Here is a 57111-nt window from a genome sequence, read left to right on the forward strand (position 1 = left end):
CCCGGCAAGAACGACACCGGCCTGAGCCGCAAGCACGTCATGGAGTCGATCGACGGCTCGCTGCGCCGTCTGCAGACCGACTACGTCGACCTCTACCAGGCCCACCGCTTCGACACGGCGACGCCGCTGGAGGAGACGATGGTCGCCTTCGCCGACATCGTCCACGCGGGCAAGGCCCACTACATCGGCGTCTCCGAGTGGACCGCCGACCAGATCCGCGCCGCGCACGCGCTGGCGAGGGAGCTGCGGATCCCGCTGGTCTCCTCGCAGCCGCAGTACTCCGCGCTGTGGCGGGTCATCGAGGGCGAGGTCGTGCCGACCTGTGAGGAGCTCGGGATCGGCCAGATCGTCTGGTCCCCGATCGCCCAGGGCGTGCTGACGGGCAAGTACCTGCCCGGCGCCGAGCCTCCGGCCGGTTCGCGGGCCACGGACGACAAGGGCGGCGCCAACATGATCTCCCGCTGGCTGCGGGACGACGTGCTGGAGCGCGTGCAGCAGCTCAAGCCGCTCGCGGCGGACGCGGGGCTGACCCTCGCTCAGCTGGCGGTGGCCTGGGTGCTGCAGAACCCGAACGTCTCGGCCGCGATCGTGGGGGCCTCCCGCCCCGAGCAGGTCGCCGAGAACGTCAAGGCCGCGGGCGTGAAGCTCGACTCGGAGCTGCTCAAGCGGATGGACGAGATCCTGGCCCCGGTCGCCGAGTTCGACCCGGCGAAGACGGCCGAGAACTCCCCCAAGGGCCGCGTGCAGTAACCGCACCGCGGACACGGACGAGCCCGCCCCCCGACCTCTCCGGTCGGGGGGCGGGCTCATGTCGGCTCACTGCTCGGTGGGGTGGAGGGACATCGGTCCGTAGATCTTCTGACCGTCCTCCAGGAGGACCACCTGGTCCACACCGTCGGCGAGGAGGTCCTTCCAGATCTCACCGATCCAGGTCTCCGCGTCGCCCTGGGTGGGGAACTCCTCCGTCCCACTGGGCGCGGGCACGGCCGACCCGTCGGCCTTCTCGAACCGCCACGTCCACACCATGCCGGACTCCTCTCCGCAGCTGCGCTCTTCTCGGGTAGGACAGTACCCACAATCCCCGCGCCGCGTACCCGGGCGCGGCCACGGCACAATGGCCGGATGCGGATCTTCAGCGAGCGGACACCCGACGGCTCCAGGCGCTTCGGCCTGGAGCTCACCCCCCGTCGGCCGGCCGCCGCGACGCACCGCACCCTGCTGCTCGGCGGAGCCCGCTCGGGCAAGTCCTCCCTCGCCGAACGGCTGCTCGCCGACGCCGACGACGTCACCTACGTGGCCACCGCGGGCCGACGTGAGGGCGACGCCGAGTGGGCCGAGCGGATCGAGCTGCACCGCGCCCGCAGGCCGGGACGCTGGCGCACGCTGGAGACCTGCGAGCTGGCTCCGCTGCTGGCCGAGCCGGGCGGCCCGGTCCTGGTCGACTGCCTGGCGCTGTGGCTGACCGACGCGATGGACCGCGTCGGCGCGTGGGAGGACGAGGCCTGGTACGGCGGCGGCGAGGCGCGGCTGCGCGAGCGCACCGGCCTGCTGGTCACCGCGCTGCGGCGGACGCCGCGGCGGGTGGTCTCGGTCAGCAACGAGGTCGGCAGCGGGATCGTCCCCGCCACCGCCTCCGGCCGCCGCTTCCGCGACGAACTCGGCCGGCTCAACGCCGCGGTCGCCGGAGTCTGCGAGGACGTGAGGCTGGTCGTCGCCGGTCGCGCGCTGCGATTGGGCGATCAGTGACGGTAACGTTCGGCGCGTGAGCACCTTCGACCTCGACGAGTTCTCCGCGCAGGTGGCGCGGCCCGACGACGAGTACCGCCTCGCCGCGGAGGAGCGCTTCGCCGCGCTCGACCTCCCGCGCGACGCCCTCGGCGAGCTCCAGGACCTGGCCGGATGGCTCGCCGCCGTCCAGGCGCAGGTGCCGACCAGGCCCATCGAGCGGGCGAAGGTGCTGGTCTTCGCCGCCGACCACGGCATCGCCTCGCTCGGCGTCTCCGTCCTCCCGCCGGGCACGACCGCGCGCCGGGTCGCGTCCGTGCTGGACGGCACCGCGCCGGTCAGCGTGCTGGCCCGTCAGTTCGGCGCGCAGGTGCGCGTGGTGGACATGGGTGTGGACGCCGACGAGTCCGCCTTCCCCGCCGAGGTGACGCGCCATCGGATCCGGCGCGGCTCCGGGCGGATCGACGTCGAGAACGCGCTGACCCGCGAGGAGGCGGAGCGCGCCTTCGCCGTCGGCATCGCCCTCGCCGACGAGGAGGCGGACTCCGGCACCGACCTGGTGGTCCTCGGCGATCTCGGCGTCGGTTCGACGACCGTGGCCTCGGTGCTGATCGGCGTGCTGTGCGGCACCGACGCGGCGGCGGTCACCGGCCGCGGCTCCGGCATCGACGACCGCCTCTGGATGGTGAAGTGCGCCGCGGTCAGGGACGCGCTGCGCCGGGCCCGTCCGGTGCTGGCCGACCAGATCGACCTGCTCGCCGCGGTCGGCGGCGCGGACTTCGCGGCCATGTCCGGGTTCCTGCTGCAGTGCGCGCTGCGCCGCATGCCGGTGCTGCTGGACGGCGTCGTCTCGACCGCCTGCGCGCTGGTCGCCCAGCGGATCGCCTTCCGCGCCCCCGAGTGGTGGCGCGCGGGCCAGGTCACCGGCGAACCGGCCCAGGCCAAGGCCTACGAGCGGATGAGCGTCACCCCGCTGCAGAACCAGCGCGTCTCGGCGGGCGGGGGCGCGGGCGCACTGATGTCCCTCCCCCTGCTCCGGGCCGCGGCGGCGCTTCTCGCCGAACTCCCGCTGCCGGCCCCGGCGGAGGAGGAGCCGAAGCCCGACGAGCACATATCCGCCGCCGCGACGGAGCCCTCCTCGGCTGACGGCGCCGAGGGCTGACGGCGTTGCTGGGACTGTTCGAGGCGCTGAGGTTCGCTTTCGGGACCCTGTCGGTGCTGCCGGTGCGGGTGAGCCGCTGGGACCGGCCGACCGCCGGGCGGGCGATGGCGATCGCGCCGGTGGTGGGGGTGGTGCTCGGCGCGCTCGCCGCGGGCGTCGCCGCGGCCCTGGCGTGGGCGGACGGCGGGTCGCTGCTGGCGGCCGTGGCCGGGATCGCCGCCCTGGCCGGGCTGACCCGGGGGCTGCATCTGGACGGACTGGCCGACGTGGCCGACGGGCTGGGCAGCAGCCGCCCGCCCGCCGCCGCACTCAAGATCATGAAGGCCTCGGACATCGGCCCCTTCGGGGTCCTGGTCCTGCTGCTCACGCTGTTCGCGCAGATCGCCGCCGTCGCCCGCTGCTTCGACCTGGGGCTGGAGAAGGGCGCGTTCGCCCTCCTGCTCGCCGGGGCCGTCTCCCGCACCACGCTGCTGCTCGGCTGCCGGGACGGTGTGCCCTCCGCACGTGAGGACGGACTCGGCGCCATGGTCGCCGGGACCGTCCGCGGCCGGCACGTGGCCCTGATCGCGCTGACGACGGTGACGGTGCTCGCGCTCGGCGCCTACGGCCTCGCCGACTCCGGGGGCAACCGGCTTCCGCTCGCACTCGGCACCCTGGTCGCCGCCGTGGTCGCGATCGCCCTGGCGTCACTCCTCCTGACGCACTGCGTGCGTCGTTTCGGCGGAATGACCGGAGATGTCCTGGGTGCGATGGTGGAGTCCTCGGCAACGGCCGCGTTGCTGGTCTGGACGCTTTTCGCTGCTGCCACCCCGTAGCGGGGTGCTGTCTCAAGATTTCGGCGTCCGAGGCGGCACGAGGGCCCATTATGCGGACTACCATGCCAGGAGCCGGTTCCTGTCCCGCCGCGACGCGCCGACGCGCGCCCACGGCAGAAGTGCGCCCCCGCACCCGGACATGCGAACCACTACGAGTCGACAGAACAGGACGCAATCCGTGACTGCAGTGTCTTTGAGCACCTCCACGGCCGCCGCGCTGCGCGCGGACGCCGTCGTCGTGGCCGTGGCCAAGGGCCCGAAGGGCCTGGTACTGGCTCCGGGCTCGGAGGCGGTCGATGAGGCGTTCGACGGCAAGCTCGCCGAGGTCCTCGCCACCCTCGGCGCCACCGGCGCCGAGGGCGAGGCCGTCAAGGTGCCGGCCGCCGCCACGCTGAAGGCCCCGCTGGTGCTGGCCGTCGGCCTGGGCGAGGCGGCCGAGGGCGGCTACGCCGCCGAGGCGCTGCGCAAGGCCGCCGGTGTCGCCGCGCGCACCCTGCACGGCAGCAAGAAGGCCGCCCTCGCGCTGCCCGCCACCGAGGCCGACGCCGTCGAGGCCGTCGCCCTGGGCGCGCTGCTCGGCGCGTACACCTTCACCGCCTGCCGCAGCGACGCCGCCAAGGCCGAGGCCAAGACCCCCCTCACCGAGGTCGTCCTCGTCGGCGGCAAGCGCGGCGACAAGGCGGCCAAGGCCGCCGTCGAGCGCGCCACCGTGCTGGCCGAGGAGATGAACCGGGCCCGCGACCTGGTCAACCAGCCGCCGAACGACCTCTTCCCCAAGTCCTTCGCCGAGATCGCCACCGCGGCGGCCAAGGAGCACGGCCTCAAGATCGAGGTCCTCGACGAGAAGGCGCTGACCAAGGGCGGCTTCGGCGGCATCCTCGGCGTCGGCGGCGGCTCGGCCCGCGCGCCGCGCCTGGTGAAGATCGCCTACACCCACCCGAAGGCCAAGGGCTCGCTCGCCTTCGTCGGCAAGGGCATCACCTACGACTCGGGCGGCATCTCGCTCAAGCCGGCCGGCCACAACGAGACGATGAAGTGCGACATGGCCGGCGCCGGCGCCGTCTTCGCCTCCGTCATCGCCGCCGCGCGCCTGGGCCTCCAGGTCAACGTCACCGGCTGGCTGGCGCTGGCCGAGAACATGCCCTCCGGCTCCGCCACCCGCCCCGGCGACGTGCTGCGGATGTACGGCGGCAAGACCGTCGAGGTGCTCAACACCGACGCCGAGGGCCGCCTGGTGCTGGCCGACGCGATCGTCCGCGCCGGCGAGGAGAAGCCGGACGCCATCGTCGACGTGGCGACCCTGACCGGCGCCATGATGATGGCGCTGGGCAGCCGCACCTTCGGCGTGATGGCCAACGACGACGCCTTCCGCGAGACCGTGCACACCCTGGCCGAGTCCGCCGGCGAGCCGGCCTGGCCGATGCCGCTGCCCGCGCACCTGCGCGGCGGCATGGACTCCACCGTGGCCGACATCGCGAACATGGGCGAGCGGATGGGCGGCGGCCTGGTCGCCGGCCTGTTCCTCAAGGAGTTCGTCGCCGACGGCATCACCTGGGCGCACCTGGACATCGCCGGTCCGGCGTTCAACGAGGCGGCCCCGTTCGGCTACACCCCCAAGGGCGGCACCGCCACGGCCGTGCGCACCCTGGTCGCCCTGGCCGAGCACGCGGCCGACGGCAAACTCTGACGGCTCCACCCGTCGCCGAGGCGGCTCCGACCGCTACGCACGGGTAACCCGTGACCCGACCTCCGGCTTCGTTCGCCATCAGCGAACAGAGTCGGAGGTCCGTCTTTTCCCCGGCCGCGGACCCCGGTGACCTGGGGCCCTTGCTGCCACTGGAATTCGGCTCTCGACCTGCGGAAACAGACATTTCCGAGCGAGCCGCCCGGCTCTCCGCACCCGTTTCGCGCTGTCCACACCCTGGCCCGGTCCATCACCACCAGGCAACAAGTGCGAGGATGTATCTCCGGCACGACGGGTCTCCTCACAAGGGAGCACCACACCCGGCCGGCGATCGACCGGGAGCATCCGCACCCCCCGCACGCTTTGCATGGAGGACGTGACGTGGCGAACGACGCCAGCACCGTTTTCGACGTAGTCATTCTCGGAGGCGGAAGCGGCGGATACGCCGCGGCGCTGCGGGCGGCCCAGCTGGGCCTCCAGGTCGCGCTGATCGAGAAGAACAAGCTCGGTGGCACCTGCCTGCACCAGGGCTGCATCCCGACCAAGGCGCTGCTGCACGCCGGCGAGGTCGCCGACCAGACCCGCGAGGCCGCCGGCTTCGGCGTGAAGGCCACCTTCGAGGGCATCGACATCAACGCGGTCCACGCGTACAAGGACGGCGTCATCTCCGGCCTGTACAAGGGCCTGCAGGGCCTGGTGGCCAGCCGCAAGATCACCTACGTCGAGGGCGAGGGACGCCTGTCCTCCGCGACCTCCGTGGACGTGAACGGGCAGCGCTACACCGGCCGCCACATCCTGCTGGCCACCGGCTCCGTGCCGAAGTCCCTGCCGGGCCTGGCCATCGACGGCAACCGCATCATCTCCTCGGACCACGCGCTCACCCTGGACCGCGTCCCGCAGTCCGCGATCGTGCTCGGCGGCGGCGTCATCGGCGTCGAGTTCGCGTCGGTCTGGAAGTCCTTCGGCGCCCAGGTCACCATCATCGAGGCGCTGCCGCACCTGGCCCCGCTGGAGGACGAGAACTCCTCCAAGCTGCTGGAGCGCGCCTTCCGCAAGCGCGGCATCAAGTTCGAGCTGGGCGCGCGCTTCGCGGGCGTCGAGTACACCGAGAACGGCGTCCGCGCCACCCTGGAGAACGGCAAGACCGTCGAGGCCGAGCTCATGCTCGTCGCCGTCGGCCGCGGCCCGGTCTCGCAGGGTCTCGGCTACGAGGAGGCCGGCGTCGCGATGGACCGCGGCTACGTCCTGGTCGACGAGTACTGCCGCACCAACGTGCCGACCATCTCCGCCGTGGGCGACCTGATCCCGACCCTGCAGCTGGCCCACGTCGGCTTCGCCGAGGGCATCCTGGTCGCCGAGCGCCTGGCCGGTCTGAAGACCGTGCCGATCGACTACGACGGCGTCCCGCGCGTGACCTACTGCAACCCCGAGGTCGCCTCCGTGGGCATCACCGAGGCCAAGGCCAAGGAGATCTACGGGGACGACAAGGTCGTCACCGCCAAGTTCAACCTGGCCGGCAACGGCAAGAGCAAGATCCTCAAGACCGCCGGCGAGATCAAGCTGGTCCAGGTCAAGGACGGAGCGGTCGTCGGCGTGCACATGGTCGGCGAGCGCATGGGCGAGCAGGTCGGCGAGGCCCAGCTGATCTACAACTGGGAGGCCCTGCCCGCCGAGGTGGCCCAGCTGATCCACGCGCACCCGACCCAGAGCGAGGCGCTGGGCGAGGCCCACCTCGCGCTGGCGGGCAAGCCGTTGCACAATCACGACTGACCTCCCCTCGTCGCACGCCAACCATCCGTACGCACCACAAGGAGCAACTGAAACCATGGCGGTCTCAGTAACACTGCCCGCACTCGGCGAGAGCGTGACCGAGGGCACCGTCACCCGTTGGCTCAAGGCCGAGGGCGAGCGCGTCGAGGTCGACGAGCCGCTGCTCGAGGTCTCCACCGACAAGGTCGACACCGAGATCCCGGCCCCCGCGTCCGGCATCCTCGCCTCGATCAAGGTCGGCGAGGACGAGACGGTCGAGGTCGGCGCCGAGCTGGCCATCATCGACGACGGCTCCGGCGCGCCGGTCCCGGCCGCCGCGCCCGCCGCCGCTGCCGCCCCGGCCCCGGTCGAGGCTCCCGCCCCGGTCGCCGCCGCGCCGGCCCCCGTCGCCGACGCCGCCCCGGCCGCAGCCCCCGCCGGCGGTGCCGCCGGCACCCCGGTGACCCTGCCCGCGCTGGGCGAGTCGGTCACCGAGGGCACCGTCACCCGCTGGCTCAAGGCCGTCGGCGAGACCATCGAGGTCGACGAGCCGCTGCTCGAGGTCTCCACCGACAAGGTCGACACCGAGATCCCGGCCCCGGTCGGCGGTGTCCTGCTGGAGATCCTCGTCGGCGAGGACGAGACCGCCGAGGTCGGCGCGAAGCTCGCCGTCATCGGCGCTCCCGGTGCCGCCCCGCCGCCGCTCCGGCCCCGGCCGCCCCGGCTCCGGCCGCCGCCCCGGCTCCCGCTGCCCCGGTCGCGCCCGCTCCGGTCGCCCCGGTGGCCGCTCCGGCCCGGTCGCCGCCCCGGCTCCGGTCGCGCCCGCTCCGGTGGCCCCGGCCGCCCCGGTCGCCGCCGCCCCCGTCGCCGCCGCTCCGGCCGCCGCGGAGGCGTCCGACGCCTACGTGACGCCGCTGGTCCGCAAGCTGGCCTCGGAGAACGGCATCGACCTCGGTTCCGTCAAGGGCACCGGCGTCGGCGGTCGCATCCGCAAGCAGGACGTCCTGGCCGCCGCCGAGGCCGCCCGCGCCGCCGCTGCCGCCCCGGCCGCGTCCGTCGGTGGGGCCGCGACCGGCGCCCCGAAGGCGCCGACGACCATCGCCGCGGCCTCCCCGCTGCGTGGTCAGACGGTCAAGATGACCCGCATGCGCAAGGTCATCGCCGACAACATGGTCAAGGCGCTGCACACCGCGGCCCAGCTGACCACGGTCGTCGAGGTCGACGTCACCAACATCATGCGGCTGCGCGCGCAGGCCAAGAACGGCTTCGCCGCCCGTGAGGGCGTCAAGCTCTCGCCGATGCCCTTCTTCGTGAAGGCCGCGGCCGAGGCGCTCAAGGCCCACCCGGTGATCAACGCGTCGATCAACGACGACGAGGGCACCATCACCTACCACGCCGTCGAGAACATCGGCATCGCGGTGGACACCGAGCGCGGCCTGATGGTCCCGGTCATCCACGAGGCGGGCGACCTGAACATCGCCGGCATCGCCAAGAAGACCGCCGACCTGGCCGCCCGCACCCGTGACAGCAAGGTCACCCCGGACGAGCTGTCCGGCGGCACCTTCACCATCACCAACACGGGCTCGCGCGGCGCGCTGTTCGACACCCCGATCTTCACGCCGCCGACGGTCGCCATCCTCGGCATCGGCGCGACGGTCAAGCGTCCGGTCGTCATCGAGAGCCCGGAACTGGGCACGACCATCGCCGTGCGCGACATGGTCTACCTGGCCCTCTCCTACGACCACCGGATCGTGGACGGCGCGGACGCGGCCCGCTTCCTGGGCACGCTGAAGGCCCGTCTGGAGGAAGGCGCGTTCGAGGGCGACCTCGGGCTGTAGTCCCGCCCGGCCGCGCCGCGGTCGGTGACGCCGTGGGCCCCGCTCCCCTTCGGGAGCGGGGCCCACGGCGTTTCGCGTGCGTCAGGGCCGCCGGACGGCGATGCTGGAGGGCGTGATGGACGAGACGGACTTCTGGCTGCTGATCGACGAGACCCGGGACGAGTCCCAGGGCGACCCGGTCGAACACGCCGATCTGCTCGTCGAACGCCTCGTCGAGCGGACGCCCGACGAGGTGCTCGACTTCTCGCGCCTGTTCGAGGCCCGGATGACCCGGGCCTGGCGGACCGACGTGTGGGGCGCCGCCGACCTGCTCCTCGGCGGGGCCGGCGAGGACGCCTTCGAGTACTTCTGCGCGTGGCTGATCGGCCAGGGCAGGGAGGTCTTCGAGGGCGCTCTGGCCGACCCCGACGACCTCTCGGTGCTCGTCCCCGAGTTCGACGACGAGGAGGACGGCGACGCCGAGGAGCTGGGGTACGCGGGCGACCGCGCCTACGAGCAGCTCACCGGGCTGCACGTGCCCGACCTCGGCCGAAGGACGAACGACCCGCTGGGGACCGAGTTCGACTTCGACGACCCACGCGTGATGGAGCAGCGCTTCCCCCAGCTGTGGGACCGCTACGGCGGCTGAGAGTCCGCCGCGCCGCCACCCGCTCCCCGTTCGCAGCGGTGACAGCTGTTACAGCGCGATGCCCATCAGCACGTCGTCCCGGTACTCGCCGGCGACGAAGAACTCGTCCGGCTGGACCCCGGTGACGGTGAAGCCCGCCTTCTCGTAGAGCGCCCTGGCCACGGTGTTGCCGCCGAGCACCCGCAGGGTCACCCGGTGCGCGCCCTGCTCCCTGGCGCGGTCGAGCGCGGCGTCGACGAGGCGACGCCCGAGGCCGTGACCGCGCAGCTCCGGCGCGACGCCGAGGCCCATGATGGTGCGGATGTGCGCGTTGCTCGGCAGCGGGATCGGCTGGACCAGGCGGACCCACCCGACGATCTCCGGCCCGGCCGGTCCCGTGCGCTCGGCGACGAGCATGTGCTCGGGCTGGTGCCGCTCGTCCGCGAAGGCGGTGCTCTCCGCGGTCGGCGGGTCGGGCTTCTCACTGACGTCGGAGACGGTGGACCAGCAGCGGTGGTCGAGCACGTAGACGGCGTGGCCGTCGCCCGCGACGGCCGGACGAATGAGCGGCTGGGATTCTCCGTGTTCCATGGCGGGAGCCTACGCGTTCCCTACGTGCCCGCCTGATTCAATGGCGTCATGCGCATCGCGGTCACCGGCTCGACCGGGCTCATCGGCTCCGCACTGGTCCGCTCGCTGCTGGACGACGGGCACGAGGTGGTCCGGGTGGTCCGGCGGGAGCCGCAGGAGCGCGCCGACGGGAGTGTGGAGATCCGCTGGAACCCGCCGCTGCGGGCGATCGACCGCAAGGGCCTGGAGGGTGTCGACGCCGCGGTCCACCTGGCCGGCGAGGGCATCGCCTCGCACCGCTGGACGGCCCGCCAGAAGCGTCGCATCCACGACAGCCGGGTCCTCGGCACGGCGACCCTCGCGGACGCCCTGGCCGGGCTCCCCAAGCCCCCGCGGGTCCTGGTCTCGGCCTCGGCCGTCGGCTACTACGGCCAGACCGGCGACGCGGTCGTCGACGAGTCGGCCCCGGCCGGCGGCGACTACCTGGCCCGGGTCTGCGTCGAGTGGGAGGCCGCGACGGCCCCGGCCTCGGACGCGGGCATCCGGGTCGCCCACTCCCGGACCGGCCTGGTGGTCGGCGCCGACGGCGGCGCGTTCGACCGGCTCTTCCCGCTGTTCAAACTGGGCCTCGGCGGGCGTCTGGGCTCCGGCGAGCAGTACTGGAGCTTCATCTCGCTGCGCGACGAGGTCGCCGCGCTGCGGCACCTGATCGACACGGCGGGCCTCTCCGGCGCGTTCAACCTGACCGCGCCGGTCCCCGTGACGAACGCGGAGATCACCGCCGCGATGGGCCGCGTGCTGCGGCGCCCCGCGGTGCTGGCCGTCCCGGAGTTCGCGCTGAAGCTGGCGCTGGGCGAGATGGCCGTCGAGGTCGTCGGCAGCCACCGCTGTGTCCCCACCCGCCTCCTCGACTCCGGCTTCCGCTTCGCCCACACGACGATCGACCAGGCGATCCAGTCGGCGCTGTAGGCAGTGCAGCCAGTTGCAGCGACCTCAGGGGCCCACCCCGTGCGGATGGCCCTGCGCGTTGAGGACCATCCGCACATCAGTGGCTTGTCGCGCACGCAGTTGCTCGCGCAGAGCCCCGCGCCCCCGGGTGGTGCAACTGGCCGTTCTGCCTAGATGCCGCGGAGCTTGCCGGCCGAAGGCCGGAGGTACACCGCCCACGTCACCGCGAAGCAGACCACGTAGGCCGCCAGGAAGGCCACATACGCCGCGTCGCCGTTCTTGCTGGTCAGGAACGACTGCCGGAAGGCCATGTTCACCAGCACCCCGCCGAACGCCCCGATCGCGCCCGCCAGGCCGATCAACGCGGAGGCGAGCCTGCGGGAGTCCTGCTCGGCCGTCGCCGGGTCCGCGCCGGCCGCCACCGCGTCCCGCGCCCTCGCCTGGAAGATCGCGGGGATCATCTTGTACGTCGAGCCGTTGCCGATGCCGCTCAGCACGAACAGCGCCACGAAGCCCGTCAGGAACAACGGCAGCGACTTGGCCTGCGAAGCCGCAAGCACCAGCCCCGCGCCCGCCGCCATCAGCGCGAACGTGGCCAGCGTGACCTTCGCGCCGCCCCAGCGGTCCGCCATCCTGCCGCCGACCGGTCGTACCAGCGACCCCAGCAGCGGGCCGAGGAAGGTCAGGTACGCGGCCTTGACCGGGGTGTCGAACTCCGCGTGGAACTGCACCTGGAGGACCTGGCCGAAGGCGAAGCCGAAGCCGATGAACGAGCCGAAGGTGCCGATGTAGAGCAGGGACATCACCCAGCTGTGCGGCTCGCGCAGCACCTCCCGCAGCGCCCGGCGGTCGTTCTTCAGCGAGGCCAGGTTGTCCATCCGCAGCGCCGCGCCGAGCGCCGCCAGCACGATCAGCGGCAGGTACACCAGCGGGACCAGTCGCGGGTGTGCCGCGCCCGCAGTGGCCAGCACCAGCAGGCCGACCAGCTGGACCACCGGAACCCCGATGTTCCCCCCGCCCGCGTTGATCCCCAGGGCCCAGCCCTTGAGCCGCTGCGGGTAGAAGGCGTTGATGTTCGCCATCGACGAGGCGAAGTTGCCGCCGCCGACGCCGGCCACGCAGGCCACCGCCAGCAACGTGCCGTACGAGACGCCGGGCCGCAGCACCACGCCGGCCAGGACCGTCGGGACGAGCAGCAGCAGGGCGCTGAAGACGGTCCAGTTGCGGCCGCCGAACCGGGCGACCGCGAAGGTGTAGGGCAGCCGCAGCAGCGCGCCGAGCGCGGTCGGCAGGGCGGTCAGGGTGAACTTGCCGGCCGGGTCGATGTGGTACTTCGGGCCGAGGAAGAGCACCAGCACCGACCAGAGGCTCCACACCGAGAAGCCGATGTGCTCGGAGAGGACCGAAAAGACCAGGTTCCTGCGGGCGACTCTGGCGCCCGCCTCGGCCCAGAACGCCTCGTCCTCGGGACGCCAGTCCGTGATGGCGCGGACCCGGCCCGCGGCGACCGCCGCGCCGGGCTCGGCAGTCGTGTCTTCGCTTCCGACGACAGTGCTCATCGGCTCCACCTGTCAGGAGAGTTGGGGTTGGTGCGGACGACGCTAGGAGCGGCGGGTTTCGGCCATCGCCTCCCCGCCGCTCCGCCGTGCTACGGCTCGCGCACGCCCGCGCCGACCAGTTGTGAGGAGGCGTTCACGCCCCTGCCGACCCGTCGGACCTGCCAGACCCGCAGCACCGCGGGCGTGCCGTCGGGCGCGGTCTCCTCGTCCAAACAGCGGCCGTCGCGCAGGTCGAAGACCTGCTTGTACATCGGCGAGGCCACCGTCGGCGCGTCGCCCCGGCTGCCGAGAATGCCGCGGGAGAGGACGTACGCGCCGCTGAACGGGTCGCGGTTGTCCACCGCGTACAGCGTGCCCGCGCGGTCGCGGAAGACCGCGACCTGCTCGCCGCCCGCGCTCAGCGCGGCCACTCCGCGGCCGGGGACCAACTGCTCGAAGTCGCAGACCTGGGTCCACTCCGTGCCGTCGAGGATCTCCACGGTGCCGTGGACCGCACCGTCGTTGTCGTAGCCGCTCATGCCGTACGCACCTCCAGTCGGGGGCCGGCGACCAGCGCCGGGGAGAGGATCCGCCCGTCCTCCTCGGGGCGGGCGGGGCGGATCTGGCCGCGCTCCGGGACGAAGGTCACCGCCGGGTCCGGCGTGCCGGGGGCGTTGACGAAGGAGGCGAAGCGGAGCAGCCGCTCGGGGTCGGCCAGCACGGCGGCCCACTCGTCCTCGTAGGCGGTGATGTGGCGGGCCATCATGGCGTCGAGGTCGGCGCAGATGCCCAGCGAGTCGTCCAGCACCACGGCGCGGACGTGGTCCAGGCCGCCCTCGATCCGGTCGAGCCAGACCGAGGTGCGCTCCAGCCTGTCGGCGGTGCGGATGTAGAACATCAGGAACCGGTCGATGGTCCGGATCAGCGTCTCCCGGTCCAGGTCGGCCGCCAGCAGGTCGGCGTGGCGGGGCGTCATGCCGCCGTTGCCGCCGATGTAGAGGTTCCAGCCGGACGAGGTGGCGATGATGCCGAAGTCCTTGCCCTGCGCCTCGGCGCACTCGCGGGCGCAGCCGGAGACCGCCGACTTGAGCTTGTGCGGGGAGCGCAGCCCCCGGTAGCGCAGCTCCAGTTCGATGGCCAGGCCGACCGAGTCCTGCACCCCGTAGCGGCACCAGGTCTCGCCGACGCAGGACTTCACCGTGCGCAGCGACTTGCCGTAGGCGTGCCCGGACTCGAAGCCCGCGTCGACCAGGCGGCGCCAGATCGGCGGGAGCTGGTCGACGCTGGCGCCGAAGAGGTCGATCCGCTGGCCGCCGGTGATCTTCGTGTAGAGGCCGAAGTCGCGGGCGATCTCGCCGATGGTGATCAGCCCCTCCGGGGTGATCTCGCCGCCGGGGATCCGCGGGACGACGGAGTAGGAGCCGTTGCGCTGGAGGTTCGCCAGGAAGTGGTCGTTGGTGTCCTGCAGCGCGCCCTGCTCGCCGTCCAGGATGTGACCGTTGTCCAGGCTGGCCAGGATCGAGGCGACCACGGGCTTGCAGACGTCGCAGCCCTCGCCGGTGCCGTGGGCGTCCACCAGGTCGCTGAAGTTGGCGATCCCGGTGACCCTGACGATCTCGTAGAGCTCCGCGCGGGTGTGCGCGAAGTGCTCGCACAGGCTCTTGTCGACGGTGACGCCGCTGGCCTCCAGCTCCTCCGCGACGATCGTGCCGAGCATCTTCACGCAGCTGCCGCAGCCGGTCCCGGCCTTGGTGCACTTCTTGACCTCGGGGACGGTGGTGCAGCCCTGCTCGTGCACCGCGTCGCGGATCTCGCCCTTGGTGACGTTGTGGCAGGAGCAGATCACCGCCTCGTCGGGCAGCGCGATCTGCCCGGTGGCGGGGGCGAGGCCGGCCGGCAGCACCAGCTGCTCGGGAGCGGTCTGCAGCGGCTTGCCGCCGATGGCGAGCGGACGCAGCAGACCGTAGGACTCGGTGTCGCCGACCAGCACGCCGCCCAGCAGCTGCCCGTCGCGGCCGATGACCAGCTTCTTGTAGATGCCGGAGCGGCTGTCGCTGTAGAGCACGTCCAGCGAGCCCTCGGTCGCGCCGTGCGCGTCGCCGAAGCTGGCGACGTCGACGCCCAGCAGCTTGAGCTTGGTCGAGGTGTCGGCGCCGGTGAAGCCGTCGGCGTCCGCGTCACGGGGACCGCCCGCCAGCGAGCGGGCGGCCGTCTCGGCCATCGCGTAGCCGGGCGCGACCAGGCCGTAGACCTTGCCGTCGGCGGCCAGCGCGCACTCGCCGATGGCGTAGACGTGCGGGTCGCGGGTACGGCAGCGCTCGTCGACGACGATGCCGCCGCGCTCGCCGACCGGCAGCCCGCACTCCCTGGCCAGCTGGTCCCTGGGCCGCACGCCCGCCGAGAAGACGACCAGGTCGGCGGGGAGCTCCCGGCCGTCGGACAGGCCCATGGCCCGCACCCGGCCGTCGGGACCGGTGAGGATGGCCTGGGTGCCCGCGCCGGTGTGGACGCTGACGCCCAGCTCCTCGATCTTGCGCTTGAGCAGCCGGCCGCCGCCGTCGTCGACCTGGATCGCCATCAGCCGCGGGGCGAACTCGACGACGTGGGTCTCCAGGCCGAGCGCGGTCAGCGCGCCCGCCGCCTCCAGTCCGAGGAGGCCGCCGCCGACCACGACGCCGATCCTGGCGTTGTCCGCCGCGGCCTCGTCCCTGATGGTCTCCAGGTCCTCGATGGTGCGGTAGACGTGGCAGCCCGCCGCGTCGTGGCCGGGGACCGGCGGCACGAACGGGTAGGAGCCGGTGGCCAGCACCAGCGCGTCGTAGTGCAGCACGCTGCCGGAGACAGTGGTCAGCGTCTGGGCGGCGCGGTCCACGACGGCGACGGCGTCGCCGAGGCGCAGGTCGATGCCGTGCTCGGCGAGGAAGCCCGACGGGGTCAGCGACAGCTCCTCGGCACTGGTGCCGGAGAACCACGAGGTCAGGTGGACCCGGTCGTAGGCGGGGCGGGGCTCCTCGGCGAGCACCGTGATCCGCCAGTCCGCCGCGCCGGGCTGCTCGACCACGGCCTCCAGGAAACGCTGGCCGACCATGCCGTGACCGACGAGGACGAGTTCCTTGAGCCGGCCCGCGCGGCCGGCCAGGTGGGAGTTCGGCTGAGAGTCCGTCATCAGGAGGCTCCATAAGAGGTCAGCAGGTGCAGGGGAGGGCTGCTGTCGGGCAGCGGGTCGTCGCGCTCGTAGGCGCGGGTGAGGTCGCCGACGGTGGCCAGGTCGCCGAGGAGGATCGCGCCGACCAGCCGGTCGCCGCGCATGACGAGCTTCTTGTAGCTGCCGCGCGTGGCGTCGGTGAGCCGCAGCACGTGCAGTTCCCCGTCGGGGTCGTCGCCGTGCGCGAGCTCGTCCGCCTCGTCCACCTCGCCGAAGGCCGCGTACTCCAGCGGGCCGGCGCTGAGCCTGGCCAGCGGGCGGGAGCCGGTGTAGCGGGCGTCGGGTTCGGCTCCGGAGAGCCGGGCGGCGAGCACGTCGGCCTGCTCCCAGGCCGGTCCTGACAGTCCGTGGACCGTGCCGCGGTGCTGGGTGCAGTCGCCGAGGGCGTACACCCCGGGGGCGGAGGCGGCGAGGGTGTCGTCGACGACGATCCCCACGTCCACGCTCAGCCCGGCGGCGTGCGCGAGTGCGGTGCGCGGCCTGACGCCGCAGGCCAGGACGGTCAGGTCGGTGTCCAGCCGGTAGCCGTTGGCCAGTTCGACGGCGCCCGCCGAGGTGAGCGCGCGGGCCCGGTTGCCGAGGTAGACCTCCACGCCGAGCGAGCGCAGCCCGCCACGGAGCGCCTCCGACGCCTGCGCGTCCAGCTGGCGCTCGATCAGGTGCGGCCCCTGGTGGACGATCTCGACGCCGAGACCGATCGCGGCCAGCGCGCGGGCGACGCTGACGCCCAGCACGCCGCCGCCGACGACCACGGCGCGCTTCGCCTGCGTGGCGTCCTCCGCCAGGCGGGCGCAGTCGGCGAGGGTCCGCAGCGCGTGCACCCCTTCGCGCAGCCCACCGCCGTCGGCGGTGCGCAGGCCACGGATCGGCGGCAGCACCGGGTTGGCGCCGGTGGCCAGGACCAGCTCGTCCCAGGCCTCGCTGCCGCCGTCGGCCAGGGTCAGGGTGCGGGCGCCGAGGTCGAGGCCGACCACCTCGCTGCCGGGCCGCAGCTCCGCGTCGCCGACCGGCAGCGCGATGGCCTCGGCGTCGTAGCGTCCGGTGAGCACGTCCGCGAGCAGGACCCGGTTGTAGGGGGCGCGGGACTCGGCGCCGTAGAGGGTGACCCGCGCCGTCCCGCCGAGGGCGCGGTAGCGCTCGGCGAAGCGGGCGGCGGCCATGCCCGCGCCGACCACCGCGATATGACGTCTGTTCCTGTTCATGCCTTCCCCCGGCCCGCGGTCCCGCCCGCTGCGCTCGCCCCGACCTGCTGTGGTTGTGTGCCGCGCTCGGCTGTCTCCGTCCGGCCTGCCGCCTCCACCCGTACCGCGCAGACCTTGAACTCCGGCATCTTCGAGGTCGGGTCCAGCGCCGGGTTGGTGAGCGTGTTGGCCCGGCCCGCGCCGCCCCAGTGGAAGGGCATGAAGACGGTGTCCTGGCGGATCGTGTCGGTGAGCCTGGCGGGCGCCACGGCCCGGCCGCGGCGGGAGGTGACCACGAGCGCGTCGCCCTCGGCGACCTTGAGCCGCCGCGCGAGCAGCGGGTGCAGCTCGACGAAGGGGCCCGGGGCCGCCGCGTTGAGGGCGCCCACCCGACGGGTCTGCGCGCCGCTCTGGTACTGCGCGAGAACCCGGCCGGTGGTCAGGTAGAGGGGGTAGTCCGCGTCCGGCTCCTCCGCCGCCGGGCGGTGGGTCACCGGGGCGAAGCGGGCCCGGCCGTCGGGCGTGGCGAAGGCGTCCAGGAAGAGGCGCGGGGTGCCCGGGTGGTCCTCGGCCGGGCAGGGCCAGAAGACCCCGTCCTCGGCACGGATCCGGTCGTAGCTGATACCCGCGTAGTCCGCCTGTCCCCCGGCGGAGGCGCGGCGCAGTTCCTCGAAGACCGTCTCCGGGTCGTCGTCGAAGCGCGGCTTCGCCCCGGTTCCGTGCTTGACCCCGAGCCGTTCGGCCAGCTCGCGCAGCAGCCAGAGGTCACCGCGCACGCCGGTCGGGGCGTCGACGGCCCGCTGACGCAGGATCACCCTGCCCTCCAGGTTGGTCATCGTGCCGGTCTCCTCGGCCCACTGCGCGCTCGGCAGCACCACGTCCGCCAGCTGGGCGGTCTCCGAGAGCACCAGGTCGCTGACGACCAGCAGGTCCAGCGAGGCGAGCCGCGCGGCGATGTGGGCCGCGCGCGGAGCGGACACCACCGGGTTCGAACCCATGAGCAGCAGGGCGCGCACCCCGTCGGGTCCCGGCCGGCCGAGGCTGTCCAGCAGCTCGTAGGCCGAACGCCCCGAGCGGGGCAGCGCGTCCGGGTCCACGCCCCAGACCCCGGCCACGTGGGCCCTGGCCGCCGGGTCCTCGATCGAGCGGTAGCCGGGGAGTTGGTCGGCCTTCTGGCCGTGCTCACGCCCGCCCTGGCCGTTGCCCTGCCCGGTCAGGCAGCCGTAGCCGGAGTACGGGCGGCCGGCCTTGCCCGACGCCAGACAGAGGTTGATCCAGGCCCCGACGGTGTCGGTGCCCTTGCTCTGCTGCTCGGGTCCGCGCGCGGTCAGCACCATGCCGGTCCTGGCCCGGCCGAACAGCTGGGCCGCCTGCCGCAGTTGTGCCGCGGGGACGCCGGTCAGCCGCTCCACCCGCTCCGGCCAGTGGGCCATCGCGGCGGCCCGCGCGTCCTCGAAGCCGGTGGTGCGCTCGGCGACGAAGTCGACGTCGACCATGCCGTCGGCGACGATCAGGTGCAGCAGGCCGAGCGCGAGCGCGAGGTCGCTGCCGGGGAGGGGCTGCAGGTGCAGGTCCGCCTGCTCGGCGGTGCGGGTGCGGCGCGGGTCGACGACGATCAGCGTGCCGCCGTTCTCGCGCAGTTCACGGAAGTAGCGCAGCGCGGGCGGCATGGTCTCGGCCGGGTTGCCGCCGACCAGGATCAGGCAGTCGGTGCGCGGGATGTCCTCCAGCGGGAAGGGCAGCCCGCGGTCGATCCCGAAGGCGATCCTGTTCGCGGCGGCGGCCGAGGACATGCAGAAGCGGCCGTTGTAGTCGATGTTGGCGGTGCCGAGCGCGACCCTGGCGAACTTGCCGAGCTGGTAGGCCTTCTCGTTGGTCAGCCCGCCACCGCCGAAGACGCCGACGGCATCCGCCCCGTGCTCGGCCCGGATCGCGGCCAACCCGTCGGCCACCCGCTCCAGCGCCTCCTCCCAGCTCGCGGCCCGCAGTTCGCCGCGTCGGCCCTCCCGGCGGTCGCGCACCAGCGGCGCGGTGAGCCGGGTGGCCGGGGAGAGCAGCGCGGCGGCGTTCTGCCCCTTGCCGCAGAGCGCGCCGCGGTTCACCGGGAACTCCGGCCGCTCCAGCACCTCGACGGACGGCGCGGCCACCGGAACGGCCGCCGCGCCCGCGGCGGAGCCCGCCGTGGCGCCGGCCAGCCGCATGCCGCACTGCAGCGAGCAGTACGGGCAGTGGGTGTCGGTGGTCGTCGTCATGTCGTCGACCTTGACCGGTGGGCGTTACACAGCCTTGTCCCCCGTGTTGCGCGCGCGGTACGCCTCCCTCACACCGCAGGTCGGACGGGGTGGGTCCGCGGACATGCGCCGTAACACAACACGGCGTTTCGCTAACGCGAGTGTGATGGGCAGGCAACCTCGAGGAAACGCGGTGGCATGAGTCTGCGTCCATGGGCACTGCTGCAACCTCCTCCGCCGACTCCGTCGCACCGCACGCGCCACTGACCGGCTTCACCGTCGGCGTGACCGCCGCGCGACGTCGCGACGAGCTCGTCGCGCTGCTGACCCGGCGCGGAGCCCGCGTCGTCGAGGCGCCCTCGCTGCGGATCCTGCCGCTGGAGGACGACATAGCGCTGCGCCGGGCCACCGAGCTGTGCCTGACCGCGCCGCTGGACTACGTGGTCGCGACGACCGGCGTCGGCTGGCGCGGCTGGATGAGCGCGGCCGACGGCTGGGGGCGCGGCGCGGAGCTGTCCGCCGCCTGCCGGGACGCGGTGGTGCTGACCCGGGGCCCCAAGGCGACCGGCGCGGTGCGGGCCAGCGGCCTGGACGAGACCTGGTCGCCCGACACCGAGGCGACGGACGAACTGCTGGTGTGGATGCTGGCCCAGCCCCTCGCCGGACGCCGTGTCGCGGTGCAGGAGCACGGGCTGCCGCTGACCGCCTTCACCGCCGCCCTGCGCGAGCGCGGCGCGGAGGTGATCCCGGTCCCGGTCTACCGCTGGGCGCCGCCGGAGGACCCCGGGCTGGTGCGCCGGCTGGTCGAGCAGACCGTGCGCCGCGAGGTCCACGCGCTGACGTTCACCAGCGCCCCCGCGATCACCGCCTTCCTGGAGACGGCCGCCGCCGACGGGCTGTACGAGCAGGTGCTCGAGGCCATGCGCTCCGACGTGCTGCCGGTCTGCGTCGGCCCGGTCTGCGCCCGCCCGCTGGTCGAGGCGGGCCTGCCGGTGATCTGGCCGGACCGCGGTCGCCTCGGCGCGCTGGTGCGCACGCTGACCGAGGCGCTCCCCTCCCGCAGCCGCCAGGTACTGCGGGTGGGAGGCCGTGAACTGGTGCTGCAGGGCAGCGCGCTGCTGGTCGACGAGGAGAGCTACTGGCTCTCCCCCAAGGGCGCCACCCTGCTGCGCGCGCTGGCGGAGAGACCCGGCTGGGTGCTCAGCCGCGCCGAACTGCTCCGCCGCGCCTGGGCCGACTCGGACGCCGACGAGCACGCCGTCGAGGCGGCGATCGCCAGGCTGCGCCAGTCCCTCGGCCCGCACAGCGATCTGGTCCGCACCGTCCCCAAGCGCGGCTACCGGCTGGCGGCGGCGTGACCCGAACCGCACCGACCCTGCTGGCGGTCGCCCACGGCACCAGGGACGCCGAAGGCATCGCGACGACGGAGGCGCTGGTCGCCCGGGTGCGCGCGCTGCGCCCCTGGCTGCGCGTCGAACGCTGCTTCCTCGACATCGCCTCCCCCTCGCTGCCCGACGCCCTGGCCACGCTGCGCGGCGAGGTGGTCCTGGTGCCGCTGCTGCTCGGCGCGGGCTACCACGTCCGGGTCGACATCCCCGAGGCCCTGGCCGCCGCGCCCTGGCTGCGCGCCCGCGTCGCCGGCGCGCTGGGCCCGGACCCGCTGCTGGCCGACGCGCTCGCCGAACGGCTCGCCGAGGCCGGCCGGCGCCCCGGCGACGGCCCGGTCGTGCTGGCCGCCGCCGGATCCACCGACCCGGCGGCCAACGCCGACGCCGCGGCGATGGCCGCGCTGCTGCGCTCCCGACTGGGGAGCTCCCGACTGCTGGACTCCCGACCGGAGGGCTCCCCGCCCTCGGGATCGCGCCCGCGCGACGCCGTGGAGGTCGTGCCCGCCTACCTGTGCGCCGCCGGTCCCACCCCCGCCGAGGCCGTCGCCTCGCTGCGCGCGGCCGGACACGCGCGGGTCGCCGTCGCCGAGTACCTGTTGAGCCCCGGCCACTTCGCCCGGCTCGCCGCCCGCACCGGCGCCGAGGCGGGCGCGTGTCTCACCTCCGCCCCGCTCGGCCCACACGACGCGCTCGCCCGTCTCGTCACTCTCCGCTATGACCAGGCGGTCATGGGCGCAGGGCCGGACACGGCTCACGCCACGGCTCACGGGACGGCGGCAGGGCGTACGGGGGCACACTCGGGGCGCATGCTCACGCCGGGGTACTGGGGGGCGCACGGTCGCCCCGTTTCGCCACTCAGCGTGAGCGAAACCTGACGCTCTGCCAAAGATGGCCCAAACCTTGTTGTCTGAGCTGCTGCTTGATGGGGCATCACACTGGGAAGCCCCGGAAGCCTGGCACCCGGAGGGAGCCGTCCGTGCCCGCAGCAGCCATCCCCACGCCCCTGCATCCGCGCCGTCGCAGCACCGATGTCGTGATCGTCGGAGCCGGTCTCGCCGGCCTCGCCGCGGCACGGAGACTCAGCGCATGCGGACTGTCCGTAACGGTCCTGGAGGCCGCCGACCACGTCGGCGGCCGCATGGCCGGGCAGGAGTACGAGGGTTACCGGCTCGACCACGGCACCCACCTGCTCAACAGCTCCTACCCCGAACTCGCCCGCGCGCTCGATCTCGCCGAACTCGAACTGCGGCCGCTCAGCCCGGACGTGATGGTCCGGGTCGGCGGCGGCAGCCGTCCCGGGCGCGCAGGCCGCGGCGGCCACGAGAACGGGCAAGGTCCCGGATCAGGTGCGGGAGCGGAGCGGGCGAGCGGTCCGAACCGCGAACGCCGCTACCGGCTCGGCGCGCCCACGACCGCCCGCGCCGCACTCGGCGCCGCCCGCGCCCCCATCGGTCGCCCGTGGGACAAGGCCCGCCTCGGCGCCAACCTCGCCCGGCTCGCCGGGACGCCCGTCGACCGGCTGATGGCGCGGCCCGAACGCACGGCCGCAGAAGCGCTGACCCAGCGCGGGATCCCGGCCGCCACCGTCGACGGCTTCCTGCGCCCGCTGCTCACCGCGCTGCTCAGCGATCCCGCGCTGCGCACCAGCAGCCGCGTCGCCGACCTGGTCCTGCGCGGCTACGCCCGAGGCCGCCTCTGCCTGCCCGCCCAGGGCGTGGGCGCCGTGCCGCTCGCCCTCGCGCAGCGGCTGCCCGCCGGAACGGTCAGGCTCGGCGTGCGCGCCACCGCCGTCGCCACCGACGGCGTCGACACGGACGGGCACGGCCGCTTCGCCTGCCGCGCCGTCCTGATCGCCACCGACGCCCGCTCCGCGGGCGAACTCCTGCCCGGCCTGCACCAGCCCGAGCACCATCCGGTCACCACGTACTACCACGTCGCGGACGCCTCCCCGCTGGCCGAGCCGCTGCTGCTGCTCGACGCCACGCCCGGCGCGCTGGTCTCGCACTCCCTGGTGCTCAGCGAGGTCGACCGCTCCTACGCGCCGACCGGCGCGTTGATCGCCTCCACCGTCCTGGGCCACCGCGCCTCGGTCCCCGCCGAACCGGCGGTGCGGCGCTCCCTGGCCCGCCTCTACGACGCTGACACCCGGGGCTGGCGGTTCCTGACGGTGCGCCACTTCGTGGACGCGCTGCCCGCGATGCCGCCTCCGCACGTGTTCCGGCGTCCGGTGCGGGTGCTGCACGGGCTCTACGTCTGCGGCGACCACAGGGACACCAGCACCGCCCAGGGCGCGCTCGTCTCCGGCCGCCGGGCCGCGGAGGCACTGCTCCGCGACCTCGGCGTGGTCCGTCGGCAACCAGCGGCAGCCGACGGACTGGCCGCCTGACGGCCGCTGCCGCGGTCCCTGCGTCCCTGCGCCCCTGCGCCCCTGCGCCCCTGCGTCAGATGACACCCGCGGTTCGGGCCGCCTCCTCGAAGGCCCGGACCGACGGGTTGCCCCGATACGGAGCCAGCCTGCGGGCGAAGTCCCGCAGGTACTCCACCGCGCGCAGCGACCGCATCTCGGTCACCCCGCGCAGGGCCTCCGTCGCCGCCGCACACGCCTCGTCGAGCTCGCCCAGCCCCAGCCGGGAGGTGGCGAGCACGACCCGGCAGAAGACCCGGCTGCGCGCGTAGCTCTGCGGGCGCAGCCGCAGCGAGCGCTCGGCGTGCTGTGCGGCGGGACGCCACTGCTGCAGGTCGCGGTAGCAGTGCGCGAACTCGTCGGCGAGCTGCGCCTCGTCGAAGAACCGCGCCCAGTTGGGCAGTTCGTCGCCTCCGTGCGAGGCCTGCAGCGCCCGCTCCGCGCGCACCAGCGCCGAGGTGCAGGACCTGGCGTCGCCGAGCAGCCCGTGCCCGCGCGCCTCCGCCGCGTGCATCAGCGCCTGCACGGCCGTCGGCGCGGTGCTGCCCACCCCCTGCTGTGCCACGCGGGCCAGCTGCACCGCCTCCCTGCCGTGGCCGAGGTAGACCGCCTGCCGACTCATCGTCACCAGCACATAGCCGCCGTAGAGCCGGTCGTTGGCCGCCTGGGCGAGCCTGAGCGACTGCACGAAGTAGCGCTGGGCCAGCCCGTGCGCGCCGATGTCGTACGAGGTCCAGCCGGCCAGCCGGGTCAGGTCCGCGACCGCCCCGAACAGCGCCCGCCCGATCGCCTCGCTGTACCGGCCGCGCAGCATCGGCTCGGCCTCGCTCTCCAGGTACCTGATCAGCGCCTGCCGTGCGTGCCCGCCGCCGTAGGCGTTGTCCAGCGCCCGGAACAGATCTCCCACGGCGCGCACCGCCGCGACGTCCCCCCGGCTGACCCGCTGCACCCCGCGCGGCGATCCGGCCTGCTCCCCGGCGCCGCCCGCGCCCTTGGCCCCCGCCTTGGCGGGGACGGACCTGGCGGCCGGTCCGGCGTTCGGCGCGGCAGGGTGCCCGGCCGCGCCCGGCGCCGCCGGGCCGGTGCGGCGGGCCTGGGGCGGGATGCCGGCCCGGCCGAAGTCCTGCGGGGTCTCCCTGGCGACCCGCTCGTCGGTCCGGCCGATCAGCCAGTCCCGGCTCGGCACCACCAGGCCGGCCGGGGTGAAGGCGATCCGGCGGAGCTCGCTGTGCGCGCCGGTGTCCTTGCGCCACATGCTGGCGACGATGTCGACCGCCTCGGCCGGGCTCTCGGCGAACTCCAGCCCCGCGTAGACCGGGGCACAGGCGTCGAGGCCCAGATCCTGAGCGGTGAGCCGACGGCCGAGCCGCCGGGTGAAGACCTCCGCGATCAGCGCCGGCGTGGCACCGCGCGGCTGCTGACCACGCAGCCAGCGGGTGACGGAGGTCTTGTCGTAGCGCAGGTCGAGCCCGTGCTCGCTGCCGAGTTGGTCGACCCTGCGCGCCAGTCCTGCATGGGAGAAGCCGGCCTCCTCGATCAGCGCCGAGAGCCGCTGGTTGTACTGCAGCCGCTCGGCGCCCGCCGCGCCGGTGCCCCCTCCGCGCCGGCGCCCGCCTCACCGCCGCCCGCCGGACCGCTGTTGGCTGCAGTGTTGTTGGCTGCGCTGCTGTTCGACGGGCTGCTGTTCGCCGGGCTGCTGTGGCTCACGGGTGGCGTTTCCGACACGCGGGTCGGCCCGACCCGCAGAGGGTGGTCCGCGCGGGCGTCGAGCGGCGGTCGATCGGTCACTGGCCGTTGGGGCATGTGGCACACACCTTCCGGGAGCCCGCGCCGGAGAACGCCGTGGGCTCCCTAGGGGAACGGCGTGAATGTAGCGAGCATTCGGCTCCCGTGACCGGTTCCGAGCGGACAATCGTCCGAACGGGTGAAGGCCTCCCCCCTTACCGGGGAAGAAGCGACGCGTGGGGCGACGCCGCCCCACGCCCCTCGCCCCGTGGAGCCCCTGGCACCCGTCCCTGGCGTCGCCCGCCACAGGTCGCCCCCGCTCTGTGGTGACAGCCCACATGGGAGCGCCCGCCCGGGCCGCCTACCGTCTCCGGCCATGGAGAGCACCCACAGCACCTTTCTGGACGGACGGAAGGCCCTGGTCACCGGCGCGGCCAGTGGCATCGGCCGGGCCTGCGCGCACGCTCTGGCCCGGTCCGGCGCCGGGGTGTACGTCGTGGACCGGGCGGCCGACGCGGCCAAGGCCGTGGCCGAGGAGATCGGCGGCACCGCGTTCGTCGTGGACCTGTCCGACCCCGAGGCCGTGGACGCGCTCCCGGACGACGCGGACATCATCGTCAACAACGCCGGCCTGCAGCACGTCGCCCCGATCCACGACTTTCCGCCCGAGCGCTTCACGCTGATCCAGCGGGTGATGGTCGAGGCCCCCTTCCGCATCATCCGCCGCACCCTGCCGCACATGTACGCAGGTGAATGGGGACGCGTCGTCAACATCTCGTCCGTGCACGGGCTGCGGGCCAGCGCCTACAAGTCCGCCTACGTCACCGCGAAGCACGGTCTGGAGGGCCTCAGCAAGGTCGTCGCCCTGGAGGGCGCGGCCCACGGCGTGACCAGCAACTGCGTCAACCCCGGCTATGTGCGCACCCCGCTGGTCGAGGACCAGATCGCCGACCAGGCGCTGGCCCACGGCATCTCCGAGGCCGACGTGATCGACCAGATCATGCTCGACCGCACCGCGATCAAGCGCCTGATCGAACCGGACGAGGTCGCCACCGCCGTCCTGTGGCTCTGCTCGCCGGGGGCCGCCAGCATCACCGGCGCCTCGCTCCCGATGGACGGCGGCTGGACCGCCCGATAGCCCCGCTCCCACCACCCGCTCCCGCTGCGCCTCCCGCGCCCAGCCCCTCCCCCGCTCGACCCCTGCCCCTCCCCCGCGAACCACCCCTCTCACGGAAGGCCCCATCGTCGTGGCAACCGACACCGCGCCCCAGCCCCCCGGCACTCCCTCCGGCCCTCCCGCCGCAACCGGCCGCATCCCCAGAGGCCTCACGAAGGTCGTCGGCGCCAGCCTGATCGGCACCACCATCGAGTGGTACGACTACTTCCTCTACGGGTCCGCCGCGGCCCTGGTCTTCGGCAAGGTCTTCTTCCCGAAGGAGGACCCGCTCACCGGCACCCTGCTCTCCTTCCTGACCTACGCCATCGGCTTCGCCGCACGACCCGTCGGCGCGCTGGTCTTCGGGCACTTCGGCGACCGTCTCGGCCGGAAGAGGCTGCTGGTGATCAGCCTGCTGATGATGGGCGTCGCCACCGCCCTGATCGGCTGCGTCCCCGGCTACAACACCCTCGGGGTCACCGCGCCGATCCTGCTCACCGGGCTCCGCCTGATCCAGGGCTTCGCCCTCGGCGGTGAGTGGGGCGGAGCGGTGCTGCTGGTCTCCGAGCACGGCGACGCCCGGCGCCGCGGCTTCTGGGCCTCCTGGCCGCAGGGCGGCGCGCCGCTCGGCAACCTGCTCGCGGTCGGTGTGCTCTCGCTGATGACGACCGTTCAGACGGACGCGTCCTTCGTCGCCTGGGGCTGGCGGATCCCCTTCCTGCTCTCCGCGGTACTGGTGGGTGTCGGCCTGTGGATCCGGCTCGGCGTGGACGAGTCGCCGCTCTTCAAGGAGGCGCAGCGGCGGGCCGAGGCCCGCACGGCCGAGGGCGGCCACGAGCAGCCGCCGCTGATCGCGGTGCTGCGGCAGCACTGGCGGGACATCCTGGTCGCGATGGGCGCGCGCATGGCGGAGAACATCTCCTACTACGTGATCGTCACCTTCGTGCTGGCCTACTGCGTCGACCACCTCAAGCTGGAGAAGCAGACCGCACTCAACGCCGTGCTGATCGGCTCGGCCGTGCAGTTCTGCCTGATCCCGCTGTTCGGCGCGCTCTCGGACCGGGTCGGCCGCAAGCCGGTCTACCTCGTCGGCGCGGTCGGCACCGGAGCCTGGGCCTGGGCCTTCTTCGCCCTGCTCGACACGAAGTCGTTCCCGGCGCTGGTGCTGGCGGTGACCGTCGGCCTGGTCTTCCACAGTGCGATGTACGCGCCGCAGGCGGCGTTCTTCTCCGAACTCTTCGCGACCCGGATGCGCTTCTCCGGCGCTTCCATCGGGGCCCAGTTCGCCTCGGTGGCCGCGGGTGCCCCCGCGCCGCTGATCGCCGTGGCGCTGCTGAAGGACTACGGGAACTCGACGCCGATCTCCGTCTACGTCACCCTGGCGGCGGTCGTGACGGTCGTGGCGCTGCTCTTCGCCCGCGAGACCCGCGGCAGCTCCCTGGACGCCGTGGAGACCGACGCCGGTCCGAGCACGGACCGGGCCGCCAGCCCGGCCTCGGCCGCCCGCTGACCCACGGGGGCGCCCGCGGCCACGCGACGGGCGCCCCCGTGACCCGACCCCCGTGACACAACCCACTCCTCCTGCCACGATGGCCCGCACCATGCACGCATCGCACGAAGACGACCCCACCCCACCTGCGACCCCGGCCCCGGCCCTGCCCCCGGCCTCGGCAGCCCCCGCCGGGGCGCCCGCCGCGGAACGGCTGCTGCGGCTGCTCGCCGAGGGCGCCTCCGCCGAGGAGCTCGGCGAAGCAGGGGCAGGGGCTCCGGGAGACGCGGCGCTGGCGCTGCGCGTCCACCGGACGCTCGCCCAGCACCGCCGCCGCGAGGCCCAGCTGACCGCGCTCTTCGAGACCGCAACCGACCTGGCCGCCTCCAGGGACCTCGACGCGGTACTCCAGGCGATCGTCCGGCGGGCCAGGCTGCTGCTCGGCACCGAACTCGCCTACCTCACCCTCCCGGACGAGACCGCCGGCGACACCTACATGCGGGTCACCGACGGTTCGGTCTCACCGCTCTTCCAGACCCTGCGGCTGGAGCTCGGAGAGGGCCTGGGCGGACTGGTCGCGCAGACCGCCCGCCCCTACGCCACCCCCGACTACCGCACCGACAGCCGGTTCCACCACACCCGCAACATCGACGCGGGCGTGCTGGACGAGGGCCTGGTCGGCATCCTCGGTGTGCCGCTGCTGCTGGAGAAGCAGGTGATCGGCGTGCTCTTCGCCGCCGACCGCAGCCCGCGGCCCTTCTCCCCGGACGAGGTCGCCCTGCTCTGCACGCTGGCCGCCCATGCGGCCATCGCCATCGACACCGCCCGCGCCCTGGACGACACCCGGGCGGCCCTCGCCGACCTGGCCGAGGCCAACGCGGTGATCCGCGAGCACGCCGCCGCGATCCAGCGGGCGGAGGAGGCCCACGACCGCCTCACCGACCTGGTCCTGCGGGGTGGCGAGATCACCGCCGTGGCGGAGGCGGTCTCGACACTGCTCGACGGCGAGATCACCGTCCTCGATCCGGACGGCCAGCCGCTGGCCGGCTCGGCCCCGGCCGCCGCGCCCGGCCTGGACGCCCTGGTCGCCGAATCCCGGGCCAGCGGCCGGGCCGTGGAGGCGGACGGGCGCTGGGTCTGCGCGGTCCTGGCCGGCCAGGAGCTGCTGGGGAGCCTGGTCCTGAGCGGCCGTCCGCTGCTGGAGGACGCCGACCGGCGGCTCTTCGAGCGGGCCGGGGTGGTGACGGCGCTGCTCCTGCTGTTGCGCCGTTCCGTGGCCGAGGCGGAGAACCGGGTCCGCGGGGAGCTGCTGACGGACCTGCTCGACAGCCCCGACCGCGATCCGGCCGGGCTGGTCCAGCGCGGCCTGCGGCTCGGCGTCGACCTGCGCCGCCCGCACGTGCTCCTCGTCGCCCAGGCCTCCACGCCCTCCGACGCCGCCGCCTCGCGCGGCAAGCTCGCCGGGGCCGCCACCCGCCTGCTCTTCGGCCGCGGCGGGATCGGCGCCGAGCACGGCGACACCGTCGTCCTGCTGCTCCCCGCGGGCCCCGAGCCCGTCTCGTCGGCGGCCGCGGCCGCGGCGGCGCAGCTGTCCCAGCTGACGGCCCAGCCGGTGACCGTCGGCGCCGCCGGTCCGGCCGGGGGCGTGGCCCCGCTGGGAGCCGCCCACGCCGAGGCCCTGCGGACGCTCCGCGCCCTGCGTGCCCTGGGCCGGGAGGGAGAGGGAGCCTGCGCCGCCGACCTGGGCTTCCTTGGCGTGCTGCTCGGCGAGGGCCACGACGTGCGCGGCTTCGTCGGCGAGACACTCGGCCCGCTGCTGGAGTACGACGCCAGGCGCGGCACCGAGCTGGTGCACACCCTGGACGCCTACTTCGCCTGCGGCGGCAGCCTCACCCGCGCCAAGGACGAGCTGCACGTCCACGTGAACACCGTGGTCCAGCGACTGGACCGGGTGGAGGCCCTGCTCGGCCGGGACTGGAGCTCACCCGAGCGGGCCCTGGAGCTCCAGCTGGCCCTGCGCCTGCACCTGCTGACCGGCTGAGCGGCGCGCTACCCCTGGCCGGCCTGCCCCCGGCCAACGGCCAGACCGTTCAGCACGAAGGCGACCACCGCCTCGAACTCCCCGTCCACGCCGGGCCGGGACCACTCCCCCGCGTATCCGGGATCGTGGTAGTGCGCCGTGGCCTGGAAGACCACATGGCCCAGCACCTCGGGGTCGCCCGTGGAGAAGTCACCCTGTTGCTGGCCCTCCTGGATGATCCCGGCGATCTGGGACTCCAGGTCGGTCAGATGCTCCGCGATCAGCTCGCTGTTCTCCCCGACCAGCACCTGGTAGGTCTCGAACAGCTCGGGATCGGCGAGCGCCTTCTCCTGCTTGGCCCGGAACAGCGCCGCCAGCCAGAGCCTGAGCCGCTCAGGCGGCTCCTCGGGGCCGGCGGCGATCCCTGGCAGCGCCGCGTGGGCGCGGTCGAGCCAGCGGCGGGTCACCGCGCCGCGCAGGGCGGCCTTGCTCGGGAAGTGGCGGTAGACCGTGCCGTGGCTGACCCCGAGCGCACGGGCGACATCCACCACCGTGGCCTTGGCCGGGCCGAACCGGCGCAGGACGTCCTCCGCCGTCTGCAGGATGTCCTCGGGGGTGAGTGCTGCCTCGGCCATTTACCTCTCGCTGTCCAGATGAGCCATCTGCGCAGCAACATACCGGTCGCCCACGGCGGCCCCGCGCGGCACCGCGGCCTCGATGGCCTCGAGGTCCGCCGCGTCCAGCACCAGCTCGGCGGCGCCCAACGCCTCGCTCAGCCGCTCCCGCCGACGTGCGCCGACGAGCGGGACGATGTCCTCGCCCTGGGCCAGCACCCAGGCGATCGCCGCCTGTGCCACCGTCGCACCCTTGGCCTCGGCCACCGCGCGCAGGGCCTCGACGAGCTTGAGGTTGGCGTCCAGGTTGCCGCCCTGGAAGCGCGGGCTCATGCCGCGGAAGTCGCCCGCCGCGAGCTGCCGGTCGGCCTGCCAGTGGCCGCTGATCAGACCACGGGAGAGCACGCCGTAGGCCGTGACGCCGACGCCCAGCTCGCGGGCGGTCGGCAGGATCTCGGCCTCGATACCGCGCGAGATCAGGGAGTACTCGATCTGCAGATCGGAGATCGGGTGCACGGCCCGGGCCCGCCGCAGGGTCTCGGGCCCCACCTCGGAGAGGCCGATGTGCCGGACATGACCTGCCTGGACCATCTCGGCGATCGCGCCGACCGTCTCCTCGATCGGGACGTTCGGGTCGAGCCTGGCCGGGCGGTAGACGTCCACGTAATCCGTGCCGAGGCGGCGCAGGGTGTAGGCGAGCGCCGTCTTGACCGCGGAGGGACGGGCGTCGTAGCCGATCCAGTTGCCGTCGTAGTCGCGCTGGGCGCCGAACTTCACGCTGATCGCGACCTCGCCGCGAGCGCGGCCACTGCTGCGCAGGGCGTCGCGGATCAGGAGCTCGTTGTGGCCCATGCCGTAGAAGTCGCCGGTGTCGATGAGCGTGAGGCCGGCGTCGAGGGCGGCGTGGATCGTCGCCGTGGACTCGGCCTCGTCGGCCGGGCCGTAGAGATCGGACATCCCCATCGCGCCCAGACCGAGCTGGGAGACGACCGGACCGTTGCTGCCGAGAGTGCGTTCCTTGAGTGCCATGCTCCGAGTATGCGACATGGACTGACAGATTTCAATATCTGTCACTCGTTCGAGGAGAGAGCCGGGAACAGAACCACCGGGCCGTACAGTTGCCTGGAGCAGAGACCAGGAGGCGAGGACCCGGTGAGCAGCGACACCCCAGGCAGCGACACCGAAAGCGGCGGCGGCGAGCTCCGCTTCGTCCGGCTCGGCATCGGGGAGCGGTCGGTCCCCTACCAGGAGGCCCTCGACGAGCAGCTGCGCCTGCACGCCCTGCGCGTCGCGGACGAGATCCCCGACACCGTGCTGCTGCTCGAACACCCGCCGGTCTACACCGCGGGCCGTCGCACCCGCCCCGAGGACCGCCCGCTCGACGGCACCCCCGTCGTGGAGGTCACCCGCGGCGGCGAGATCACCTGGCACGGCCCCGGCCAGCTCATCGGCTACCCGATCGTCAAGCTGCCCGAGCCCATGGACGTCGTCGCCTACGTGCGCCGCCTCGAGGAGGCGCTGATACGCGCCGCCACCGCCTTCGGCATCGGGACCAGCCGGGTCGAGGGCCGCAGCGGCGTGTGGGTGCTGGGCCAGGAGATCCCGGACGCCGCGGTCGACGCCTCCCAGGTGCTCAACATCGGCGCGCTCACCCTGCGCATGGGCGCCAAGCTCGGCGTCGACCCCCGGATGGCCGGGCCCGAGTACGCCCCGTCCAACGCGGGCCAGCGCGGCGACGACCGCAAGCTCGCGGCCATCGGGGTCCGCGTCGCACGCGGCGTGACCATGCACGGCTTCGCCCTGAACTGCAACCCCGACATGACCTGGTTCGACCGGATCATCCCCTGCGGGATCCGCGACGCCGGCGTCGGCTCGCTCAGCACCGAGCTGGGCCGGGAGGTCACGGTCGCCGAGGCGCTCCCCGTCGTCCAGCACCACTTCGCCGAGGTGTTCACCGAGCTTCTCGGCCCCGCCGGCGCGTCCACGCCGCCCGCACCGCTCGCGGCGCCGGTCGGCTGAGCGCCGGCTGAGCGCCGAGGGGCGAAAAGCACCAGTCCGCCGCGGGCGTACCCTTGTGTCCGCACTGAATTTCGAAGATAGGGAGCCGCACGTGTCCGCTGTCGCACCCGACGGCAGGAAACTGCTGCGTCTGGAGGTCCGCAACAGCGAGACCCCCATCGAGCGCAAGCCCGAGTGGATCAAGACCCGGGCGAAGATGGGCCCCGAGTACACCGAGCTGCAGTCCCTGGTGAAGCGCGAGGGTCTGCACACGGTCTGCCAGGAGGCCGGCTGCCCCAACATCTTCGAATGCTGGGAGGACCGTGAGGCCACCTTCCTCATCGGCGGCGACCAGTGCACCAGGCGCTGCGACTTCTGCCAGATCGACACCGGCAAGCCCGCCGAGTTCGACCGCGACGAGCCGCGCCGCGTGGCCGAGTCCGTGCTCACCATGGACCTGAACTACGCCACCATCACCGGCGTCGCCCGCGACGACCTGGAGGACGGCGGCGCCTGGCTCTACGCGGAGACGGTCCGCCAGATCCACGCCGTGACGGCCGACCGCGCCGCCGGGCGCACCGGCGTCGAGCTGCTCATCCCCGACTTCAACGCCGACCCCGAGCAGCTGGCCGAGGTCTTCTCCTCCCGCCCGCAGGTGCTGGCGCACAACATCGAGACGGTGCCGCGCATCTTCAAGCGGATCCGCCCCGGCTTCCGTTACGAGCGCTCGCTCAAGGTCATCACCGAGGCCCGCGCCGACGGCCTGGTCACCAAGTCGAACCTGATCCTCGGCATGGGCGAGACCCGCGAGGAGGTCAGCGAGGCGCTGCGCGACCTGCACGAGGCGGGCTGCGAGCTGATCACCATCACCCAGTACCTGCGTCCCTCCCCCCGGCACCACCCCGTCGAGCGCTGGGTCAAGCCGCAGGAGTTCGTCGAGCTCCAGGAGGAGGCCGAGGAGATCGGCTTCGCCGGCGTCATGTCCGGCCCGCTGGTCCGCTCCTCCTACCGGGCCGGCCGCCTCTACCGGCAGGCCCTGGAGCGCCGCGGCGTCGCCGCGCTCTGACCTCGGGGCCCGGTGCCGCTCCATGACCGTGTGACGCGTGTGACGTTGTGATGTCTGTCGCACACCTTTCACGGGGGTTTGACCGAGTGGTCATGGAGCGGTAACACGGAGTGGCGAGTATGGCCTGGTAACCCGAGGGGAGATGGTCACCATGCAGTTCCCGCACAACGTCACCACGGCCCTGCGGATGGCGGAGTCGCTGCTCCTCGGCAGCGGTCAGCAGACGGCCAGGCGCAACGCCTGGGACGCGGTCTGCGAGAACCGCCGCCACGCGCAGGACCGGCAGGAGACCGAGCGGGCCCTGCTGCGCGCCGTGCACTAGCCGTAGGCCGCCGACCGGTGCGCATCAGGGCCGGCACGCATCACGACTGGGACACAGGCGGCGATCGGTCGGCACCAGGCTTGGGCAACGGCAGGTCCGGCCCCGTACCATGAACCACATGGCGAGGCAGGAAAACTCCGATAACCCTGGGCGGCTCTCACAGATCCGCCAGGCGTACACCATGACCAAGCAGGTCGACCCGAAGATCGGTCTGATCGTCGGCGGCGTCGGGCTCGGCACCTTCGCGGTGCTTCTCGCCATCGGCTTCGCAATCGGGCACCCGATCTACCTGGGCGTGCTGGGCTTCGTGCTCGGCCTGCTGGCGGCCGTGGTGATCTTCGGCCGGCGCGCCGAGAAGGCGGCCTTCGGCCAGCTCGAGGGCCAGCCCGGCGCGGCGGCCGCGGTGCTGAACAACATCAAGCGCGGCTGGAACATCCAGCTCGTCGTGGCGGCCAACCGCAACCAGGACGCCGTGCACCGTGCCGTCGGCCGTCCCGGCGTGGTCCTGGTCGGCGAGGGCAACGTGAACCGGCTGCGGCCGATGATGGCCGCCGAGAAGCGGAAGATGAGCAAGGTCGTCGGCGACGCCCCGGTCATCGACATCGTCGTGGGCAACGAAGAGGGCCAGATCCCGCTCAAGAGGCTGCAGATGCACATGGCCAAGCTTCCCCGGGCGATCTCCGGCGCCGAGGCGACGCAGATCAACGACCGGCTGCGCGCGATGGGCGACCTGATGTCCAACGCCCCGCTGCCGAAGGGTCCGCTCCCCAAGGGTTCGCGGATGCCCAAGGGCGCCGGAAAGGCGCGCTGACCCCCGCACAGACGTCGGCCCCGGCCGGTCCTCACGGACCGACCGGGGCCTCTTTCGTTTCACCCGCCCTGCTGCTTCTTCCCACGCTCCGCTAGGAGACGCGGACCTCGACAGTCCCGACGGCCTTGTCGTGCAGTCCGCGGCCGTCGCGGTCCCAGATCAGCGCGGGCACCGCCAGCACCAGCAGGAAGGTGCGCAGCGCGACCTGGCCGACCCCGGCGCGCTGCCCGCTCAGGCTGATCACCCGGAGCCCCAGCAGCTTCTTGCCGGGCGTGGCCCCGGCCGTGCTCAGCGTCAGCACGCTGACCAGGAAGAACAGGACGGTGATCCAGATGTTGACCTTGCTCAGGTCACGGTTGACGATCAGGGCGTAGGCGACCAGGTAGCAGAGCATCCAGTCGATGAAGATCGCCGCCAGCCGTCGGCCCGTACCGGCGATCGAGCCGGGCCCTTCCTCCGGCAGCCCCAGGCGCTTGCCCCGGTACCCGAAATCGGCGCCCATCTGCTCGGCGCCCGTACGCGGGCCCTCGATCCAGCTTCCAATGGCCTTACGACTCTCATCCACGCCACCACAGTAGCCCGGCGCTCCGCCGCGTCCGGAAACCACCCCCACGGCCGCACTCCGATGCGCCCAACAGGTTTAGACCACTCACCGGAGGGTGAAGCCGACCCGACCCGCTGACACCCCGGTCGAGCAGGAACGACGCGGATTGTGCGAGTGTGGACGAGACGCGGTTAACATCCGCGAAACATATGGGTCACGGCCGAGAAACGGCCGCTTCCTATGGTTTTCAGCACCGGTATCGCCGGACGGGACCGGCGATCCGCACCCGCAATCCCGGCGACTGCCGGGGCCGAGGAGGATGGATGTTCAACAACGCCGACGAGGTGTCGCGCTACATCTCGGACAACGACGTCAAGTTCGTCGATGTCAGGTTCTGCGACCTGCCGGGCGTCATGCAGCACTTCACCGTGCCCGCCTCGGCCTTTGATCCGTCCGAGATGCTGATGTTCGACGGTTCGTCGATCCGGGGCTTCCAGGCGATCCACGAGTCCGACATGGGCCTGATCCCGGACCTCAGCACGGCCCGTCTGGACCCGTTCCGCAAGGACTCCACCCTCAACATCAACTTCTTCATCCACGACCCGATCACCGGCGAGCAGTACAGCCGTGACCCGCGGAACGTGGCCAAGAAGGCCGAGGCCTACCTCGCCTCCTCCGGCATCGCCGACACCGCGTACTTCGGCCCCGAGGCCGAGTTCTACGTCTTCGACGACGTGCGCTTCGAGACCAAGGCCAACCGCTCGTTCTACGAGATCGACTCCGAGGCCGGCGCCTGGAACACCGGCCGGGTCGAGGAGGGCGGCAACCGCGGCTACAAGGTCCGCTTCAAGGGCGGCTACTTCCCGGCCCCGCCGGTCGACCACTTCGCCGACCTGCGCGCCGAGATGTCCCTCGAACTGGCCGCCTCCGGCCTCCAGGTCGAGCGTCAGCACCACGAGGTCGGCACGGCCGGCCAGGCGGAGATCAACTACCGGTTCAACACACTGCTGGCCGCGGCCGACGACCTGATGCTGTTCAAGTACATCATCAAGAACGTCGCCTGGCGGAACGGCAAGACGGCCACCTTCATGCCGAAGCCGATCTTCGGCGACAACGGCTCCGGCATGCACTGCCACCAGTCCCTGTGGACCGACGGCGCCCCGCTCTTCTACGACGAGCAGGGCTACGCGGGCCTCTCCGACATGGCCCGCTACTACATCGGCGGTCTGCTGAAGCACGCGCCGTCGCTGCTCGCCTTCACCAACCCGACGGTGAACTCGTACCACCGCCTGGTCCCCGGCTTCGAGGCCCCCGTCAACCTGGTCTACTCGCAGCGCAACCGCTCCGCGGCGATCCGCATCCCGATCACGGGTGCCAACGCGAAGGCCAAGCGCATCGAGTTCCGCGCGCCGGACCCGTCCTCCAACCCGTACCTCGCCTTCTCGGCGATGCTGCTGGCCGGCCTGGACGGCATCAAGAACAAGATCGAGCCCCTCGAGCCGGTCGACAAGGACCTCTACGAGCTCGCCCCCGAGGAGCACGACGCGGTCCCGCAGGTCCCCTCCACCCTCCCGGCCGTCCTCGAGGCCCTGGAGCAGGACCACGAGTACCTGCTCGCCGGCGGCGTCTTCACCCAGGACCTCATCGAGACCTGGGTCGACTACAAGCGCGCCAACGAGGTCGCCCCGATCGCGCTGCGCCCGCACCCGCACGAGTTCGAGCTCTACTTCGACCTGTAGATCTGTAGATCTGTAAAGGGCCTCCGAACAGGGGTTGTCCAGAAGCATCACGGCGTCGCTGCAGGCCACAGAGTTCACGGCCTGCGGCGACGCCGTCCTCCGGGCCTCGTCCCGACGAACGCCGACCTTCGTCGCGGCATGAACTGGCGTCCACTCCACGGGAGTTACCTGCGGAGAACGCATGCGGTCACGGCACCTGGCGAGCGATAATCAGAGGCCCTGTGCTGGAGGTGCTCTGGTGACCGTCTCTGGGTTCCTGGCGATTTTCGGGATCGGCTGTGGCGGTGGAGCAGTCGCGGAGCTCAGCAGGTGGTGGGGGCTTCGGGAGTCGCCCAGTCTGCCCGCGTACGCGACGAGCCCGCGGTACTGGGCCATCACAGCCGTCATGGTCGGTGTGGGGGGATTCCTGGCCGTGCTGTACGGGACGGGATCCCAGAACGCGATCCTCGTCCTGAACATCGGCGTGTCCGCGCCGCTGATCATCCAGGCGCTGGCGAAGACGAACCCCGTCGACCGGGCGAAGAGCCCAGCCGGGCCGGCCCCCTCCGAGCCCGGAATCCTGAACTTCCTTCGCGGGAGGTGACGTGCCGGAGTTCACCCGGGGGCACGCCGTGGTCGTGGGCGTGGGGCGGGATCTGCCCGCCACGGTGAAGGACGGGGAAGGCATCGCAGCGATCCTGCGCGACCCCGAACGCTGCGCCTATCCGCCCGAGCAGGTGACCGAGCTACTCGGTCCGAACGCCACGAAGGCCGCGATCATCCGAGCGCTGCGGAATCTGGCGAGCACGGCGACCACTCGGTCCACCTCGGTGATCTATTTCTCGGGCCACGGCATCCGCACGGGCGAGACGCACTACCTGCTGCCCCACGACTACGACCCGAAAGACCTGACCCACGTCGCCATCAGCGACGCCGAGCTGACGGGCGCGCTGGCTGGACTGGTCAGCGCTCAGATCACGCTCATCCTCGACTGCTGCCACCCGACCGAGTTGCCGATCGAGGACCTCGGCGCGAAGACCGTCCCGATGCCTCCCGAGGCGCGTCGGTTCCTGACCTCGGGCACCGGACGGGCGTTGCTCGCGTCGTCGCGCAGCGACGAGCGCTCCTACGTCGCCAAGCCCTACAGCCATTTCACGGCCGCGCTGATCGAGGGCTTCTCGGGCGTCGGCAACGCGGGCAGGGACGCGTTCGTCAGGGTGACCGATCTGGCCATGTACGCGAGCGAGATCGTCCCGAGGAGGACGCGGGGCAGACAGCACCCGACTCTGGACTACAGCGGGCACAACTTCGCCCTCGCCTATTTCGCGGCCGGGGGGTCGGTCTCCAAGGGTGCGCCGTTCGCGTTCGAGGGGGGCGCAGAGGAACCTGCCCTGAAGGACCCTGTGGTGGCGCTCGTCGTCGACGACGTGAAGCGGTGTCTGGACGTCCTGGGCGTACCGCAGGCCGATGTCGCAGCGACCATGGAGTGGCTGGTGGGGTCGCTGGGCGACGATGTCCCTGACGCGGTCGCGCCGGACGGGCTCTGGCCACGGCCCGTGCGGGAGGCGGTGGCAGGGTTCCGGCACGACCTCGTCCTGTTCGCGCGCCCCGAACGGCTGCTCGAGACAGCCTGGTATGTGAGCACGTCGAAACTGAGCCGGATGTTCCGAGCGCATCAGCACGAGCTCGGTCGCGAGGGCGAGGACGCCGGCCGCTTCCTGCTTCTGCACCGGTACCTGGCCGACCGGCGGAGGTTGGCCTTCGAGCCGGCGTTGCGGTTGCTCGGCCGACCGCTACCCGAGGGTGATGACACCTGGCTGTTCTTTCACGGGGAGTTCCGCCTGACCCCTGACGCCCGCGACGCCCCGATGGTGACCTTTCATGGAGCCGTGGGAGCGGGCGAGGTTCGTATGAGCGTCTCCCGCAAGTACCTCGACATCGACTCCCACAGTTTTCTGGTCTTCGAGAGAGCTCTGCTGGGTGACCCGATCACGCTCTCCGGGTTCGGGTCGCTGGCGGCGAACACGCTTCAGCCGGTCGTCCTCAGAATCGAGACCTAGAGGTGGGGCATGCGCAGGGAGCATCTGGTCGGTGCCGTCACCTCGGGGCTCAGGCTCGGCTCGTTCGACGAGGACGTCGAGGCGCCCGGCGCTCAGGAATGGGTACTGACCGCATTCCTCGGCGAGGGCGCCGAAGGCGTCGCCTACCTCGCCGTGCCGCTCGCGGACCCCGCCGCTCAGCCGGTGGTGTTGAAGCTCTTCAGGGATCTGCCCATGTTCGTCATGGAGACGCTGCACCACAGTCTGCGCGTTCATGAGGAGCTGTACCCCGACCACCCGCTGCGGATGAGCTCCGACGAACGCCTTGTGCTGCTGACCGGTGAGATGCTCGCGGAGGTCGACACCCCCCGGCTGAGGGTCCCGCTACGCCTGCACGCCGAACTGCGGCGAAGGGTCGTCGTCATGCTCGCCCTTGCGTGCGGTGCGGCGTTCCTGGCCCAGGAACCGATCGGGCCCGTCCTGGCCTCGTCCGGGCTGGACGCCGTGGTGGACGAGAGCATCGCCGACCACATCGAGGATCAACTGGACGACGAGCTCTTCGTGGAAGACGCCAGACCGCTGCTCACGTACATCGTCGCGGGACTGAGAGAGAGCGCCGCCCGGCCGGCCGCATCCCTGTTCGGCAATCCTCTCGCCGTGCTGCTGGGGCTGTACGCGGAGGACTTCATCAGCCGCGAGGAACTGGAGCACATCGCCGGGACCGCCGACTTCGCCGACCGGCTTCGACCGCAGCACTCCACCGCGATGCTGCACCTGATCCGGCTGTTCCACGCCTATCTCGCCCAACAGCTCGATGACGACGCGCCGTGGTCGGAGGTCAGTGGTCGTGATCCCCTCGACGTGGCCGCCGTGGCCTGCCGTCTGGTCGCCCGGTGCGGCACTGGTCCGGAGCGAGAACTGGCCGCGCAGTGGGAGAGTCGGTTTCGGGAGCAGAACCTCGCCGCGGCACCCAGGGGAGCGAGGCCCCGAAGGGTTCGTCCGCGCCGTCGGCCGGTCGCGCGGCGTCTCTTCGGCCGGGGCGAATTCCTGCGGCTCAGCGAGGTCGCACTGGATCCTGCCGCCTACGCCTGGGTCAGTGTCGGCCACACACTCGCCTCCGTTCACCGCTCTGGGTTCCTGCACGGGGACCTGAGCGGGGCGAACCTGTTCATCGACCTGTTGAGCGGGGCGACCACCATGCTGGACCCCGCACCGTACGACGCCGACAGGACGATCGATCCCCGGCGGATGGCCACGGACTTCGCACGCGTGGACCTGGACATCTCGAAGGCCGAACTCACCGCGCTGCTGTCCGGATACACCAGGACCAGCCGGCTCATCATCGACCCGGCTCATCCCGGTTTCACCGACGGCCTGCTCGACGTGCTGGGTGGACAGGTGCTCTCCGAATCGAGAGCGGCCACCCCCGTGCTGACCGCTGATCAGTGCGACCGCTTTCTCGGCCCTCTCCTGGCCGCCTCGGGTCTGACCGGAACCCCTTCCGGCCGGCCCGCAGATGACCGGCCGGCTGACGGACCGGCGGCCTTGGCGGTCTGCGCGCTCATCGTCTCCGGTCTGGACCTCCGCCCCGCTCTGCGAGCGGGAGGAACGCCCCTCGGGGCCCTGGGCAGCCCGTATGTCCGGATGCTGCTCCGACGCATCTACCGCCTCGACGACGGCGGTGACGGTGATGACAGCGCGCAGGTCCGCAGAGCTCCGGGCGTCTCTGCCGCCGCCCACCACTTTCTCACCGTGCTGGCCGAGCAGCCCGGTCCGCGGGGTCCGCTGGAGGCGGAGGACCAAGGCCCGGGCCTGCCCAGGCTTGCGCTGCTGAACCTCCTGGGCGGGCAGGGACCGGCCCGGCCGGACAGCCTGGCCCTCCTGGCCGCTGTCACCGACGTCGGCGACTGGCTCGCGATCCAGGCGGACACCGGACCTGCCTTCGACCTGTCGGTACGGTTCGCGCAGCTGTCGCTGATGGCACTGCAGCGTCAGGAATGGCCTGCGCTGGAGCGAGAGCTCCGGGAGCTGACCGTGATCGCACGGCATCGCCGGCTGAGCTGGTTCCCCGACGCGTTCACCGCCGCCCCGTCGGACGAACGCCACCTGCCGTTCCTCGCCTACCGGCTGTCGCGGATCCTGCTGTACACGACCATGTTCCGCGTGGATCGAGCCGATGCCGTCGGTGTGCGGTACTCCGACAACCTTCTCTGGTCGGCGAACTGGCGGGCCTTCACCTTGGCACGGCGTTCGGTGACCGACTTGCTGCAGGCCGGTGCCGACGCGGACGAGATGTCACAGCGGATGCTGAGGACCTTCACCTCGCAGTGGGCGGACACCGCCTACGCCCATCTCCAGGCGGCCGTCGCGATCTTCGGGGACCGCGATCAGAAGGTGGCGATACTCATGGACCAGGTCACAGAACTGCTCACCAGGCTCTCCGCGCGCGCACCGCAACCCTGGGAGAACTCCGGGACCTTCGACTTCGACGTGGTGGTGGCACGCTCGGCGGCGGAGACGGCCGGCCTCGCACGATCCGGCGACGACCCCGGGACGGCGCTCAGCCAGGAAGAGACGCCCGGATCGGCTCGATCAGCGCGGCGAGTCGGGGGTGATGACGGACCAGCACGGCCAGGTCGGCCAGCGCCCGGCTGAGGTCCTCGGCGCTCGGCCGGAGCTGGTCGAGGGGCGGGTCCGCCTCCCCGGTCCCGGCGAGTGTCGTCGAGATCCACAAGTGGACCGATCCGAGCCAGAGGTCCCCTCGGACGAAGAGCTCCAGCCACGCGGTATGCCGAAGCGCCGGGGCGTCCGCCTGTGCCAGTGCCCTTTCCACGCGCAGGCGTAAGGCCTGGGGATCACGCACGTAGCCGAAGGCCTCGGCCGTGCCGTCGGCGAGCGCCAAGTACCACAACGCCAGATGGACGGCGGCCGTCTGGAAGTCCTTCCCCGCGAACTCCTTCAGCAGCCCGTCCACTTCCTCGCTCTCGAAGCGGTCACGATAGGCCGTGAAATAGCGCTCCGACTCGCTCCACGAAGCCAGACCCATCCATGTGGCCAGAAGGTCCGGGAGTGGCAGCGGAACGAAGGCGGCGGTGGCGTTCGCGGGCGCGGGCGCGGGCACGGCGGGGCGGCGTCGGATCTCGGCGGCCTCCCGGGCTGCCTCGTCGGCGGCCCCCAGGTCACCGGCCCCGGTCAGAAGACTCGACAGACTCTCCAGCGACGTCGCCAGACGAGGCAGCTGCAGCACGGGATCGGTCCCGGCCAGCCTCCGCCGCGCCTCGACGGCTTGCCGGGCGGCGGACACGGCGTCCGCGCCGCGTCCCGCATCGGCCAGGCGCGCGGCGAGGACGTCCAACGCCGCACCCCAGGCGGGCAGGTAGGTCGCCGCGTCGACCGGGACAAGGCTCCGCGCCACCTCGGCCGCCTCCCGCGCCGGGACCGTAGCCGCCTCGTACTGTCCCGCTCGCGCGTACGAGGTGGACAGGATCCGCAGCGCCTTGAGGAAATCCGGCTGATACGCCGCAGGGTGCTCGACGACCAGCGATCGCAGGATGTCGGCGGCCTCCCGTGCGGCGGCGAGCGCTTCCTGGGTCCGGCCCCTCTCGATGAGGCTGTTGGCCAGGTTCCCGAGGGCACCGGCAAGATGGGGCAGGCAGGCGCCGGGATCGTCCTCGGCCGCCGTCCGGCACACCTCGACGGCCTCACGGGCCGCGTCGGCGGCAGCCTGCTGCTGTCCGATGTCCGCGCGCATCCCGCCCAGGTTGACCAGGGCGACCCCGAGCGATCGCCGGTGCGCCTGCGGGTCGGCGTCGGTCAGTACTCGCCACAGCCGGGTGGACTCCTCGGCCGCGTCGGCTGCCTCGGACGGCAGGCCCGCCGCGGCCGTCAGCTTGGCCAGGTTGGACAGGGCGGTCCCCAGCTGTGCCCCGCGCCGGCCGAAGTCGGCTGCGGCGAGCCGACGGCTCACCTCGACCGCATCCCGGGCCGGCACGAGCGCCTCGGCGACCAGCCCGACGGCAGAGGTCCCCACGGCCAGATTCATCAAAGCCGCCACCAACGACGGCTCGAACGAGACCGGGTCGGCGTCGGCCAGCGCCCGGTACCGTGACACGGCCTCTTCCTGGACAGCGAACGCCGCCTGCCGGTCCCCTGCTCGCTGCAGACACCCGCCGAGATTCAGCAGCGCCGCGGCAAGGTTCGCCTGGAACTCTTCACGGCCGCTCGCGACGAGCTCCCGGAACGCCTCCACCGCCTGCCGCGCAGGCGCGACCGCCGCGCTGACCTCCCCGGATTCCGTCAGCACCACGGCGCGGTCGGCCAGCGCCAGGGCTCGAGCGGACAGGTCCACGTGTGCCCCCGGAACGTCGTCCACCCGCCGAGGCTAACCCCGAGCCTCCCAGCCGGCGTCCGCCCCGAGGATGAACTGTGACCGCGATGTCGAAGGAGTCGCTCATCCGCGTTCGGGGCGGTGACGGAGGCCCTCGCCTCACCTGTACGGCAGCTCAGGATGCGGTCTCGCGGCCCCGCACCGATGGTTGAGCTATGCGAGTCGTCACATGGGTGGAGCAGGGCCTTTCCCCGGCCGATGACGGTCCGGTCCGCTGGCGCGTCTTCCATGCCGCGGACGGTCCTCAGTGGACGCTCTGCGAGAAGAGCACCAACGGGCTGCGCCCGATCCCCGCCGCGTTCGAGTCATGGCCTCCGACGCCCAGGAACAACGACAGCGTCTGCCCCACCTGCGCGGCCCGCGCCAAGGAACCGCAGTCCATCTGAGCGGGGCCCGTACCTCCGGGCAGGCAGCCGCCGGCGGCGGCGGCGGCGGCGGAAAACCCTTTGGCCCGTCGACCGTTCGATTCGTAGTCTCGTGGTCGTAAAGCGTCGTACCCCAACGGCAGAGGGATCCGGTTCAGGACCGGAACAGTGTGCGTTCGAATCGCACCGACGCTACGCACGACGCTGTGGCCCAACGGGTAGAGGCGGCGGTCTGAGGGACCGCAGGTTGCAGGTTCGAATCCTGTCGGCGTCACGGTCGGTGTGATGGAGCGGTGAGGTTCTCCGGGCGCAGCAGCCGGTCCAGTTGTTCCTGCGTGAGCAGGCCGCGTTCCAGGACCAGGGCGCGGACGCTGCGGCCGGTGGCGAGGGCCTCGGCCGCGACCTCGGTGGCGGCGGTGTAGCCGATGAACGGGTTGAGCGCGGTCACCGTGCCGATCGAGTGGTCGACATAGCCCCGCAGCCGCTCCTGGTCCGCGGTGATTCCGGTGACGCAGCGCTCGGTCAGCGTCCAGCAGGCGCTGGTGAGCAGGGCGAGCGAGTCCAGCAGGCTGTGCGCGATGACCGGTTCGAAGGCGTTGAGCTGGAGCTGGCCTGCCTCGGCGGCCAGCGTGACCGTGACGTCGTGGCCGATGACGCGGAAGGCGACCTGGTTGACCGCCTCGGGGACGACCGGGTTGACCTTGCCGGGCATGATGCTGGATCCCGCCTGCACCGCCGGCAGGCAGATCTCGCCGAGGCCGGTGCGCGGCCCCGAGGAGAGCAGTCGCAGGTCGTTGCAGATCTTGGAGAGCTTGACCGCGACGCGCTTGAGCACGCCGGAGAGCTGGACGAACGCGCCGACGTCCCACGTGGCTTCGACCAGGTCGGGGGCGGTGCTGAGCGGCAGGTCCGTGAGTTCACGCAGCCGGGCGCAGACCAGCGCCGGGTAGCGTTCGGGCGCGTTGAGGCCGGTGCCGATCGCCGTGCCGCCGAGGTTGATCTCCAGCAGCAGTGCCGCCGCCTCGGTGAGCCGTTCGACGTCCTCCCTGATCGTGACCGCGAAGGCGCCGAACTCCTGCCCCAGGGTCATCGGCACCGCGTCCTGGAGCTGGGTGCGGCCCATCTTCAGCACCGGCGCGAACTCGGCCGCCTTCGCCGAGAAGGCGTCGGCCAGCGCGGTCAGCGTCGCGCACAGCTGACGCGTACCGGCCTGCAGGGCGATCCTGACGGCCGTCGGGTAGGCGTCGTTGGTGCTCTGGCTCAGGTTGACGTGCTCCAGCGGATGCAGGTGCCGATAGGCGCCCCGCGGGTGGCCGAGGAGTTCCAGGGCGCGGTTGGCCACGACCTCGTTGGCGTTCATGTTGGTGGACGTGCCCGCGCCGCCCTGGATGACGTCGACGACGAACTCGTCGTGCAGGTGCCCGGCCCGGATCTCCTGGCAGGCCCGGACGATGGCGTCGGCGCGGCGCCGGTCGAGCAGGCCCAGCTCCTGGTTGGCCTGCGCGGCGGCCTGCTTGACGCAGGCGAGAGCGACGACGAGTTCGGTGTGGGCGCTGATCGGGGTTCCGGTGAGCGGGAAGTTCTCCACCGCTCGCAGGGTGTGCACGCCGTAGTAGGCCTCGGCCGGGACCTCGCGGTCGCCGAGCAGGTCGTGCTCCGTGCGGTGCGGCGGGCCGGCCGGGGCCGTCACGACTCCACCCCCGCGCGGCGGTCGAGGCGCGCGGCCACGACGCGGCCGAGCACGCCGACGGCGAGCAGCACGGCCACCGTGCCGAGGGTGAAGGTCTCGAAGACGGTGCGGGAGACGCCCCAGTCGCCGTTGAAGTCGTAGGAGACGCCCAGGACCCGCTCCAGCACGCCGGGGAAGAGGGCGACCCAGGATCCGAGCACGATCCAGGCGTAGACCAGGCCGAGGCTGATCCGGAAGCCCCAGGCCCCGAACGGCACCCGGTACGGGCGCTCGACCTCCGGACGGGTCCTGCGCAGCACGCCCAGCGCAGGGACGACGGCGAAGTAGGACAGCAGCAGCGTCGTGACGGCCACGGTGAGCACCACCTTGAAGACCGCCGCCGTGCTGCCGTTCACCAGCAGCGTCGCCGCCAGCATGAAGGCCGTCGCGGTGAAGCCGGAGACCAGGTTCATCCGGACGGGGGTGCCCAGCCGCGGGTGGAACGCGCCCAGCGCCCGGCTGAAGAATCCGCCGTCGGCGGCGGCCATGGCCTGCATCCGGTCGCTGACGATCATCCAGGCGCTGCCCTGGGTCATCAGCACGAAGACGAACAGCACGCTGGTCGCGGTGAGCAGCGCATGGCCGGCGCCGCCGTAGCTGCCGAAGACCAGGGAGGCCGCGTCGAGGAATCCGGCGACGCCGGTGATCTGCCCGGCCGGGACCACGGCCAGGATCGCGAAGACCGGCAGCAGGTAGCAGCAGGCGGCGACGCCGCCGGAGACGCCGATCGAGACGGGGACGTCCCGCCGGGGGTTGCGCATCTCCTCACCGGCGGCGTTCGGGGCCTCGAAGCCCACGTAGGCGAAGAGCAGGATCGGGACGAGCGCGAGGAAGCCGCCCGTGGTGGGCGCGAAGCCGGTGCTGGTGAAGCCCTTGAAGCCGTGCTGGAAGCCGTAGCCGACGGCGGTGAGGGTGACCGTCAGCATGACGGCGACCTTGGCGATCGCGCCGATGGTCGTGATCCATTTGCCGCGGCGCAGCGACACGACGGCGGTCAGGATGGAGATCCAGATGAAGGCGAGCTTGAACACGTAGTCGGCGGCGGTGCCGCTGCCCAGCCGGGTGACGTGTCCGTCCCAGGCCTGCGCGGCCGCGAAGACCAGCGAACCGCCCAGCCAGACCGGGTTGGTGACCCAGTAGAGCAGCGTCGTCAGCGCGGCCGCGGTCCGTCCGAAGGCGAGCCTGACCCAGACGTAGGGTCCGCCCTCCTGCGGGAACGCGGCACCGGTCTCGGCGAACAGCAGGGCGTAGGGGACGAGGAAGAACAGCGCGAGGACGACGGTCCAGGTGACCGCCTCGCCGCCGCCGGTGGCGATCTGGCCGATCACGTCGGCGGAGATCACGGCGGCGACGCCGAGGGCCATGATGTCGAAACGGCCGAGGCTGCGGTGCAGGTTCGGCACGGAGTCCGATCTCTCGGCGGACACCTGGCCGTCCGTTGCGGGGGTGGCAAACACGGGAACTCCTCGGGGGTGGGGGGAGGCGGAGGTGTTCAACGCGAGCAGGAGCGGGAGCAGGAACGAAAGCGGGGGCAGAGGGAAGAAGGGGTCCGGGCCGCCCCGGCGAGGGTGGGGGTGGCGGGACGGCCCGGCGTCGGTTCGGTCAGCCGCGCAGTCCGCCGTCGGGCCGGACGCGCTCCAGGACCTGGCGCATGGCGGTGACCGTCTCCTTCGCCTCGGTCTCCGTCATGATCAGCGGCGGCGACAGGACCAGGCTGTGCGCGCAGTCGCGCACGATGACACCGGTCTCGCGGCGGATCACGTCCGGCAGCAGCGGCTGCAGCATCGGCAGCGGCGCGCGGGTCGCCCGGTCGGCGACCAGTTCGACGGCGAGCATCATCCCGACGGAACGGATCTCGCCGACCACGGGGAGGTCGCCGAGCTGCGCCTCCAGCTCGCGGTGCAGATGGCCGCCGATCTCGGTGGCCCGGGCGAGCAGGCCCTCGCGCTCGATGATGTCCAGGTTCTCCAGGGCGACGGCGGCGGCGACCGGGTGGCCGTTGTAGGTGTAGCCCATGGGGAAGCCGAAGTCGGCGAGCAGCTGCTCGGCGACGTGGTCGCCGACGAGCAGCGCGCCCAGCGGGATGTAGCCGGAGGTGATGCCCTTGGCGGTGACGATGATGTCCGGCGTGATGCCGAAGTGCTGGGCGGCGAACCACTTTCCGACCCGGCCGTAGGCGGTGACGACCTCGTCGAGGATCAGCAGGATGCCGTGGCGGTCCAGCACCTCGCGGACCCGCGGCCAGTAGTCGGCCGGCGGGACCAGCATGCCGCCGACGCCCATGATCGGTTCGCCGATCATCGCGGCGATGTTGCCGGGGCCGATCTCGGCGATCCGCTGCTCCAGCTCGGCGATCAGGAAGTCCGTGACCTCTTCCGGAGTCCGAGCCTGTCCCCCGTAGAGCTCACTGCGGTACGGCCACGGCGGGGTCAGGTGGGAGACGTGCGGCATCATCGGGGCGAAGCCCTCGTGGTAGACCGGGAAGCCGGTCGCCGACCCGCCCCCGTAGCCGATGCCGTGGTACGCCTTGTCGCGGGCCAGGATCCAGGTGCGGGAGGACTCGCCGCGCCGGTGGTGGTAGTAGCGGGCCATCTTGATCGCGGCCTCGTTGCCCTCCGAACCGCCGGAGGTGAAGTACACGTGGCCGAGCCCGTCCGGCGCGATCGAGGTCAGCCGGGTGGCCAGCTCGATCGCGCGGTCGTTCGAGAACTCCCAGAAACTGGTGAAGTACTCCAGCTTCGACATCTGCTCGTAGGCGGCGCGGGCCACCTCCTCGCGGCCGTGGCCGATCTGCGCGAGCCAGAGGCCGCCGGTGGCGTCCAGGTAGGAGCGGCCGTCCGCGTCGGTGAGGCGGCAGCCGGAGCCGCCGGTCATCACGACGCGCTCGGAGACGGAACCGGGCAGGTACGGGTGGATGATCCGGGCCCGGTCCGCGTCGCGCAGCTGCTCGGGGGTCAATGGGGTGCGGCTCATTGCGGTGCCGCCTTTCTTGCGAGGGACGCAACGAGGGGTGGGGAAGGAGGCGCGGGGCGCAGGGTGCAGGGCGCTCAGCCGAAGGAGATCCAGGTCGTCTTCAGCCCGGTGTACTTGTCGAAGGAGTGCAGCGAGAGGTCGCGCCCGTAGCCGGACTGCTTGAAGCCGCCGAAGGGCGTGGCGGTGCTCAGCGCGTCGACGGTGTTGACCGAGACCGTTCCGGCGTGGAGCGCTTCGGCGACGCGGTGGGCGCGGCCGAGGTCGCGGGTCCAGAGGGACGCGGCCAGACCGTACGGCGAGTCGTTGGCGATCCGGACCGCGTCCGCCTCGTCGCGGAACGGAAGGACCGTCAGCACCGGTCCGAACAGCTCCTCGCGGGCGAGCGGCGCGTCCTCGGGCAGGCCGGTGACGATGGTCGGGTGCAGGTAGGCGCCGATGCGGTCGGGCCGCGTTCCGCCGTGGACGACGTGTCCGCCCGCCGCGCGCGCCGCGTCGACGGCGTCCAGCAGTCGCTGGGCCTGGGCCTCGTCGACGAGCGGGCCCAGGCGGGTGGCGGGGTCGAGCGGGTCGCCGGGGACGTAGCCGGCGGCGTGTTCGGCGACCCTGGCGGTGAACTCCTCGACGATGTCCGCATGGACGAGCAACCGGGTGTTGGCGGAGCAGACCTGTCCCGCGTTGAAGCAGAAGCCGAAGGCGGCGCGCTCGGCGGCGGCGTCCAGGTCGGCGTCGGGGAAGACCAGGTCGGGGCTCTTGCCGCCCGCCTCCAGCCAGACCTGCTTGCCGTTGGACTGCGCCGCGTAGGACAGGAAGTGGCGTCCGACCGTGGTGGATCCGGTGAAGGCCAGCACGTCCACGTCCGGGTGCAGGCCGAGCGCGCGGCCGGCCGTCTCGCCGAGGCCGGGGACGACGTTGAGCACGCCCGCGGGGATGCCTGCCTCGACGGCCAGCCGGGCGAGCAGCAGCGCCGACTGCGGCGACTGCTCGGCGGGCTTGAGCACGACGCTGTTGCCGGCCGCCAGCGCCGGGGCCAGCTTCCAGGAGGCGAGGTCGAGCGGGAAGTTCCACGGCACGACCGCGCCGACCACGCCGAGCGGCACCCGGCGGACCAGCGCGAGGTTGCCCGGGGCGGCGGGGGCGATCTCGTCGTAGAGCTTGTCGACGGCCTCGGCGTGCCAGGCGAAGCAGCCTGCCGCGCCGGGGACGTCGACCGTGAGGGCTTCGGCGACGGGCTTGCCCATGTCGAGCGAGTCGTACAGCGCCAGCTCGGGGCCGTGTCGCTCGATCAGCTCGGCCAGTCGCAGCAGGCGCTTCTTGCGCGCCTCGGGCGCCAGACCCGACCAGCGGCCGTCGGCGAAGGCGGCGCGGGCCGAGCGGACGGCGTCGTCGACGTCGGCCGTGTCGCAGGCCGCGATCTCGGCGAGCGCCTTCCCTGTGGCCGGGTCGGTGTCGGTGAAGGTGGCACCGGAGCGGGCGTCGCGCTGCTCGCCGCCGACGAAGGCACGGGTCTGCGGGACCAGCTCGGCGGCCAGTCGCCGCCAGTCGGCATGGGAACCGGGGGCGGAGGTGGGAGCGGGGGTGGGGGTGGAGTCACTCATGGGAGGGGGTCCTCAGGTGTGCTCGCGAGTTCTTTGATGCGAGATTCAAACAATGGGATACGCCCACGTCAATGATTGGAGGGCATCTACGTTGAAAAATTTGATGCGCGTGTCAGAGAATGCTTGGCATGGCACGACCGAAGAACCAGGGAGCCCGCCGCGTCGCGCTGATCGACGCCGCCGGACGGGCCATCGCGGAGCGCGGCATGGCCGGCCTCCGGATCAAGGACATCGCCGCCGAGGCGGGTGTCTCGGCGGGATCGGTCCTGTACTACTACCCGGAGCTGGACGACCTCGTGCTGGCCGTCCACCAGGACGCCGTCGAGCGGTACCTGATGCAGCGGCAGGAACGGACCGAGACGCCCGGCGGCGACCCGGTCGCCCGGATGCGCGCCGCGCTCGGCTCGGGACTGCCCGAAGGGCCGGACGACGCGGTGCACCGGCTCCTCTTCGAACTGCACGGACTCGCCGACCGCAGCACGGGCCACGCGGCGCTGATGGGCTCGCTCTTCGCCCGCGAGGTCGCGCTCTACTCGACGCTGCTGGAGCTCGGCGCGATGGCGGGCGTGTTCGCGCCGGCCGGACCGGTCGCCGACACGGCGCGCACCCTGGTCGCCCTGGAGGACGGCTTCGGTCTGCACATCGTCGCCCGCAACCGGGTCCTGGACAGGGCCACGGCCCTCGCCCTGCTCACCGCCCACGCCCGCGCGGTCACGGGCTGTCCCGCGCTGTAGCGCCCCCGACACGGGCGGACGGGGCATGGGCTGACGGGGCATGGACGGACTGCGCCGCCGCCAGGTCCGCCGCCGTCAGCGCCAGGGCCAGCGCGCCGTCGAGCAAGGCCGCGTCGGCGGCCCGGCTCGCGCAGGCGGCGGCGAACTCGCGCTGGTGGTTGAGCGCGGGCAGCGACCCGATGCCGATGTAGGGGTGGAGCGCCCGGACGACCCGCGAGACGTTGCCCATGTCGGTCGAGGCCCGGTTCATCCGCGCCGCGGGATCCTCGCGGGCGGCGAAGCGGCGGCCCAGCCCCAGGGCGTTGCGGCGATAGAGCGCCAGCAGTTCCGCGTCGCCCCGGAACTCCGAGTACGGCGGCGACTCCGGCTCGATCTCCAGCGCGCACCCCGAGGCCAGCGCGCCCGCCCGGAAGCAGGCCTCGACACGGCCCTGGACCCGTTCCAGCTCCCCCAGGTCCGCCGCGCGGACGTACCAGCGCCCCTCGGTCCGCTCGGGGATGGCGTTGGGGGCCTCTCCCCCGCGGGTCACCAGCCCGTGCACCCGCGTGGACGCGGGCAGTTGCTGGCGCAGCAGGCCGATGCCGACCTGGGCCACGGTGAACGCGTCGGCCGCGTTGCGGCCCTGCTCCGGATAGGCGGCCGCATGAGCGGCCCGGCCCGTGTACCGGACGCCCAGATGGGCGACGGCGAAGGGCTCGGCCTCAGCCACGTCGACCGGTCCAGGGTGGACCATCATCGCCACGTCGACGCCCTCGAAGGCGCCGCGCTCCAGCATCAGGATCTTGCCGCCGCCGCCCTCCTCGGCCGGGGTGCCGAGGACCGTGACGGTCAGCCCGAGGTCGTCGGCCACCCTGGCCAGCGCGGCGGCGGCGCCGACCGCCGAGGCGGCGATGACGTTGTGCCCGCAGGCGTGCCCGAGGCCGGGCAGGGCGTCGTACTCGGCGCAGAGCGCGACATGCAGCGGGCCGCTGCCGACCGTCGCGGCGAAGGCGGTGGGCAGCCCGCAGACGCCGGGGGTGACGGCGTAGCCGAGGTCGTCCAGCAGCTCGGCGGTCCAGCGGGCCGCCTGCTCCTCCTCCCAGGCGGTCTCGGGGTGGGCGTGCAGCCGGTGCGACAGGCCGACCAGCTCGTCGGCGAGTCCGGCGACCGTCCCGGTCAACACGCCGCGGGCGGCCGTCGGCGCCTGGGCGAGGGCGGGCGCGGGCGCAGTTGCGGCTCCGGAGCGTTGCTGATCAGCCATCACAGGTCTCCCGGCACGCCGTAGCTGGGGGCCGTCTCCGGCGCCAGCGCCCGGCGGACGTAGGCGTCCTGCTCCGGCTCCCAGAGCCGCCACAGGGCGGCGAGCTCGGCGACGGGATCGCCCTCGGTCCAGTCGATCCGCAGATCCACCACCGGCCACGGCACGGCGTCCGCGACCAGAAGACCGGCGGAGTGGACCGGCCCCTCCTCGCCGCCCGCCGCGACTCCGGCGGCCAGCGCGTCCATCAGCCGCTGTGCGAGGGCGCGTTCGGGATGCGCGGCGAATGCCTCGACCATCGCGTCAGGAACGCCCTCGCCGCGCAGCATGTTGCCGGCGGCGACACAGTCCGCGCCCACACTCTGGGCGTGGAGGCCGAGCGCGTACTCGCCCGAGAAGGCGGCCGGACCGCCCTCCGCCCCCACCGCCGTCAACTGGCGCCAGGCGACCAGGGGTTCGGTGTCGGCGGTGTGCCGGACGGCGTCCGGGGCGGTGGAGCCCGCGGCGATCAGATCGAGCAGCCAGGGGCCGAGCCGCGGGTCGGTGACGTTCTGCGTGCACACCGCCCCGACGCCGGCGCGGACATGGGCGCAGCGGGAGGCGACGGCCGGGCTGGAGGAGGCGATCGCCACCCCGAGCTGCCCGGTCCGGGCACAGCGGGCCGCGAGGGAGAAGGTCACAGCAGCTCTCCCCGCTCGGCCGCCCTGGCGTGCCGGACACCGGCCGCCTCGGCCCGGCGCGAGGCCGGGATGACGGCGGTCGCGTCGATCTCGACCAACCACTCGGGGCGGGCCAGGGCGGAGACGACCAGGCCCGTGGAGACGTAGTGCACGCCCTTCAGCCAACGGCCCATCACCTGGTAGACCGGCTCGCGGTAGCGGATGTCGGTGAGATAGACGGTGATCTTGACGATCTCGTCCAGCGCGCTGCCGGACTCCTGCAGCAGCAGGGCGATGTTGGACATCGCCTGTTCCGCCTGCGCCTCCACGTCGCCGACGCCGACGCTCTGCCTGGTCTCCAGGTCCTGTCCGATCTGCCCGCGCAGGTAGACGGTGCCGTCGGCGACGACGGCCTGGGCCAGGTCGTTGGCGAGGTGCTGCTCGGGATAGGTGTCGGCCGTGTTGAAGCGCCGGATGCGGTGGAACGCCATGGCTCACTCCTGGGCTTGCTGATGGGAGTGGGCACGGACCGCGGGAACGGCCGCTTCACCCACTACGGAAACTATGGAAGCGGCACTTCCGCTGGTAAAGCAGATCTTTTAGGGTTGGGTCATCGTGAAATCAGATGTGCGCGCATGCAGGCGGATGCGCGCTGGACGCGCAGAGGCGCCCGGGAGGTGGCGGCAGCCATGACAGCAGCGGTCGGGTTCACGCTGGCGCAGCTGCGGTACTTCGTGGTGGCCGCCGAGGCCGGCAGCATGACCGCCGCCGCCGAGCGGCTGCTGATCGCCCAGTCGGCCGTCTCCACCGCGGTCTCCAACCTGGAGCACGAGCTCGGCGTGCAGCTGTTCATCCGGCGCAAGGGCAAGGGCCTGGTGGTCACCCCCACCGGCGAACGCCTGCTGCTCCAGGCCAGGGAACTGCTCAGCCACGCGCTCGACGTGGCCGCCGAGGCCCGGGGCGGCGAGGGCGGGCTGAGCGGACCGGTGCGGCTGGGCTGCTTCGTCACGCTGGCCCCCTTCGTCCTGCCCGGACTGCTGGCCGCCGCGGCCGAACGCCACCCGCAGCTGCAGATCGACATCATCGAGGGTGAGGCCGACGAGCTCGACCGCGCCCTGCGCACCGGGCGGACCGACTTCGCGATCACCTACGACCTCGGCCTCGGGCCCGGCGTCGCGCGCGAGACCATCGCCTCCCTCCCGGCCCACGCGGTCGTCGCGGCCGACCACCCGCTGGCCGGCCGCGGCACCGTCGACCTGGCCGAACTCGCCCACGAGCCCTTCGTCCTGCTCGACCTGCCGCACAGCCGCGACTACTTCTGGTCCCTGGTCACCGCCACCGGCATCACCCCGACGATCCGCCACCGCTCCCACAACTACGAGGCGGTCCGCTCCCTGGTCGCCCTCGGCCACGGCTTCTCCGTGCTGCACCAGCGTCCGGCGACCGAGGACACCTACAGCGGCGCCAAGGTGGCCGTGCTCGCACTCACCGACGAGCACCCGCCGCTCGACCTGGTCCTGGCCCGGATGGCCGGCGTCCGCCAGACCGCCCGCGCCACGGCCGTCATGGACCTCGCCCAGGAACTTCTGACCGGCTCGCAGCAGAGCTGAGAACACATCTGCAAAACAGATCTCCCACAACGAAAACCTCTATTGGACAGAATTCGAGGCCCGCGCCGAGGATTCCTCATGCGGTGGCGCAGTCAGCCCGACACCGGACGGGCGCCGGACGTGCCGCCGCCTGAGCGGAGGTTGACATGCCGAGTGAAGAGACCGACGTCGTCGTCGTCGGCGCGGGCCAGGCGGGCGTGGCGATGAGCGAACACCTCGGAGCCTGCGGGATCCCGCACATCGTGCTGGAGCGGCACCGCGTCGCGGAACGGTGGCGCTCCGAGCGCTGGGACTCCCTGGTCGCGAACGGGCCCGCGTGGCACGACCGCTTCCCCGGCATGGAGTTCCCCGACGTCGCCCCGGACGCCTTCGCCTCGAAGGAGCAGGTGGCCGACTACTTCGCCGCCTACGCCGAGAAGATCGGCGCGCCGGTCCGCTGCGGCGTCGAGGTGACCTCGGTGCGTCGGCACGCGGGCCGGCCCGGCTTCCGGGTCGAGACCTCGGCGGGCGCCATCGACGCGCGCTTCGTCGTCGCCGCGACCGGACCGTTCCAGCGCCCCCTGATCCCGCCCGTCGTCCCCGACGGCGCCGTCCCCGTGCAGATCCACTCCAGCGACTACCGCAATCCCGGCCAACTGCCCGAGGGCGCGGTGCTGGTGGTCGGGGCCGGCTCCTCGGGGGTCCAGATCGCCGACGAGCTGCGCCGGTCGGGCCGCAGGGTGCTGCTCTCCGTCGGGCCCCACGAGCGTCCACCGCGCCAGTACCGGGGCCGCGACTTCTGCTGGTGGCTCGGCGTGCTCGGCCTCTGGGACGCGGAGACGCCCCCGCAGGGCGCCGAGCACGTCACCATCGCGGTCAGCGGCGCGCGCGGCGGCCACACCGTGGACTTCCGCACGCTGGCCGCCGACGGCATCGAACTGCTCGGCCTGACCACCTCGTACCGGAACGGCGTGCTGCGCTTCGCGCCCGACCTCGCCGCCAACATCGCGCTCGGCGACGCCAAGTACCTCGAACTCCTGCGGGCGGCCGACGCCTACGTCGAGCGCAACGGGCTCGACCTCCCCGAGGAGCCGCAGGCCCACGTGCTCGGCCCGGAGCCGGCCTGCGTCACCGCACCCCGCCTGGAGCTCGACCTGGCCGAGGCCGGCGTGACCGCGATCGTCTGGGCGACCGGCTTCGCCGCCGACTACGGCTGGCTCGATGTCGACGCCTTCGACGACAGGGGCCGGCCGAAGCAGCGACGCGGCGTCTCCGCCGAACCCGGCGTCTACTTCCTCGGCCTGCCTTGGCTCTCCCGCCGTGGATCCAGCTTCATCTGGGGCGTCTGGCACGATGCGCGCCACGTCGCCGACCACATCGCCACCCAGCGCGGCTACCTCGCCCAGGAGGGCTGAGCGGCCGCCCGGCTTCCGGGCTGACCGGCACCCGGCTGCCCACCCCGCTACCCGTCGCCGGGCGGGCTGGCGACCCGCCGGGCCAAACGCGCCAGGGCGTGCGCGTTGGCCCGGCGGACGCCGAGCGGGAAGAGCGCGGCCCGGCCCGGAAGGCGGAAGCCTCCGGTCGCGGCGACCAGGGTGCCCTCCGGCGCCGGCGCCGCCGCGATGCCGATCATCAGGAACCGGCTCTGCATCCAGCACCAGCCCGGCTCCAACTGCACGTCGAAGCGGGCCCGGAAGCCCAACCGCCCACGGGCGAGAGCTTCGAGCCCGCCGTCCACCTCGCGCAGCGTGATGTCGCGCATGTCGACCTCGAAGGTGCCGAGTTCACGCTCCAGATCACTGACGATCCCCCAGAGCCGCTCGAACGGCACCGGGATGACCCGCTCCGCGACCGCCGCGCCGGAGATGCCCGCGGCGAGCACGCGCAGTCGCCGTACCGGATCGAAGTCGGCCACCGGCCAGTTCGGCGTCATACGCCCCACGCCTTTCTGAAGTTGTCACGGGCCCGGTGCAGCCGGGACTTGACGGTACCCACCGGGAGGGCCAGCAGCTCGGCGGCCTCGGACTCGTCCAGTCCCTCCACGTCGCGCAGCACGATCACCGCCCGGTGCTCGGGGGACAGCCTGGCCAGCACGTCGGAGACGTCCGTCGCCTGCTCCACGTCGCCCCGGCTGGGGATGCCGTCCAGCCGGTCACGCGGATCGACCGGAACGCTGCGCGCCGAACGCTTCGCCAGCCGCACCGACTCGCGGACCGCGATGGCCCGGACCCACCCGTGGCAGGCCGCCGGATCCTTGAGCGAACGGAGGTTACGGAACACCGCGATCAGGGTCTCCTGCGTCGCGTCCGGCCCGTCGTCCAGCGCGATCGGGCCGCAGACCCGGGCCGCGTAGGGGGCGAGCCGGGCCAGGAGAGAGCTCATCGCCACGGTGTCACCACCCTGGGCGCGTCTCACCAGGTCGGAGAGTTCGTCATCCTTCACGCCTGGAGGAGGAGCCGACCGCCCCGGACGTTCCATCGCATCCCCCACGTGTTCTCCGCCCCCGGACTCTTCTACGCCCCGGACTCTTCTCCGTCCTGGACTGTTCTCCGCCCCGGACTCTTCTCCGCCCCCGATCCCTTCTCTGCCCGGCTTTCCCGGCGGTCGACGGAACGTCCGCCCGAAACTCCGCCTCTTCCTGGCGGACAACAGCGCGCGCTCACAGCCGAGGCGGCGCGCGCCCGACCGGGACTGACGGAGGATCCGATGAGGACACGCACCAAGGCGCTGACCGTGGCCACCGTACTGACGGTGGACGCCGCCATCCACCTGTACTGGGCGACGGGGGCCATCTGGCCCGCCCACTCGCTCGACTCCCTGTCCCACGCGGTGCTCAACGCCCACGTGCGCTGGGACCCGCCGGTGCTGCTGCCGATCGCCGGGATGCTGGTGACCGGATCGGCCCTGCTGCTCGCCAGGGCGCGGAGGCGCGGCGGCCGCGTCGCGGCGCTGGGCAGCCTTGCGGTGGCCTGCGGACTGGGTCTGCGCGGAGCGGCCGGGATCGTGTGGATCACCGGTCTGGGAAGCGACCCGCAGACCCCCTTCTACTGGCTGAACCTGCTCGCCTACACCCCCGCCTGTCTCGTCCTCGCGCCGATGGCGTTCTCGGTCGCGACCGGTCGTCGGGCCGCCGGGGTCGGCCGGTTCAGGACGCTCCGGCACGCGTCGGCCCGGCGGGGCGGCGGGACCGCCGCCCCGGCGGCAGACTGAAGGCATGCCCGAGCTGCCGGAGGTCGAGTCACTGACCCGCTTCCTGGCCGACCATCTCGTCGGCCGGACCGTCGAGCGCGTGTACC

48 protein-coding genes, 2 tRNA genes and 2 pseudogenes (2 of these 52 running past the window's edge) are annotated in these 57111 nt (G+C 72.7%); 31 read left to right on the forward strand and 21 right to left on the reverse strand.

Features of this window, described 5'->3' with window-relative positions; genetic code table 11:
- Positions 1-750 carry the 3' portion of an aldo/keto reductase family protein gene (locus BS83_RS18575; protein ID WP_037604865.1) on the forward strand. 258 nt of this gene lie to the left of the window's left edge, so the window shows 750 of its 1008 coding nt (coding positions 259-1008); its start codon lies beyond the left edge, outside the window; its stop codon occupies positions 748-750.
- A gap of 66 nt (positions 751-816) precedes the next feature.
- Here the strand turns inward: BS83_RS18575 and BS83_RS18580 are convergent, their stop codons facing one another.
- Positions 817-1026, reverse strand: coding sequence for a hypothetical protein (locus tag BS83_RS18580; RefSeq protein ID WP_037604866.1), 210 nt, complete (start codon positions 1024-1026; stop codon positions 817-819).
- Between the two features lie 183 nt (positions 1027-1209).
- On the opposite strand from BS83_RS18580, the pseudogene BS83_RS18585 reads away from it, so the two are divergent.
- From BS83_RS18585 to BS83_RS18615, 7 genes and pseudogenes are all read left to right on the forward strand, one after another.
- Positions 1210-1746, forward strand: a pseudogene (locus tag BS83_RS18585) (bifunctional adenosylcobinamide kinase/adenosylcobinamide-phosphate guanylyltransferase); the annotation flags it as partial.
- 16 nt (positions 1747-1762) lie between these two features.
- Positions 1763-2887 (forward strand): nicotinate-nucleotide--dimethylbenzimidazole phosphoribosyltransferase, encoded by a 1125-nt coding sequence (gene cobT / locus BS83_RS18590; protein ID WP_037604868.1) that lies wholly within the window; start codon positions 1763-1765, stop codon positions 2885-2887.
- Between the two features lie 5 nt (positions 2888-2892).
- Positions 2893-3702, forward strand: a complete 810-nt coding sequence (locus tag BS83_RS18595) for an adenosylcobinamide-GDP ribazoletransferase (protein WP_332262340.1) — start codon at positions 2893-2895, stop codon at positions 3700-3702.
- A gap of 178 nt (positions 3703-3880) precedes the next feature.
- Positions 3881-5389 carry a leucyl aminopeptidase gene (locus BS83_RS18600; protein WP_037604871.1) on the forward strand — a complete coding sequence of 503 codons (1509 nt, stop codon included), beginning with the start codon at positions 3881-3883 and terminating at the stop codon, positions 5387-5389.
- Positions 5390-5767: 378 nt separating this feature from the next.
- On the forward strand, positions 5768-7156 hold the full coding sequence (gene lpdA, locus BS83_RS18605; protein ID WP_037604873.1) for a dihydrolipoyl dehydrogenase: 1389 nt from the start codon (positions 5768-5770) through the stop codon (positions 7154-7156).
- 55 nt (positions 7157-7211) lie between these two features.
- A pseudogene (gene sucB, locus BS83_RS18610) lies at positions 7212-8973 on the forward strand (2-oxoglutarate dehydrogenase, E2 component, dihydrolipoamide succinyltransferase).
- Between the two features lie 115 nt (positions 8974-9088).
- Entirely contained in the window at positions 9089-9601 is a 513-nt protein-coding gene (locus tag BS83_RS18615; RefSeq protein WP_037609341.1) for a DUF4240 domain-containing protein, read from the forward strand.
- Between the two features lie 48 nt (positions 9602-9649).
- Here BS83_RS18615 and BS83_RS18620 read toward each other — a convergent pair whose 3' ends face one another.
- On the reverse strand, positions 9650-10171 hold the full coding sequence (locus BS83_RS18620) for a GNAT family N-acetyltransferase (protein WP_037604874.1): 522 nt from the start codon (positions 10169-10171) through the stop codon (positions 9650-9652).
- A gap of 48 nt (positions 10172-10219) precedes the next feature.
- Here BS83_RS18620 and BS83_RS18625 point away from each other — a divergent pair, with 48 nt between their 5' ends.
- The gene (locus BS83_RS18625; protein WP_037604875.1) at positions 10220-11119 is read left to right on the forward strand and encodes a TIGR01777 family oxidoreductase; all 900 of its coding nucleotides are present in this window, start codon (positions 10220-10222) and stop codon (positions 11117-11119) included.
- Positions 11120-11268: 149 nt separating this feature from the next.
- On the opposite strand, the gene BS83_RS18630 is transcribed toward BS83_RS18625, so the two are convergent.
- From BS83_RS18630 to BS83_RS18650, 5 genes are all read right to left on the reverse strand, one after another.
- A complete protein-coding gene (locus tag BS83_RS18630) occupies positions 11269-12657 on the reverse strand; it encodes a nitrate/nitrite transporter (protein WP_037604877.1) in 1389 nt (462 codons plus the stop codon).
- Positions 12658-12746: 89 nt separating this feature from the next.
- Positions 12747-13175, reverse strand: coding sequence for a nitrite reductase small subunit NirD (gene nirD, locus BS83_RS18635; protein ID WP_063774192.1), 429 nt, complete (start codon positions 13173-13175; stop codon positions 12747-12749).
- Positions 13172-15802 (reverse strand): nitrite reductase large subunit NirB, encoded by a 2631-nt coding sequence (gene nirB / locus BS83_RS18640; protein WP_051943294.1) that lies wholly within the window; start codon positions 15800-15802, stop codon positions 13172-13174. The genes nirD and nirB overlap by 4 nt, the downstream gene beginning before the upstream one ends.
- A complete protein-coding gene (locus BS83_RS18645; protein ID WP_037604878.1) occupies positions 15802-17043 on the reverse strand; it encodes an NAD(P)/FAD-dependent oxidoreductase in 1242 nt (413 codons plus the stop codon). The genes nirB and BS83_RS18645 overlap by 1 nt, the downstream gene beginning before the upstream one ends.
- Complete coding sequence (locus BS83_RS18650) at positions 17040-19274, reverse strand: molybdopterin oxidoreductase family protein (protein WP_084713663.1); 2235 nt, start codon at positions 19272-19274, stop codon at positions 17040-17042. Before BS83_RS18650 ends, BS83_RS18645 begins: the two co-directional genes overlap by 4 nt.
- 191 nt (positions 19275-19465) lie before the next feature.
- Here BS83_RS18650 and BS83_RS18655 point away from each other — a divergent pair, with 191 nt between their 5' ends.
- From BS83_RS18655 to BS83_RS18665, 3 genes are all read left to right on the forward strand, one after another.
- Positions 19466-20611, forward strand: coding sequence for a uroporphyrinogen-III synthase (locus tag BS83_RS18655; protein WP_037604879.1), 1146 nt, complete (start codon positions 19466-19468; stop codon positions 20609-20611).
- Positions 20608-21516 (forward strand): sirohydrochlorin chelatase, encoded by a 909-nt coding sequence (locus tag BS83_RS18660; protein ID WP_051943296.1) that lies wholly within the window; start codon positions 20608-20610, stop codon positions 21514-21516. Before BS83_RS18655 ends, BS83_RS18660 begins: the two co-directional genes overlap by 4 nt.
- A gap of 101 nt (positions 21517-21617) precedes the next feature.
- Complete coding sequence (locus BS83_RS18665) at positions 21618-23027, forward strand: FAD-dependent oxidoreductase (protein WP_232248412.1); 1410 nt, start codon at positions 21618-21620, stop codon at positions 23025-23027.
- 55 nt (positions 23028-23082) lie between these two features.
- Here BS83_RS18665 and BS83_RS18670 read toward each other — a convergent pair whose 3' ends face one another.
- Positions 23083-24612 (reverse strand): hypothetical protein, encoded by a 1530-nt coding sequence (locus tag BS83_RS18670; RefSeq protein ID WP_037604881.1) that lies wholly within the window; start codon positions 24610-24612, stop codon positions 23083-23085.
- A 534-nt stretch (positions 24613-25146) separates the two neighbouring features.
- On the opposite strand from BS83_RS18670, the gene BS83_RS18675 reads away from it, so the two are divergent.
- From BS83_RS18675 to BS83_RS18685, 3 genes are all read left to right on the forward strand, one after another.
- Entirely contained in the window at positions 25147-25908 is a 762-nt protein-coding gene (locus BS83_RS18675; RefSeq protein WP_037604882.1) for a 3-hydroxybutyrate dehydrogenase, read from the forward strand.
- A gap of 175 nt (positions 25909-26083) precedes the next feature.
- Entirely contained in the window at positions 26084-27436 is a 1353-nt protein-coding gene (locus BS83_RS18680; RefSeq protein ID WP_037609349.1) for an MFS transporter, read from the forward strand.
- A gap of 91 nt (positions 27437-27527) precedes the next feature.
- Complete coding sequence (locus BS83_RS18685; RefSeq protein ID WP_084713667.1) at positions 27528-29456, forward strand: helix-turn-helix domain-containing protein; 1929 nt, start codon at positions 27528-27530, stop codon at positions 29454-29456.
- An 8-nt stretch (positions 29457-29464) separates the two neighbouring features.
- Here the strand turns inward: BS83_RS18685 and BS83_RS18690 are convergent, their stop codons facing one another.
- Complete coding sequence (locus BS83_RS18690) at positions 29465-30070, reverse strand: TetR family transcriptional regulator (RefSeq protein ID WP_037604884.1); 606 nt, start codon at positions 30068-30070, stop codon at positions 29465-29467.
- On the reverse strand, positions 30071-31078 hold the full coding sequence (locus tag BS83_RS18695) for an aldo/keto reductase (RefSeq protein WP_037604885.1): 1008 nt from the start codon (positions 31076-31078) through the stop codon (positions 30071-30073).
- Between the two features lie 123 nt (positions 31079-31201).
- Here BS83_RS18695 and lipB point away from each other — a divergent pair, with 123 nt between their 5' ends.
- The 4 genes from lipB (at position 31202) to BS83_RS18715 (ending at position 34246) form a co-directional block, all read left to right on the forward strand.
- Positions 31202-32068, forward strand: a complete 867-nt coding sequence (lipB, locus tag BS83_RS18700; protein WP_051943298.1) for a lipoyl(octanoyl) transferase LipB — start codon at positions 31202-31204, stop codon at positions 32066-32068.
- Between the two features lie 91 nt (positions 32069-32159).
- Positions 32160-33113 (forward strand): lipoyl synthase, encoded by a 954-nt coding sequence (gene lipA / locus BS83_RS18705; RefSeq protein ID WP_037604887.1) that lies wholly within the window; start codon positions 32160-32162, stop codon positions 33111-33113.
- A gap of 151 nt (positions 33114-33264) precedes the next feature.
- Positions 33265-33435: a hypothetical protein gene (locus BS83_RS18710; RefSeq protein WP_332262341.1), complete on the forward strand. Its 171-nt coding sequence runs from the start codon at positions 33265-33267 to the stop codon at positions 33433-33435.
- 118 nt (positions 33436-33553) lie between these two features.
- On the forward strand, positions 33554-34246 hold the full coding sequence (locus BS83_RS18715; protein ID WP_037604891.1) for a DUF4191 domain-containing protein: 693 nt from the start codon (positions 33554-33556) through the stop codon (positions 34244-34246).
- A gap of 91 nt (positions 34247-34337) precedes the next feature.
- Here the strand turns inward: BS83_RS18715 and BS83_RS18720 are convergent, their stop codons facing one another.
- Positions 34338-34748 carry an RDD family protein gene (locus BS83_RS18720; RefSeq protein WP_051943300.1) on the reverse strand — a complete coding sequence of 137 codons (411 nt, stop codon included), beginning with the start codon at positions 34746-34748 and terminating at the stop codon, positions 34338-34340.
- A gap of 365 nt (positions 34749-35113) precedes the next feature.
- Here BS83_RS18720 and glnA point away from each other — a divergent pair, with 365 nt between their 5' ends.
- The 4 genes from glnA (at position 35114) to BS83_RS18740 (ending at position 41202) form a co-directional block, all read left to right on the forward strand.
- Positions 35114-36529, forward strand: a complete 1416-nt coding sequence (gene glnA / locus BS83_RS18725) for a type I glutamate--ammonia ligase (protein ID WP_037604895.1) — start codon at positions 35114-35116, stop codon at positions 36527-36529.
- Between the two features lie 238 nt (positions 36530-36767).
- Complete coding sequence (locus BS83_RS18730; RefSeq protein WP_037604896.1) at positions 36768-37112, forward strand: hypothetical protein; 345 nt, start codon at positions 36768-36770, stop codon at positions 37110-37112.
- Position 37113: 1 nt separating this feature from the next.
- Positions 37114-38568 carry a caspase family protein gene (locus BS83_RS41920; protein WP_051943302.1) on the forward strand — a complete coding sequence of 485 codons (1455 nt, stop codon included), beginning with the start codon at positions 37114-37116 and terminating at the stop codon, positions 38566-38568.
- Between the two features lie 9 nt (positions 38569-38577).
- A complete protein-coding gene (locus BS83_RS18740) occupies positions 38578-41202 on the forward strand; it encodes an RIO2 family protein (RefSeq protein WP_037604897.1) in 2625 nt (874 codons plus the stop codon).
- On the opposite strand, the gene BS83_RS18745 is transcribed toward BS83_RS18740, so the two are convergent.
- Positions 41108-42919, reverse strand: coding sequence for a tetratricopeptide repeat protein (locus tag BS83_RS18745; protein WP_037604898.1), 1812 nt, complete (start codon positions 42917-42919; stop codon positions 41108-41110). The genes BS83_RS18740 and BS83_RS18745 overlap by 95 nt on opposite strands.
- A gap of 170 nt (positions 42920-43089) precedes the next feature.
- Here BS83_RS18745 and BS83_RS45505 point away from each other — a divergent pair, with 170 nt between their 5' ends.
- The 3 genes from BS83_RS45505 to BS83_RS18750 all read left to right on the forward strand — a co-directional run bounded on the left by BS83_RS45505 (position 43090) and on the right by BS83_RS18750 (position 43573).
- Entirely contained in the window at positions 43090-43320 is a 231-nt protein-coding gene (locus BS83_RS45505) for a hypothetical protein (protein WP_157597228.1), read from the forward strand.
- Positions 43321-43421: 101 nt separating this feature from the next.
- A tRNA-Leu gene (locus BS83_RS45510) sits at positions 43422-43494 on the forward strand.
- Between the two features lie 5 nt (positions 43495-43499).
- Positions 43500-43573: transfer RNA gene (locus BS83_RS18750), tRNA-Leu, on the forward strand.
- On the opposite strand, the gene aspA is transcribed toward BS83_RS18750, so the two are convergent.
- From aspA to BS83_RS18770, 4 genes are all read right to left on the reverse strand, one after another.
- Positions 43571-44989, reverse strand: coding sequence for an aspartate ammonia-lyase (gene aspA / locus BS83_RS18755; RefSeq protein ID WP_037604899.1), 1419 nt, complete (start codon positions 44987-44989; stop codon positions 43571-43573). The two genes, BS83_RS18750 and aspA, sit on opposite strands and share 3 nt — an antisense overlap.
- Positions 44986-46485 carry an APC family permease gene (locus BS83_RS18760; RefSeq protein ID WP_232248415.1) on the reverse strand — a complete coding sequence of 500 codons (1500 nt, stop codon included), beginning with the start codon at positions 46483-46485 and terminating at the stop codon, positions 44986-44988. The genes aspA and BS83_RS18760 overlap by 4 nt, the downstream gene beginning before the upstream one ends.
- Before the next feature lie 145 nt (positions 46486-46630).
- Positions 46631-48001, reverse strand: a complete 1371-nt coding sequence (locus BS83_RS18765) for an aminotransferase family protein (RefSeq protein WP_037604901.1) — start codon at positions 47999-48001, stop codon at positions 46631-46633.
- A gap of 74 nt (positions 48002-48075) precedes the next feature.
- Entirely contained in the window at positions 48076-49596 is a 1521-nt protein-coding gene (locus tag BS83_RS18770; RefSeq protein ID WP_051943304.1) for an aldehyde dehydrogenase, read from the reverse strand.
- Positions 49597-49724: 128 nt separating this feature from the next.
- On the opposite strand from BS83_RS18770, the gene BS83_RS18775 reads away from it, so the two are divergent.
- Positions 49725-50330 (forward strand): TetR/AcrR family transcriptional regulator, encoded by a 606-nt coding sequence (locus tag BS83_RS18775; RefSeq protein ID WP_037604902.1) that lies wholly within the window; start codon positions 49725-49727, stop codon positions 50328-50330.
- Here the strand turns inward: BS83_RS18775 and BS83_RS18780 are convergent.
- The 3 genes from BS83_RS18780 to BS83_RS18790 are packed head-to-tail and all read right to left on the reverse strand — an operon-like array spanning position 50308 to position 52717.
- Positions 50308-51570 (reverse strand): amidohydrolase, encoded by a 1263-nt coding sequence (locus BS83_RS18780; protein WP_084713671.1) that lies wholly within the window; start codon positions 51568-51570, stop codon positions 50308-50310. The genes BS83_RS18775 and BS83_RS18780 overlap by 23 nt on opposite strands.
- A complete protein-coding gene (locus tag BS83_RS18785; RefSeq protein WP_037604903.1) occupies positions 51570-52247 on the reverse strand; it encodes a DUF1028 domain-containing protein in 678 nt (225 codons plus the stop codon). Before BS83_RS18785 ends, BS83_RS18780 begins: the two co-directional genes overlap by 1 nt.
- Positions 52244-52717 carry a RidA family protein gene (locus BS83_RS18790; protein WP_051943306.1) on the reverse strand — a complete coding sequence of 158 codons (474 nt, stop codon included), beginning with the start codon at positions 52715-52717 and terminating at the stop codon, positions 52244-52246. Before BS83_RS18790 ends, BS83_RS18785 begins: the two co-directional genes overlap by 4 nt.
- Positions 52718-52915: 198 nt before the next feature.
- On the opposite strand from BS83_RS18790, the gene BS83_RS18795 reads away from it, so the two are divergent.
- Positions 52916-53836, forward strand: a complete 921-nt coding sequence (locus tag BS83_RS18795; protein WP_037604904.1) for a LysR family transcriptional regulator — start codon at positions 52916-52918, stop codon at positions 53834-53836.
- Positions 53837-53982: 146 nt separating this feature from the next.
- Positions 53983-55230 (forward strand): flavin-containing monooxygenase, encoded by a 1248-nt coding sequence (locus tag BS83_RS18800; protein WP_037604905.1) that lies wholly within the window; start codon positions 53983-53985, stop codon positions 55228-55230.
- A 47-nt stretch (positions 55231-55277) separates the two neighbouring features.
- Here the strand turns inward: BS83_RS18800 and BS83_RS18805 are convergent, their stop codons facing one another.
- Both BS83_RS18805 and BS83_RS18810 read right to left on the reverse strand, forming a co-directional pair.
- The gene (locus BS83_RS18805; RefSeq protein ID WP_037604906.1) at positions 55278-55748 is read right to left on the reverse strand and encodes a hypothetical protein; all 471 of its coding nucleotides are present in this window, start codon (positions 55746-55748) and stop codon (positions 55278-55280) included.
- Positions 55745-56293: an RNA polymerase sigma factor gene (locus tag BS83_RS18810; RefSeq protein ID WP_051943308.1), complete on the reverse strand. Its 549-nt coding sequence runs from the start codon at positions 56291-56293 to the stop codon at positions 55745-55747. Before BS83_RS18810 ends, BS83_RS18805 begins: the two co-directional genes overlap by 4 nt.
- A 228-nt stretch (positions 56294-56521) precedes the next feature.
- Between BS83_RS18810 and BS83_RS18815 the strand changes: the two genes are divergently transcribed.
- Positions 56522-57025: a DUF3995 domain-containing protein gene (locus BS83_RS18815; RefSeq protein WP_051943310.1), complete on the forward strand. Its 504-nt coding sequence runs from the start codon at positions 56522-56524 to the stop codon at positions 57023-57025.
- A gap of 4 nt (positions 57026-57029) precedes the next feature.
- Positions 57030-57111, forward strand: the 5' portion of a protein-coding gene (locus BS83_RS18820) for an Fpg/Nei family DNA glycosylase (protein ID WP_037604908.1). 797 nt of this gene lie beyond the right edge of the window; the window shows 82 of its 879 coding nt (coding positions 1-82); the start codon lies at positions 57030-57032; its stop codon lies beyond the right edge, outside the window.

The organism is Streptacidiphilus rugosus AM-16 (assembly GCF_000744655.1).
Lineage (GTDB): Bacteria > Actinomycetota > Actinomycetes > Streptomycetales > Streptomycetaceae > Streptacidiphilus > Streptacidiphilus rugosus.

What these genes read in the sequence shown, in the direction of transcription:
- BS83_RS18580 (WP_037604866.1), bottom strand. Translation starts at nt 1,026, where the DNA reads ATGGTGTGGACGTGGCGGTTCGAGAAGGCCGACGGGTCGGCCGTGCCC.
- BS83_RS18615 (WP_037609341.1), top strand. Translation starts at nt 9,089, where the DNA reads ATGGACGAGACGGACTTCTGGCTGCTGATCGACGAGACCCGGGACGAG.
- BS83_RS18620 (WP_037604874.1), bottom strand. Translation starts at nt 10,171, where the DNA reads ATGGAACACGGAGAATCCCAGCCGCTCATTCGTCCGGCCGTCGCGGGC.
- BS83_RS18625 (WP_037604875.1), top strand. Translation starts at nt 10,220, where the DNA reads ATGCGCATCGCGGTCACCGGCTCGACCGGGCTCATCGGCTCCGCACTG.
- BS83_RS18630 (WP_037604877.1), bottom strand. Translation starts at nt 12,657, where the DNA reads ATGAGCACTGTCGTCGGAAGCGAAGACACGACTGCCGAGCCCGGCGCG.
- nirD (WP_063774192.1), bottom strand. Translation starts at nt 13,175, where the DNA reads ATGAGCGGCTACGACAACGACGGTGCGGTCCACGGCACCGTGGAGATC.
- nirB (WP_051943294.1), bottom strand. Translation starts at nt 15,802, where the DNA reads ATGACGGACTCTCAGCCGAACTCCCACCTGGCCGGCCGCGCGGGCCGG.
- BS83_RS18645 (WP_037604878.1), bottom strand. Translation starts at nt 17,043, where the DNA reads ATGAACAGGAACAGACGTCATATCGCGGTGGTCGGCGCGGGCATGGCC.
- BS83_RS18650 (WP_084713663.1), bottom strand. Translation starts at nt 19,274, where the DNA reads ATGACGACGACCACCGACACCCACTGCCCGTACTGCTCGCTGCAGTGC.
- BS83_RS18655 (WP_037604879.1), top strand. Translation starts at nt 19,466, where the DNA reads ATGGGCACTGCTGCAACCTCCTCCGCCGACTCCGTCGCACCGCACGCG.
- BS83_RS18675 (WP_037604882.1), top strand. Translation starts at nt 25,147, where the DNA reads ATGGAGAGCACCCACAGCACCTTTCTGGACGGACGGAAGGCCCTGGTC.
- BS83_RS18685 (WP_084713667.1), top strand. Translation starts at nt 27,528, where the DNA reads ATGCACGCATCGCACGAAGACGACCCCACCCCACCTGCGACCCCGGCC.
- BS83_RS18690 (WP_037604884.1), bottom strand. Translation starts at nt 30,070, where the DNA reads ATGGCCGAGGCAGCACTCACCCCCGAGGACATCCTGCAGACGGCGGAG.
- BS83_RS18695 (WP_037604885.1), bottom strand. Translation starts at nt 31,078, where the DNA reads ATGGCACTCAAGGAACGCACTCTCGGCAGCAACGGTCCGGTCGTCTCC.
- BS83_RS18710 (WP_332262341.1), top strand. Translation starts at nt 33,265, where the DNA reads ATGCAGTTCCCGCACAACGTCACCACGGCCCTGCGGATGGCGGAGTCG.
- BS83_RS18715 (WP_037604891.1), top strand. Translation starts at nt 33,554, where the DNA reads ATGGCGAGGCAGGAAAACTCCGATAACCCTGGGCGGCTCTCACAGATC.
- BS83_RS18720 (WP_051943300.1), bottom strand. Translation starts at nt 34,748, where the DNA reads ATGGGCGCCGATTTCGGGTACCGGGGCAAGCGCCTGGGGCTGCCGGAG.
- glnA (WP_037604895.1), top strand. Translation starts at nt 35,114, where the DNA reads ATGTTCAACAACGCCGACGAGGTGTCGCGCTACATCTCGGACAACGAC.
- BS83_RS18740 (WP_037604897.1), top strand. Translation starts at nt 38,578, where the DNA reads ATGCGCAGGGAGCATCTGGTCGGTGCCGTCACCTCGGGGCTCAGGCTC.
- BS83_RS45505 (WP_157597228.1), top strand. Translation starts at nt 43,090, where the DNA reads ATGCGAGTCGTCACATGGGTGGAGCAGGGCCTTTCCCCGGCCGATGAC.
- BS83_RS18765 (WP_037604901.1), bottom strand. Translation starts at nt 48,001, where the DNA reads ATGAGCCGCACCCCATTGACCCCCGAGCAGCTGCGCGACGCGGACCGG.
- BS83_RS18770 (WP_051943304.1), bottom strand. Translation starts at nt 49,596, where the DNA reads ATGAGTGACTCCACCCCCACCCCCGCTCCCACCTCCGCCCCCGGTTCC.
- BS83_RS18775 (WP_037604902.1), top strand. Translation starts at nt 49,725, where the DNA reads ATGGCACGACCGAAGAACCAGGGAGCCCGCCGCGTCGCGCTGATCGAC.
- BS83_RS18780 (WP_084713671.1), bottom strand. Translation starts at nt 51,570, where the DNA reads ATGGCTGATCAGCAACGCTCCGGAGCCGCAACTGCGCCCGCGCCCGCC.
- BS83_RS18790 (WP_051943306.1), bottom strand. Translation starts at nt 52,717, where the DNA reads ATGGCGTTCCACCGCATCCGGCGCTTCAACACGGCCGACACCTATCCC.
- BS83_RS18795 (WP_037604904.1), top strand. Translation starts at nt 52,916, where the DNA reads ATGACAGCAGCGGTCGGGTTCACGCTGGCGCAGCTGCGGTACTTCGTG.
- BS83_RS18800 (WP_037604905.1), top strand. Translation starts at nt 53,983, where the DNA reads ATGCCGAGTGAAGAGACCGACGTCGTCGTCGTCGGCGCGGGCCAGGCG.
- BS83_RS18805 (WP_037604906.1), bottom strand. Translation starts at nt 55,748, where the DNA reads ATGACGCCGAACTGGCCGGTGGCCGACTTCGATCCGGTACGGCGACTG.
- BS83_RS18810 (WP_051943308.1), bottom strand. Translation starts at nt 56,293, where the DNA reads ATGGAACGTCCGGGGCGGTCGGCTCCTCCTCCAGGCGTGAAGGATGAC.
- BS83_RS18815 (WP_051943310.1), top strand. Translation starts at nt 56,522, where the DNA reads ATGAGGACACGCACCAAGGCGCTGACCGTGGCCACCGTACTGACGGTG.